This is a genomic window from Vibrio mexicanus (assembly GCF_001012815.1).
GTDB lineage: Bacteria > Pseudomonadota > Gammaproteobacteria > Enterobacterales > Vibrionaceae > Vibrio > Vibrio mexicanus.
The window spans coordinates 115343-169881 of the sequence record NZ_JYJP01000090.1 but is presented as its reverse complement, the minus strand read 5'-3'; the positions used below and the strand labels follow the sequence as shown (position 1 = coordinate 169881).

Annotated in this window: 46 protein-coding genes, 1 tRNA gene and 5 pseudogenes; 12 read left to right on the top strand and 40 right to left on the bottom strand. The window is 43.4% G+C overall.

What is annotated here, in order from left to right:
• Nucleotides 1-252 precede the first annotated feature (252 nt).
• Nucleotides 253-1095: a GIY-YIG nuclease family protein gene (locus UA76_RS13120; RefSeq protein WP_047046848.1), complete on the bottom strand. Its 843-nt coding sequence runs from the start codon at nucleotides 1093-1095 to the stop codon at nucleotides 253-255.
• A 131-nt stretch (nucleotides 1096-1226) separates the two neighbouring features.
• Between UA76_RS13120 and UA76_RS13115 the strand changes: the two genes are divergently transcribed.
• Together UA76_RS13115 and UA76_RS13110 are read left to right on the top strand one after the other, a co-directional pair.
• On the top strand, nucleotides 1227-1811 hold the full coding sequence (locus UA76_RS13115) for a class I SAM-dependent methyltransferase (RefSeq protein ID WP_047046844.1): 585 nt from the start codon (nucleotides 1227-1229) through the stop codon (nucleotides 1809-1811).
• A gap of 24 nt (nucleotides 1812-1835) precedes the next feature.
• Entirely contained in the window at nucleotides 1836-4421 is a 2586-nt protein-coding gene (locus UA76_RS13110; RefSeq protein WP_052772046.1) for a DEAD/DEAH box helicase, read from the top strand.
• A gap of 201 nt (nucleotides 4422-4622) precedes the next feature.
• Here UA76_RS13110 and UA76_RS13105 read toward each other — a convergent pair whose 3' ends face one another.
• Complete coding sequence (locus UA76_RS13105) at nucleotides 4623-4850, bottom strand: helix-turn-helix domain-containing protein (protein WP_202906936.1); 228 nt, start codon at nucleotides 4848-4850, stop codon at nucleotides 4623-4625.
• A 191-nt stretch (nucleotides 4851-5041) separates the two neighbouring features.
• Between UA76_RS13105 and UA76_RS13100 the strand changes: the two genes are divergently transcribed.
• Entirely contained in the window at nucleotides 5042-5341 is a 300-nt protein-coding gene (locus UA76_RS13100) for a hypothetical protein (protein ID WP_047046840.1), read from the top strand.
• A 51-nt stretch (nucleotides 5342-5392) separates the two neighbouring features.
• On the opposite strand, the gene UA76_RS22525 is transcribed toward UA76_RS13100, so the two are convergent.
• Both UA76_RS22525 and UA76_RS13095 read right to left on the bottom strand, forming a co-directional pair.
• Nucleotides 5393-5857 carry a hypothetical protein gene (locus UA76_RS22525; protein WP_052772045.1) on the bottom strand — a complete coding sequence of 155 codons (465 nt, stop codon included), beginning with the start codon at nucleotides 5855-5857 and terminating at the stop codon, nucleotides 5393-5395.
• 95 nt (nucleotides 5858-5952) lie between these two features.
• Nucleotides 5953-6546: a hypothetical protein gene (locus UA76_RS13095; RefSeq protein WP_052772044.1), complete on the bottom strand. Its 594-nt coding sequence runs from the start codon at nucleotides 6544-6546 to the stop codon at nucleotides 5953-5955.
• Between the two features lie 590 nt (nucleotides 6547-7136).
• Between UA76_RS13095 and UA76_RS13090 the strand changes: the two are divergent.
• Nucleotides 7137-8085 (top strand): annotated as a pseudogene (locus UA76_RS13090) (IS30 family transposase).
• Here UA76_RS13090 and UA76_RS13085 read toward each other — a convergent pair.
• Nucleotides 8060-8470 carry a hypothetical protein gene (locus tag UA76_RS13085; protein ID WP_047046836.1) on the bottom strand — a complete coding sequence of 137 codons (411 nt, stop codon included), beginning with the start codon at nucleotides 8468-8470 and terminating at the stop codon, nucleotides 8060-8062. The pseudogene UA76_RS13090 and the gene UA76_RS13085 overlap by 26 nt on opposite strands.
• A 220-nt stretch (nucleotides 8471-8690) precedes the next feature.
• Here UA76_RS13085 and dgt point away from each other — a divergent pair, with 220 nt between their 5' ends.
• A complete protein-coding gene (gene dgt, locus UA76_RS13080) occupies nucleotides 8691-10208 on the top strand; it encodes a dGTPase (protein ID WP_047046835.1) in 1518 nt (505 codons plus the stop codon).
• A 75-nt stretch (nucleotides 10209-10283) separates the two neighbouring features.
• On the opposite strand, the gene UA76_RS13075 is transcribed toward dgt, so the two are convergent.
• From UA76_RS13075 to UA76_RS12995, 20 genes are all read right to left on the bottom strand, one after another.
• Nucleotides 10284-11759 (bottom strand): protein kinase domain-containing protein, encoded by a 1476-nt coding sequence (locus UA76_RS13075; RefSeq protein WP_084705512.1) that lies wholly within the window; start codon nucleotides 11757-11759, stop codon nucleotides 10284-10286.
• Between the two features lie 2 nt (nucleotides 11760-11761).
• Nucleotides 11762-12211, bottom strand: a complete 450-nt coding sequence (locus UA76_RS13070; RefSeq protein ID WP_047046867.1) for a hypothetical protein — start codon at nucleotides 12209-12211, stop codon at nucleotides 11762-11764.
• 126 nt (nucleotides 12212-12337) lie between these two features.
• Nucleotides 12338-12688, bottom strand: coding sequence for an ATP-binding protein (locus UA76_RS24760; RefSeq protein ID WP_238322290.1), 351 nt, complete (start codon nucleotides 12686-12688; stop codon nucleotides 12338-12340).
• On the bottom strand, nucleotides 12685-14019 hold the full coding sequence (locus tag UA76_RS13065) for a helicase HerA domain-containing protein (RefSeq protein ID WP_238322289.1): 1335 nt from the start codon (nucleotides 14017-14019) through the stop codon (nucleotides 12685-12687). Before UA76_RS13065 ends, UA76_RS24760 begins: the two co-directional genes overlap by 4 nt.
• Nucleotides 14019-15164, bottom strand: a complete 1146-nt coding sequence (locus tag UA76_RS13060; RefSeq protein ID WP_047046830.1) for a hypothetical protein — start codon at nucleotides 15162-15164, stop codon at nucleotides 14019-14021. The genes UA76_RS13065 and UA76_RS13060 overlap by 1 nt, the downstream gene beginning before the upstream one ends.
• Nucleotides 15161-16000, bottom strand: coding sequence for a hypothetical protein (locus tag UA76_RS13055; protein ID WP_047046829.1), 840 nt, complete (start codon nucleotides 15998-16000; stop codon nucleotides 15161-15163). Before UA76_RS13055 ends, UA76_RS13060 begins: the two co-directional genes overlap by 4 nt.
• A 2-nt stretch (nucleotides 16001-16002) precedes the next feature.
• Complete coding sequence (locus UA76_RS13050; RefSeq protein ID WP_157617632.1) at nucleotides 16003-20085, bottom strand: hypothetical protein; 4083 nt, start codon at nucleotides 20083-20085, stop codon at nucleotides 16003-16005.
• Complete coding sequence (locus tag UA76_RS13045; protein ID WP_047046827.1) at nucleotides 19989-20315, bottom strand: hypothetical protein; 327 nt, start codon at nucleotides 20313-20315, stop codon at nucleotides 19989-19991. The genes UA76_RS13050 and UA76_RS13045 overlap by 97 nt, the downstream gene beginning before the upstream one ends.
• Nucleotides 20316-20389: 74 nt before the next feature.
• Complete coding sequence (locus UA76_RS13040) at nucleotides 20390-21568, bottom strand: hypothetical protein (RefSeq protein ID WP_047046824.1); 1179 nt, start codon at nucleotides 21566-21568, stop codon at nucleotides 20390-20392.
• Nucleotides 21568-23088, bottom strand: coding sequence for a restriction endonuclease subunit S domain-containing protein (locus UA76_RS13035; RefSeq protein ID WP_047046821.1), 1521 nt, complete (start codon nucleotides 23086-23088; stop codon nucleotides 21568-21570). Before UA76_RS13035 ends, UA76_RS13040 begins: the two co-directional genes overlap by 1 nt.
• Before the next feature lie 103 nt (nucleotides 23089-23191).
• The gene (locus UA76_RS13030; RefSeq protein ID WP_202906935.1) at nucleotides 23192-25132 is read right to left on the bottom strand and encodes an HsdM family class I SAM-dependent methyltransferase; all 1941 of its coding nucleotides are present in this window, start codon (nucleotides 25130-25132) and stop codon (nucleotides 23192-23194) included.
• Nucleotides 25129-25527 (bottom strand): hypothetical protein, encoded by a 399-nt coding sequence (locus UA76_RS13025; protein WP_047046817.1) that lies wholly within the window; start codon nucleotides 25525-25527, stop codon nucleotides 25129-25131. The genes UA76_RS13030 and UA76_RS13025 overlap by 4 nt, the downstream gene beginning before the upstream one ends.
• Nucleotides 25528-25530: 3 nt before the next feature.
• Nucleotides 25531-26874 carry a DNA-processing protein DprA gene (locus UA76_RS13020; RefSeq protein ID WP_047046815.1) on the bottom strand — a complete coding sequence of 448 codons (1344 nt, stop codon included), beginning with the start codon at nucleotides 26872-26874 and terminating at the stop codon, nucleotides 25531-25533.
• A complete protein-coding gene (locus tag UA76_RS13015) occupies nucleotides 26874-28772 on the bottom strand; it encodes a DEAD/DEAH box helicase (protein ID WP_238322292.1) in 1899 nt (632 codons plus the stop codon). Before UA76_RS13015 ends, UA76_RS13020 begins: the two co-directional genes overlap by 1 nt.
• The gene (locus tag UA76_RS24755; RefSeq protein ID WP_238322288.1) at nucleotides 28772-29002 is read right to left on the bottom strand and encodes a hypothetical protein; all 231 of its coding nucleotides are present in this window, start codon (nucleotides 29000-29002) and stop codon (nucleotides 28772-28774) included. Before UA76_RS24755 ends, UA76_RS13015 begins: the two co-directional genes overlap by 1 nt.
• Before the next feature lie 136 nt (nucleotides 29003-29138).
• Nucleotides 29139-30017 carry a DUF7281 domain-containing protein gene (locus tag UA76_RS13010; protein WP_052772043.1) on the bottom strand — a complete coding sequence of 293 codons (879 nt, stop codon included), beginning with the start codon at nucleotides 30015-30017 and terminating at the stop codon, nucleotides 29139-29141.
• Nucleotides 30014-32806, bottom strand: coding sequence for a coiled-coil domain-containing protein (locus UA76_RS13005; protein ID WP_047046813.1), 2793 nt, complete (start codon nucleotides 32804-32806; stop codon nucleotides 30014-30016). Before UA76_RS13005 ends, UA76_RS13010 begins: the two co-directional genes overlap by 4 nt.
• Nucleotides 32806-33369: a condensin complex protein MksE gene (locus UA76_RS13000; protein ID WP_047046809.1), complete on the bottom strand. Its 564-nt coding sequence runs from the start codon at nucleotides 33367-33369 to the stop codon at nucleotides 32806-32808. The genes UA76_RS13005 and UA76_RS13000 overlap by 1 nt, the downstream gene beginning before the upstream one ends.
• Nucleotides 33359-33769, bottom strand: a complete 411-nt coding sequence (locus tag UA76_RS24750) for a hypothetical protein (protein WP_238322287.1) — start codon at nucleotides 33767-33769, stop codon at nucleotides 33359-33361. Before UA76_RS24750 ends, UA76_RS13000 begins: the two co-directional genes overlap by 11 nt.
• Before the next feature lie 17 nt (nucleotides 33770-33786).
• Nucleotides 33787-34635, bottom strand: a complete 849-nt coding sequence (locus UA76_RS12995) for a hypothetical protein (protein WP_238322286.1) — start codon at nucleotides 34633-34635, stop codon at nucleotides 33787-33789.
• A gap of 146 nt (nucleotides 34636-34781) precedes the next feature.
• Here UA76_RS12995 and UA76_RS12990 point away from each other — a divergent pair, with 146 nt between their 5' ends.
• Complete coding sequence (locus UA76_RS12990) at nucleotides 34782-35642, top strand: helix-turn-helix transcriptional regulator (protein WP_047046806.1); 861 nt, start codon at nucleotides 34782-34784, stop codon at nucleotides 35640-35642.
• A 461-nt stretch (nucleotides 35643-36103) separates the two neighbouring features.
• Here the strand turns inward: UA76_RS12990 and UA76_RS25670 are convergent, their stop codons facing one another.
• Both UA76_RS25670 and UA76_RS12985 read right to left on the bottom strand, forming a co-directional pair.
• Complete coding sequence (locus UA76_RS25670; protein ID WP_075202578.1) at nucleotides 36104-36283, bottom strand: helix-turn-helix transcriptional regulator; 180 nt, start codon at nucleotides 36281-36283, stop codon at nucleotides 36104-36106.
• Between the two features lie 266 nt (nucleotides 36284-36549).
• Nucleotides 36550-36626: transfer RNA gene (locus tag UA76_RS12985), tRNA-Arg, on the bottom strand.
• Between the two features lie 202 nt (nucleotides 36627-36828).
• On the opposite strand from UA76_RS12985, the gene folD reads away from it, so the two are divergent.
• Nucleotides 36829-37689, top strand: a complete 861-nt coding sequence (gene folD / locus UA76_RS12980; protein WP_047046804.1) for a bifunctional methylenetetrahydrofolate dehydrogenase/methenyltetrahydrofolate cyclohydrolase FolD — start codon at nucleotides 36829-36831, stop codon at nucleotides 37687-37689.
• Nucleotides 37690-37801: 112 nt separating this feature from the next.
• On the opposite strand, the gene UA76_RS12975 is transcribed toward folD, so the two are convergent.
• The gene (locus UA76_RS12975) at nucleotides 37802-38767 is read right to left on the bottom strand and encodes a lytic murein transglycosylase (protein WP_047046802.1); all 966 of its coding nucleotides are present in this window, start codon (nucleotides 38765-38767) and stop codon (nucleotides 37802-37804) included.
• Between the two features lie 40 nt (nucleotides 38768-38807).
• Entirely contained in the window at nucleotides 38808-39083 is a 276-nt protein-coding gene (locus UA76_RS12970; RefSeq protein ID WP_047046799.1) for a YcgL domain-containing protein, read from the bottom strand.
• A gap of 201 nt (nucleotides 39084-39284) precedes the next feature.
• Between UA76_RS12970 and minC the strand changes: the two genes are divergently transcribed.
• From minC to minE, 3 genes are read left to right on the top strand one after another with little or no spacing between them, the layout of a single operon-like run.
• Nucleotides 39285-39947 (top strand): septum site-determining protein MinC, encoded by a 663-nt coding sequence (gene minC / locus UA76_RS12965; protein ID WP_047046797.1) that lies wholly within the window; start codon nucleotides 39285-39287, stop codon nucleotides 39945-39947.
• 18 nt (nucleotides 39948-39965) lie between these two features.
• Nucleotides 39966-40778, top strand: a complete 813-nt coding sequence (minD, locus tag UA76_RS12960; RefSeq protein ID WP_047046794.1) for a septum site-determining protein MinD — start codon at nucleotides 39966-39968, stop codon at nucleotides 40776-40778.
• A 3-nt stretch (nucleotides 40779-40781) separates the two neighbouring features.
• Nucleotides 40782-41042 (top strand): cell division topological specificity factor MinE, encoded by a 261-nt coding sequence (minE, locus tag UA76_RS12955; protein WP_047046790.1) that lies wholly within the window; start codon nucleotides 40782-40784, stop codon nucleotides 41040-41042.
• Between the two features lie 81 nt (nucleotides 41043-41123).
• Here the strand turns inward: minE and UA76_RS12950 are convergent, their stop codons facing one another.
• From UA76_RS12950 to UA76_RS12910, 9 genes and pseudogenes are all read right to left on the bottom strand, one after another.
• Nucleotides 41124-41750, bottom strand: coding sequence for a heme-binding beta-barrel domain-containing protein (locus UA76_RS12950; protein ID WP_047046788.1), 627 nt, complete (start codon nucleotides 41748-41750; stop codon nucleotides 41124-41126).
• Between the two features lie 236 nt (nucleotides 41751-41986).
• Nucleotides 41987-43102 (bottom strand): ribonuclease D, encoded by a 1116-nt coding sequence (rnd, locus tag UA76_RS12945; protein WP_047046786.1) that lies wholly within the window; start codon nucleotides 43100-43102, stop codon nucleotides 41987-41989.
• A gap of 124 nt (nucleotides 43103-43226) precedes the next feature.
• Nucleotides 43227-44920, bottom strand: a pseudogene (gene fadD, locus UA76_RS12940) (long-chain-fatty-acid--CoA ligase FadD).
• A gap of 127 nt (nucleotides 44921-45047) precedes the next feature.
• A complete protein-coding gene (locus UA76_RS12935) occupies nucleotides 45048-45917 on the bottom strand; it encodes an alpha/beta fold hydrolase (protein WP_047046785.1) in 870 nt (289 codons plus the stop codon).
• 17 nt (nucleotides 45918-45934) lie between these two features.
• Nucleotides 45935-46494, bottom strand: a pseudogene (locus UA76_RS12930) (Slp family lipoprotein).
• Between the two features lie 37 nt (nucleotides 46495-46531).
• Entirely contained in the window at nucleotides 46532-46834 is a 303-nt protein-coding gene (locus UA76_RS12925) for a hypothetical protein (protein WP_047046784.1), read from the bottom strand.
• A 79-nt stretch (nucleotides 46835-46913) separates the two neighbouring features.
• On the bottom strand, nucleotides 46914-47615 hold the full coding sequence (tsaB, locus tag UA76_RS12920; RefSeq protein WP_047046783.1) for a tRNA (adenosine(37)-N6)-threonylcarbamoyltransferase complex dimerization subunit type 1 TsaB: 702 nt from the start codon (nucleotides 47613-47615) through the stop codon (nucleotides 46914-46916).
• A 19-nt stretch (nucleotides 47616-47634) separates the two neighbouring features.
• Nucleotides 47635-49547: pseudogene (locus tag UA76_RS12915) on the bottom strand (ATP-dependent DNA helicase).
• A 154-nt stretch (nucleotides 49548-49701) separates the two neighbouring features.
• Nucleotides 49702-49902: a hypothetical protein gene (locus UA76_RS12910; RefSeq protein ID WP_047046781.1), complete on the bottom strand. Its 201-nt coding sequence runs from the start codon at nucleotides 49900-49902 to the stop codon at nucleotides 49702-49704.
• Between the two features lie 214 nt (nucleotides 49903-50116).
• Here UA76_RS12910 and purU point away from each other — a divergent pair, with 214 nt between their 5' ends.
• The gene (purU, locus tag UA76_RS12905; protein ID WP_047046780.1) at nucleotides 50117-50950 is read left to right on the top strand and encodes a formyltetrahydrofolate deformylase; all 834 of its coding nucleotides are present in this window, start codon (nucleotides 50117-50119) and stop codon (nucleotides 50948-50950) included.
• Nucleotides 50951-50990: 40 nt separating this feature from the next.
• Here the strand turns inward: purU and UA76_RS12900 are convergent, their stop codons facing one another.
• Nucleotides 50991-51341, bottom strand: coding sequence for a rhodanese-like domain-containing protein (locus UA76_RS12900; protein WP_047046777.1), 351 nt, complete (start codon nucleotides 51339-51341; stop codon nucleotides 50991-50993).
• 243 nt (nucleotides 51342-51584) lie between these two features.
• Here UA76_RS12900 and UA76_RS12895 point away from each other — a divergent pair, with 243 nt between their 5' ends.
• Nucleotides 51585-52439, top strand: a complete 855-nt coding sequence (locus UA76_RS12895; RefSeq protein ID WP_047046775.1) for a delta-class carbonic anhydrase — start codon at nucleotides 51585-51587, stop codon at nucleotides 52437-52439.
• Between the two features lie 71 nt (nucleotides 52440-52510).
• On the opposite strand, the pseudogene UA76_RS12890 reads toward UA76_RS12895, so the two are convergent.
• A pseudogene (locus tag UA76_RS12890) lies at nucleotides 52511-54521 on the bottom strand (FAD-dependent oxidoreductase).
• Nucleotides 54522-54539 lie beyond the last annotated feature (18 nt).

Genomic DNA, 54539 nt, shown 5'->3' with positions numbered 1-54539 from the left:
TCGCTGATAAGATTAATCATTACTTTGATGTTAGCCAGTATCAAATAACAACTAAGTAGTAGCTGAAATTATAGCTGTCCTATAGGCAACTGAGTAATTAACAAAGTCGCTGAATTTTCATTGTTACTCAGCGAAGTATCCTTCTTATGTAGACACGTTAAACGTATTAGTAAAAACTAAGTCATGAGGCAGAGCAAAAGGGAACAGGCTCAATTGACGCTGGCACAGAATGGGGCATTACTTTCTCAACGATTACTGCCCATATTGAAAGCGTGGTACTCGTTGATTTTCTTCAAAATAGGCCCCTATCAGGTCTACCTCCACTTCATGCCGAAGATGAGGCAATGACAAATCAATATTTTGAGCAAAGGAGAACAGTGGCTGCTTGTTATTCCAGCTTTTTCTCATGTGAGCTTTGAGCCGCTTTTGGGTCTCTTTTGTTTCTCCAATATAAATCACCTCTCGATTTTCGGAATCCATGATTCGGTATACCGATGGTGTATTGCCTAGCACATTCAAATTTTCCGAGCTCAATTGTAGTGGCGCAGACCACTCTAGCCCCATCCAGAAGTCATCTGAACTTCGGCCTGTCGAATTAAGCAATTGACTAGTTGTCACGCCAGCAGGATTTAGTTGGCCATCTTCAAGCAATCTACCTTTACGACCCTGTTTTCTATTGCTTGGTTTTATCCAGTGTTTATGAAAACGACCGTAGTTACACAGAGTTGAAAATCCGTAATCCTGCCGGTGCCTCCATAAAAAGTAGTCTTCTAAGCCTTGCCTTTCTGCTGGTGGCAAATCTGATATCAGATAAGAAAACTCATACTCAAAGCCACTATCTTGCAACCATACCCATAGGTTCGGCGCAGCCGTATGAGGATCGTTATATGGCATCTGGTTCGCGTATACGCCCGCACGTAAAGCCCTCAGCCGCTCTCTAACACAACGCCCCGTTTGTCCAATGTAAATGAGACCATCTCTGCCACGAGCTCTAATTCGATATAGACCTGAAAGCTTTGTTGGAATTTGCCTGTAAACATCTTGTTGGCCACACAATGGCAGCCAGTTAGACCAAATTAGATTCTCAAACATCATTCACACTATTCAAATAAACACGACCTAGGCTAACAATATCAATAATCTAAGATAGCTCCAATAAGCCTCTACATAGACGTAAAAGGCGTTATCAGGCAGAATTACTAATATCTTCAGCATAGAGCTCGATCATGAATACAACCGACCAATATTATACAGAAAATGCTCAAAGCTTCTTCGACACAACAGTCAACGTTGATGTTCAAAAGCTATACGACCACTTTCTACCTCACGTAAAACCTAATGGAGCGATTTTAGACGCTGGCTGTGGTTCTGGGCGGGATAGCAAGCATTTTCAAGATTTAGGTTATGACGTCACAGCGTTCGATGCCAACGAGTTATTGACTCAACTCGCCTCTGAACACTTAGGCTTCAAGGTCATTCATGCTACCTTTGATTCTTACCAAGCTACGCCTGAAAGCTTTGACGGGATATGGGCATGTGCATCTTTGCTCCATGTGCCAACCGAGGAGCTCCCGTCTGTGTTGAATAAATATGGTGAGCTGTTAACGCCGAAAGGTGTATTTTATTGCTCATTCAAATATGGTGACACCGATCAAATTCGTAATGGCCGCTTCTTTAGCGACATGAACGAAACAAAGCTTCAAAAAATGCTTGCTCCTTTAACGCTTAACATCTGTCTAACGTGGATCAGCTCCGACGCCCGCCCTGGTAGGGAATCCGAAAAATGGTTAAATGTACTCCTCAATAAATAACTCTTATCAGCGACGTAATAACTAATGCAAGATATTGATTATGTAGTAAAAGAGCTGTTCTCCACTCTTGGCTATCATGCAGTTTCTAATCATAAGATGGGATACTGCTTTGAACATGAATCCCTTCCACCAGTCATTGTTGATACCGACTTTAAGCCAGAGACTCCGCACCACTATGTTGACTATACGAGTCACCAAAACGCTTTAATGAGCAAACATAGCGGCGTATACAGGTTTATTGGAGAGTCAGAAGAGGAACTGCTACAACAAATCAATTTTTTTCTTTTGGATCAAAGCAATGACAGTGACTTATCCATAAAAGCTTTTGGAGCAGATCGTTCACACGCCCACCTAGACCCTACACCGCCAGAGTTTAACTTTGAAAGCACTTTCGAAGAAGTCTTCGGTTCTAAAATGCTCTATGCCCTTCATCAAGAAGAATCGTACATCGACCGCAAAGGGCATCGTCGGTACATCGACTTCATGTTGTATCGGAATGACAAAAATATTGCCATTGAGCTAAACGGAGAAAGGTATCATCACCCACTGCTCATTTCGCGAGAAAGATATCACTCCCAACTTTTCAAGCAAAATTCATTGATAAAAGATGGAAATCTTGTATTTCGATGGTCAGATCGTGGTATGCGAGATGACTTCAAGTTCAAAGAACAACTCAAAAACTACTTTGGTGATAGCGTAGAATTTAAAGCTACACCGTATTTTAAGGCCCACAGGAGTGTAGATTTCCAACTCTACCAACATCAAACACAAGCAGTAGAGGGAATCGAAAAACAACGACTTTTAGGAAAGAATGCGTTCCTCGTTGTACTGCCGACAGGCACAGGAAAGACCGAGGTTTTTATTGAAGACTTTAGACGTCAAATTCAACAAGGAAAAAGCCTCTCGGCTCTTGCATTGGTGCCTACTAGAGATTTGAGAGATCAACTCATCGAACGTATTACTCGCCAATTGCCAAATATCACAATATCCACAACCTTAAATGACTCGGTAAACCTTACAGTTGTGACTAACGCAGCAATAGTTAGAAATCACAAAGGACTTGATAGCAACAAGTTCGACTATATTCTCGTAGATGAAGCGCACAAGGCAGCCGCTAATGGAATGAAGAACGTGTTAGAGCACTTTAATCCAAGCACTTTGCTCGGATTAACTGCTACCGATGAAAGACTCGACCAACGGAAACTAGAGGATATCTTTGGTACTTATCAGGTTAACATGACTTTAGAAGAAGCCATTGAGCAAGGGCATGTTCCACAAATTCGAGTTTACAGATTGGAGACCAATATCGACTTCTCCAAAGTAAGGTTCAATGGAAAGGAGTTTGTTAAGTCTGACTTACAAAAAACCGTACAAGTCCCCTCTCGCGACAAGTTAATTGCTGACACTTTGAGTAAGTACTTTTCTCCTGACCACCCTTCAACGTTAGATAAGCAAGGCATCGTATTCTGCGTAGATGTCGCCCACACTCAGCGTATGGCGAAAGCACTAAACAAGGTCGGCATCTCTGCAAAATCAGTACATGGCAAAGATCGTTCAGCTATTGAAGAGTACTTTAGTCAAGATATTCAATTCCTTTGTGCCTGTGAGTTACTCTCTGAAGGATGGGATGCTCCAAATACTTCAATCGTGGTAATGGCTAGACCAACAATGTCTAAAGCAAAGTACATGCAACAGTTAGGAAGAGGTACAAGGCTCGCACCAAATAAAGAAGCGCTTTATGTGATTGACATTGTTGACAATTATATCGGTGCAAGCCTCCAACCATGGAGTGCACACAACCTATTTAATAATCCAAACTATTTGCCTTTTGGAGACATGTTTAACGCCGATCAACCTACCCCACAACAAGAGTTATTAATTCTTGATGGGCTATTCGAAACTGAACGTCGCATTGAGCCAATCAATATCTTTAATTTTGAAGCTGAATTTGGTGATTTACTCAATGAGGAACAACTGGCCCGAGAACTCTTTGTTTCGACAGGTACCATTAAGAGCTGGTTGAAAAAGGGAGAAATAACCCCCTCAAAATCAATATCCCTTGGAAGAAAAAACCTTCACTATTTTTCGCCTGAAAACATGGAGCACATTAGGTTAGCAAAAAACATTAAGCCAAGAACTGAAGAGTCACGAAAAGATGATTTCTTTGAATTCCTCGAAAAGCGCGACTACACCTTTTCATACAAGATAGTCTTCCTATTATCGTTCATAGCGCTCGCCAATGAGCAAGGCGAAGCGGATTCCCAAGAACTGGCACTATTGTATCAAGATTTCTACCAAGGCCTTTTAGATACATATGGACGATGTGAAAAAGCCAGCAACCCTCTCAATCAACCGGAAAACCTATCGGATCTTAGCTATGTAAAAAGAAGCATCTCAGCCAACCCATTCGAAAAGTTTGAACGAAAACGTTTCTTCCACGATTCAAAAGAGTTAACACTTGTTGCAATGGATAGTTTACTTTGGGAGCGCCTTTCAGATGACGAGTGGAAAACTATCCACCAGCAAATGATCGAGGATGCCAAAAAGTATTTTGATAAGATTGAAATTAGTATCACTGAAAACGACTTAAGAGCTTTCCAAAATTCATAGTGACTTAAGTTTTAGGACCTAAATTGGTACAAGTATTCGAACGTGTACCGGTCAACAAATACCAGACTCTTGTTTAGGCTGATTTCAGCGACTCCTACTACTACTCATGTTGAAAGCAAGCATTTCAGAGTTGAGCGAAATACGGATTAACATTCTCATGGTGATTCTCCAAGCATCTGTCCCGATAGCTGCGGCAATACGCTACGACTCGGAGCGACTTATGATTTGAAAAAGATCTTGGATGTCGATATCGAGGTACATGCATAGCTTACCGACTACCTCTAGCTCGACACGTTCGGCCTTGTCGTAATACAAGCGTGATAGTGTCCCTCGATTAATACCAGTAGCTGCAGCTACATCAGACATTTTAATTCTCTTTTCACCGAGAATTCTCGACAAATTACATTGAACCAGGCGTTCACCACTCATTTAAGACCTCCTAGAGAGCGTTAGGATTTGCAAAAGCCCCATCACGGTCTAAGCTTAATAGTAGGACCTAAGGACCTTCTGTAGAGCGATGAGTGTTACAAGAGTTTAACGACTTTAGATAAAATAAGCGTGATTCCTGTCTCACTCAACAGCAAAGTATGGAGCAATCCACCCAAATGTGAGGGCAAACAATGAACGTTACACCAATCGAAATTCATGCTGCGGCCATATGTTTAGACATTGCAGCCTTTGAAGACTTCTATCAACAAACAGAAGATGAAATTCTTGATTACTTTCCCTCAATCAAGAGGATGATCTGGGAGCATGAGTTTCATCTCAACTGTCAACTAACAGAGAAATATGTCGACCATTTAGCGAACCGAGCGGTAGAAGTGCTCGTCAAATGTAAGCGTGGCGCTCACCTCAATGAGGCCAGCTGGGTCATACGAAGTTTTGCGATGGAGGCAACAAACGTTAAATACCTACACTAACGACGATCAGCTGGTGGCTTGTGGGTGCTATAACGCAACTAGGAACCGTCATTAATCATAGTCATAACCACGCGACGTTTTCCGAGTAAGCCTGCCGGAATCGTTGCGCTGACTATTATGACTTGGCTCTTCATATTTTCTCAGTTTCTCCGTAAGAGATTGGATCTGTTTCTTACTTTGATCTAACTTGTCTTCCAATCTTTCATTTATCAGCATCAAGCTTCTCTCTTTCGAGTTACGACTTTTCCATATATCGTTATATACACCACTCTTTTCTTCGAACTGTAATTCAAGATCCTGTATTTTCCTGGTCAAATCCATTTCTTGAACTTTCATTTCTCCAATAATTGATGTTCTTTGAATTCTTTCTTTTTCTAATGCATCCAAATCATTATTCAGGCTTAAAATATCTTCTCTCAATTTATTTAAATTTAGATTAGCATCACTAGAAACCGTCTTAATATTGTTGAGATTATTATTACCTTGTTCTAATAAATGATTATATTCCTCAATCAAAGTATTTATTTTCTGACTAAGTATTATATTTCCTTTGTTCAGTTTAACATTTGCCTCTTCTAGAAATTGAGCTTTCTCCCTATGAATATGACCGGTTATTTCCTTGGAAACCCCCGAGTAAAGCCTAAACGAGAAAAAGCCTCGAATGTTAGATCTTGGAGTATCTTAAGAGCCGACTTACCCAGTAACCGAAATGGATGAATTAACTTATCAAAGTCAAAGTTGAAAAAGGTGATGTGTATATGAAAGTTTTCAATGAACTGATTATTAATAAAATGGCCCTCATCGGCATGAAAATCAATAGCCATAGGATGTAAACCAAATTTATCTTCAATCTTATTGGATAATGCAGTCGCGCTGTTGAGCAGTTCCTGTTCCCAGGTATCAGGGTAACGTATCTTTACTTGTTGAACTTGGTCATACGAGAGGCTAACAACATTGTCGACAAATGCATTGGCCCGCTTAGAGAACTTGACATTACAACGACGTTTCCCTGCATCAATCTTGGCTTTTTCCATCAGTGCTTCTAACTGAGAAAAGTCATCATTTATTGAAAAGTGCCGATTATGCGCACTAAACTGCGGATACACATTTTCATCATAAGAAAACTTCCTGCGATGGTGATTCCTTAGCCCACTATACTGATTTTTCTTAAATGCTTTAATGTGGCTTGAAACAAAATCTTTCATAGTTAATACCTAGTATTTCACCAAATACTACCAACAATAAAAACACTTTGTAAATAAAATATCACCTATTTTTTTAGTCTTAGTTTCATCATGTTTCACTATGTTCAATAGTGTATTATCAGGAAAAATAAATTCTAAAAGGTATTATATAAATCGAATCACACAGTAGAAACTCAATCACGAATAGAACAAAACACCCTTGCCACTGCCTAGCGCACTATGCAGCGACTTTCACCATAATAGAAAACAGACTGGACGGCCCAATAATTATCGACTTCTAAATACTCCCTTTTCCTCGCATTAAAAATCATGATAATTAAGAATTTTCATTAAAATTAAACTTACAGAAATAAAAACACACAAAAGTTGGACTCATCTGATTTTTTGTGATATTTAAATATTTATTATAACAGTTATAACAGTTATAATGCGGATAAGATATCCTTTTCCCAATTCCAGGTGTTTGAAGTTCAACTTTTCATACCTCCGATTTCAGATAATAAGTGCGACATACATGGAAAGGTGTAGAAGAGGAAGCCAACTGCTGAAAGTGGTACGCTCTTCTCGCCAAAGAAACAAGCAGTACTACCATGAATTATCAACAGTTGACCGAGGGCAGAAGATACCAGATTTCAGCTCTTTTGGAGCGGGGAATCTCGGTTTCTGAAATAGCTAAAACTGTTCTGTGCCATCGCTCTACGGTATATCGAGAGCTTAAACAAGGCAGCAAAGGCAGTCATTATTGCCCAAGCGAAGCTCAGGTATTCTCAATCAAAAAAACGCACATCAGCGCGTAAATACCGAATACCTCAGGAGCGTGTTGACTTTATCCGCCTCCTTTTAGAATCGGATTGGAGCCCAGAGCAGATTTCCAGTGTATTAACTAGAGTGGGAACTGCTGTCAGCCATGAGTGGATTTACCGATTTGTTGCGCAGGATAAACGCTTGGGAGGCAAGTTATATCGTCACTTGAGGCAAGGTCACAAGCGGTATCGTCGCGGCAGAAAAGAGAAAGCACCAGCGATCAAGAATGCTGTTTCTCTCGATGATAGGCCAAGCGTCGTTGACAATAAGCAGCGATTGGGTGATTGGGAAATCGACACCGTATTAGGTAAACATGGCACTGGTACTATGGTGACAATTTTACAGCGTAGAACACGATTTTACGTGGTCAAGAAAGTGCCATCGAAGTCAGCAGATGATGTTACCAAAGCAACCATAGAGCTACTCATGCCTTATAAGGAGCATGTCCATACCATCACGGCAGATAACGGGAGAGAGTTTGCAGGTCATGAAACCATCGCAAAGGCGTTGGAGGCTGATGTGTACTTTGCCCATCCTTATAGCTCTTGGGAGCGAGGAGCCAACGAGAATGCTAACGGGCTTTTAAGGCAATATGTGAAGAAAGGAACCGACTTAACAACGGTAACAGATAGTGATGTTGAATTCGCTGTATCACGGATAAATAATCGACCGAAAAAGTGTTTAGGCTTCAAGCAACCAGCGATTGTCTTTAAAGAGATGGCATTGGCTGCTTGATATTGGAGAGTGTCGCACTTAGTTGAATTCGGGCCCCGCCTTTAAACTCAAAACCGCTCCAAGAAAAAACACGTTCAATACTGGTGCGCTTAGAAGCAGGCCCCGTACTGCTAGGACATAAAAACATCAGCCAAAGCATTTCTGCCACCAGTACTTTTGCTTCAGGTGTAGCTTTACCTAGCTGGGTTTCGAGTTTTGTTAGAAAATCGCCCTCGCCTTCTTCTAGGTTTTCGACAAAGAAACAAATGAGTTCATGGCATGTTGATGAATTCCATACTTCATACTCAGTAAAAAGTGATTGGCCCTGAATAAGACAAATCTCTTTAAATTCAGTCGCATTTTCAATTAAGAAAGAAGAGTCGTTATCACCACAGTACCTAGCCATTACCCATTCCCAATAAGCAAAATCTAATAAATCATTATGCCCTAACCATTAGAAAAAGTAAGACTTTCTCCCGCTAATTCAGACATATAGCTCTTTTCTAAATTGAGTTAATAGATGTGTAAGAGAACTCCTTCCCAATCACATTCTCCGTTCAACTCGTTATGAGCTCGATTGAATACTAGGTATAATAATCAACAAAATAACAAATGAGAAAGAAGCAATGACCATTAACTTCAACCAAAAAGTACGTGGGACAAGGGTCTATCACAATGGCAAAGCAACTAAACCCCGTCCTCTTGAAGACCCAAGCAAAATAGCCGTTCAAGCCAGTTTCGAAAGTGATCGAGGTCGTATTCTCAATTCAGCTGCGATCCGTAGGCTCCAACAAAAAACTCAGGTTTTCCCATTGGAACGCAATGCTGCAGTACGCAGTCGATTAACGCACTCTTTGGAAGTTCAACAAGTTGGTCGTTACATAACACAGCTAATTTTTCAAACTCTGCCTAATGAAGCCCTCGAGGAATACAAACTAGCTGGGTTGGAGCGCCAAATAGAATCAATCGTTGAAATGTCATGTTTGATGCACGACGTAGGTAATCCACCATTTGGACACTTTGGTGAACAAGCGATAAACGATTGGTTTTCTCGAAACTTACTCTCCTTAGTAATGAATACGAAAGGTGAGCCCAAAATTGACTTACCAGACCCTGTACAACAAGATCTTACAAATTTTGAGGGTAATGCACAGGCTATCCGCCTAGTTCATACTCTTCTAGGCCTTAACCTTACCTACTCTCAAGTATCTGGAGTTTTCAAATACACTCGCCGTGGTGATCAAGAGGCTCCATCAAAACAGCAGAATGATTTCGACTACTTGATGAAAAAAGTAGGATACTACTTAAGTGAACATCGCTACGTTGAATCTATGAAACTAGTCTTATCGATGGACTCCCATTGCCGCTCACCATTCTCTTATATCATGGAAGCCGCAGACGATATTTCTTATGGTATCGCTGATATCGAAGACGCAGTCGAAAAAGGCATTCTAACTATTGAACAGTTAAAAAGTGCTCTAGATAACGAATTCCAATTACTCGTTAAAAAATATGATTTATCTAATAGTAATGTGATGAAAGAAATCGTCGACATTGCTTATCAAAGTGCTTCAAAAGCCGAGAACTGTGCTAATAGCCATTTTTTTGTGACCCTACGTGTAGAAATCAACAAACGCTTACCACAACACGCTAGTAAACAATTCATTGAAAACATTGAAGAAGTATTTCATGGAACATTTAATCGGGCATTAATTGAAGATAATAGTGTCAATCACGCTCTTGTTAAAACACTAAAGAACGTAGCAAAAAAATATGCCTTCTGTGACCCTGAAGTAGAAAAAAGTGAGTTACAAGGATATCGAATTCTCACCGGGCTATTAGACGCCTATAAACCGCTACTCTTACTGGACAATAAAACATTTAATAACATCGATGATGCCCCACTTTATGAGCGAAGGCTCCACAAGAAGCTTCCAAATAAGCACTTAAAAGCATATCAAATAGCAATGCAGACTCTACAAGATGAAAAGCGAGATTCATCAGAGGTCCCCTACTTACCCTATGATTATGATGATGACATCTGGGAGTTTTACTTCCGAGTCCGCCTCATTCAGGACTACATTAGTGGTATGACCGATCAATATGCTTTTGATGAATATCGTGCTCTAAACGTCCTAGATTAGTAGCTCCAAGCTCACCAAACAAAGGGGGAGGAATGCCCCCTCCATCTGCTTGCAGAACAAAACGATGCAAAATCCTCATAAATAACCGATACGGTTATAATGCTCGATTTTTTGCTGCGTCCAGTCATCCGACCCGTTTATTTTTCGATAAGACTTTAGGTAAGCCAATGCCTTTTCTGGCTGCCTGTTTTGCTCATAAGCAAGTGCCAACCTTCTCAGAACTCGAGCTCGACGCGGAAACTGTTTATTAATAGTGACCAGCAGTTCGATAGCCTCATCATATCGAGATTGTAATCCACAGACTGAAGCTTTCTTAAACAGAAGTTCAGGCTTATTTAGCTCTCCTCTTCGATCTAAATCTTCAATCACTCTGTTGGCATTTAGAACATCTTTTGCCTTTAAATATGTATTGAGTGCCAGCTCCCTAAATTCAAAACCTAAGTCATTATCTAAAGCAAGACCGTCTCTGTTTTTCTTGAGTGACTCAACCGCCTCAAAGTATCTTTCACCTCGATACAGAGCCCTGAGTTGTGCCAAAAGCGCGTGATAGTCTTTCGAGGATTCAAACTCTGCTTCTGCCACTTGTGCCGCCTCAACATACTTCTCATCTTCGATCAGTGATAACGTTCGGGTTGACCAATCGCTGCCACAAACACCCAATAATGAGGTCGCAACTATAGGCTCAAAGCTTGTTTGAGCAATACGAGCTATTTTTAAGTCACTTAGCATCTCATCAATATCAGACCAGCGATCTTCTGGATTAATGCTCAGGGCCTTTGTTATAAACTGTTCTAGCTTTGGTGAGATAGACTTGTTTAATTCGGTTGGTCTTGCGTAGGGAAGACTTCGATAAACAGCACTAGGCGTATCATGAGGAGGTCTACCAGTAACTAGCTGATACATGAGCACCCCCAAACTATACATGTCTCCTCGTATCAACTGTAAGAAGCTACCACGACGTTCCGAGCAATCTGCAAATTCTGGCGCAGAGTACAGCACCGTCCCTCCATTTTGACGGCTTCTAGCGTAGATTTCCTCCGGAAGTGCAGAGCTTCCGAAGTCAGTAATCTTAACTTGATCACCACTAACCAGGATGTTGTGAGGCTTTAGGTCTCCATGAGAAACTGGCTTTTCTAGCGATGCCAAATGTTTAACGCCTAACAATATTTGCTCGTATATTTCAAAAACCTGCTTATACGTTTTAGCAAAGCCTGTATGAGTATCTTCAAGTAACTGAGCCAAACTTCTACTTGGGAAATACTCCATCTCAATCCCATACCACTCTCGCTCGGGAGGAATACGCCCCATCCGAAAAATCTGGATCACGTTGGGGTGAGATGGCGCATCAACTAAGTCATGCCCTTCCCTTAAGCTGCTATCAGAAGCTGAGCAATCTTTGGGGATTTTTACTGCGACAATTTCATTGTCTTCTATACGCTGAGCGCTCCAAACCCAACCATGGGTCCCATCTCCTAGCTGCTCTAGCAATAAATAGCGATCCCCAAGCTTCATATCACTACTTGGCATGAAATAGTGTTTTTTCTTAGCCACTGTTAGCCTCGCTCAATTACATCTATTAGTTTATGGCTCCCCTGATGATCACAATCAAAAACAAAGTTCATCATGACCAACTGCTTGGGGTTAGAGCCTTGAACACGGTCCCCATTCGCCAACGTAAAACCACTTGAAAACAGCTGCCGGAGTTCTTCATGGTCCGGCATAGCCTTTAACCCCTGCGTCCAATAAGCTAATACTAATAGTTCCGGTTGTGTTGACCACCTCTGATGTGCCAGCAATAGGTTTTTGACCTTACCCGCGAGTTTCTCCTGATCCGCATTAGTACCAGAATAGCGTTCAAACTCTGCAACCAAAACAGGTTTTGTGGTTAACTTATCAAACCACACAGCATCAGAACGAACATCATGTTTCGCTCGTTCTGCATACCTGAGAGGTGCAGGTATCTCAACTGCACCAGAAAAGCCAAGATAATGCCCCAGCTGCATCCAATAGCTACAACCTAAACTATGAATGAGAGTATCTTCATCCCTTACCCCCATTCACTAAGCATAGGAAATGATGAATCAACAAACTCGCTATTACTTGTCGCTGATACAACCCTATCTAACAGTTCATCCACTAAAACTTCCCCAAACATTTAGGACTTCTGGCGACTCACCACCATGAACAAGTGCTTTAGGACCGACTTTAACGAGAAGTGGTGCCGGTATCGAACGACCACAAATCAACGCTTCACCGGTCGATAAACTAGGAAGCTCCTCAAGATCAGCTTTACTCACCATATCAGAGGCTTTAGTAATGAATCTCTGATCATCTGGGTTTTTTAGACGCATGGTTATTAACGTATTACATTGAGAGGTCACGTCTGCATCCAGTTTAGATGGTCGTTGGCTGACAATTCCAAATCCAACGCCGAACTTACGTCCTTCACCAGCAATCTTTTTAATGATTCTATGACTCACGCTTTACCGCCTGCGGGAGCAAAGTTATGCCCTTCTTCATAAACAAGAAACGCAGGTCGAGTTTTATCAGTCTTACTTGAAGCTGCACGCAATATTTCGCTAGATAAAAGCCCACAGATAACCTGTTTAGCCGTATCACTTAACCCTTGTAAATCAATGACAACCAAGCGGCCTTTCTTATCCGATGGACGTCCTATCATTTCATAGATATCTGTAGGGCCTGCAAGCTCTGACGAATAAAAGCTCTGAGCTTCATTTAGAACCCTCGATAGCTTCATTGAAGCAACAGCAGCAGAACGACCATTTAATGCTTGAGCTTCAGCACTGCTCAAATCGTCCCAATTCTTTAACTCTTCTATTCCATCGCCCAAGAAATGGCGCAAGTTATTGATGTCCCTAGGCTCAACGGTATCGACAGTTCGCCAGTATCGAATCGCAACATCCAATACCCTTTGCTGAGGCTCAGTCAGACCAGGTAGAATTTCAGATATATCATCCATTTCAAACTTATCAAACTGAAGCGCTAGAGCTTTGTTTTTATTTGCGTATTTCTGTCTAAACGTATCAATTTGAGGAGTATAAATTTGTATCCCTGCATCTGCACCCTGAAGCTTCTCAATCATCAATTTAATTTCAGGCAAGGATTTAGCATCACGTTCATCTTCAGTATCAAAGTGGTTACCAAACTGTAAGTTACCACCTTGAAGAGCCCGTCCGTATTCACCGTGAGGGTCAAAAACGACAACAGTACCATTGTTTAAAGCGACTAGGCGTTCAATTACGCGCCCAACAGTATAGGACTTACCCGAGCCGGTCATAGCAAGGATAGCCATATGCTCCGTTACTAATTTATTTACATCTAGATAGACTGGTACTGTGTTGTCACCATTTTCATAGCCGACAAGATTACCAATATGAAGACTATTTTGTTCATTGAACTCATAAAAGTCGCTTAAGAACTGATAATCAACTGTTTCTACCTTAGCTCCAGGGTCAAGAGGTCTGCGAGGTATTTTGATTTGATTGGTTGTCGGATCTTTGTAACCAACTAAGTCGACCGTAGCATAAACATGCTCGCCTGTTACTTCTGCTCCCGGCAAAAGCTCAAGTTCCGATACAGAGTTACCAAACCCAGAATTAAAGAGCATATTACTTCGTTGAATCGATACAATGCGACCAAGCACCGATGTAACTGGTTCATCTTTGCGCTCTTGGTGCCTGATACGAACAAACTCGCCACGTCTACCCGAAAAGGAGCTATTAAGCACCATCTGTAAATTGTGTGGCTCACCTGTATTGCCTACGAGGGTACCCAAAACCTGATGCTTCATTAAAATTCTCCATCCAAATCTGACAACCAAATATCCTCTACTTCTCTTGATTTAAGAGCAGATTGAATATTCGACTTATAATATTTAACAAACTGATCCAGCTGCTTTAGCTCTTGCTCGGCAAGTTGTATTGGCAACGGGAATGCTTTCTGCCCACCAACAGCCATCAAGCACATTAACTGTCCACAAAGCTTATCCAATGCTGGAGACTCCCAATCTGGCTCATCTCCAGCTAACTGAACTAATCGAATTCCAGTGCTATTCCCACCTTTAAAGTGAAAGCCTACTAGCCCATTTTCAGCAGCAGACTTGGGCTCTAACCGTGGTTGGTTTTGTGATATACGGAAAGCAGCAGTACGTGTAAAACTACTTAAAATGCCATTAATAAAACGCTGCTCACCAATACTAGCTAACCCTTTAAGATGGTTAAGAATATCGCCAGCCGCTTGCGGATCAATTCCCTCACTGGATAAGAGCTGCTCCATACCACTGCTGGTCCGAAGATCTTGTTTAGCTACATACAAAATTGCCCCAAGTTTCTCCGAAGCGATACCTGCCAATACTGGCCCTGATGGGTTCCATGGGTAAAGCTGGCCTTTATGCGTTTGCCAAAACTGGTCAATAACAGATAACGTTTGATCATAAGAATTTCTATATTCAGCATGTTCAGGCGCATCTTTTAGAGGCGCCATGTCTCGACCTAGAAATAGTGGACAATCCATCAAAATCAGATCGATAGGCTCCCCGCTTGATAGGCGTTGCTCAGCCATTTGGTATGATTGTCGAATCTGAATCAATGCTAGACGTTTAGACTGGTTAACAAAGTCTATGTCGTCTAGCTCACACAAGCTATCTTGGCCAGTAGTAGAAACCGCGTTGTTTTGAATGGTCAGATTCAAACTAACGGCAGCACTGGCATATAAAAAGCCACCTAGCGTTTTTTGCACAGCCGATTTCGTCGCTATACCTACCACATTAATATTCAATGGATTCGGCCTCTCGATAGGCTTAACCAATCCAGCTTCGACAAAAAGTGGAGCTAACTGCTCTAAGTCACGTATTTGCTGTAATAAACGTCCAACTGTACCTGGCATATGCAGTTGAGTTTGCACTGCTAACGTTTGCGCTAAGCTACGATTACTCATCCTGGTATCCTTTTTAATTCTTCTGCATATATTTGATATGGACTCGCTTCAATGACCTTGTTCCCTTCGTCCGTAAGCTCACCATCAACAACTAGTCCATGTTCAATTAGCTCACAGATTGCATATCCAAGCTCTTCATCTGAAAATCGAAACAAACCCAACTTTTGGACCCTACTAAGCAAGTCGTCAGTACTTTTTAACTCTCTCCCATACGCGCAACAAAGCAAAGCCAGGTGCTTTTCGTCAGGCTCGAAGTTATTCGGCTTGGAACAAAGCTTCTCTTCTTGAGGTGATCCAGCTAACTCATGTAGCCCTTCAAGCCAAGCTTGAACTAATAGTGGGCTATCCAAACATGTCAAGGACCAAAGAGGAAGAGATGATGCTACGAACAAACCACCTGATGAGTGTGATTTGTAGTAAAGCGTATTTAATGTATCGTCGCCCCAAATATGAGCATGTTCTCGCGAGAACTGATATGACTGAGCCTTAAAAACAAACCGAGTCTCATCTGCTAATACCTCAGCTAATCCGACGGTATCTGTTGTTTTGTCACTATGTAATAACGTTTCAACATGCCAGTCCATTTGTTGCGAAAGCAAACCTGCATTAAACGGTGGAAGCAACAAGATTACTCGCCCAGGGGATTTTAACCAGGACATCAAGCTCGCTTGTTGCTCTGGAGTATGTATCTGCCACTCTTGCCCAAACATCATTAAAGTTCCATGTTCAGGCAACTGAGAGTCGGTTTCCAACTTATCAACAGGAAGATAGTCTGAAATAACATCACCACGCCTGTGGCAAGACAGACCACCCAGTAGATATACTTGTGCTTTCAAGGTTAAAACTCCCCGCCTAAGCGATAAGTTCTAACTAACAGCTGCTTATCTACAAGCTCTTCTGCCTCCTGTTGCGTTAGTTGAGGCTCACTTCCCTCAGACATGTCTTGAACAATCTGAATCCAACGCTCTGCTGTTATGAGTGAAGAGCATAGCAATATCGATATCTCTGCTTTATGCGATTCTTCTCTTTTCTGCAGCTTTACATATGCATCAGCCAACGTCCCTATTCTCTCTACATCTTTAAGGGAGAGAGGCACTATCTGAGGTTTGTTGTTAACTTTGTTGAGTACGTTAAGCGCATTATCCACAACTGTATCTTGCGACTGAATCAATGACTTACGATAACCTTCACTGTAGTTTTTCAATGAATCAATATCGCCACGCCACTGGGTTAGCTGTTTGCTGGCATTGTGCAGTAATGGCATCACTTGATCACTCAAAAGCCTAAACTGTCCTAACTGCATTTCATTGTTGATCCTATCTTTTAGCTGATTTGCATCGTCTTGAATATCATCAAATAGGCTATCAACATGCTTTACTTTCTTCTGCAGATTTTGAAGTTTTGTTGCGGCGTCAGGATATTTCTGTGTATACCCCTCTGGCACATTAACCAAGTCACTTTCGACTTTGGTCAAATCACCTTTTATGTCTTTAGCTCGCTGAAGCTGTTTTTCAAACTCTTGCTTGAATTTCTTGTATGACCCAACTATTGCGCCATCAACTTGTTCGGTATCCAAGAACGACTCGGTAGACGAACAATATCCAACCTCTTTAGCTAAGTGCTCTAAACGAGACAAAGCTTGGTCAACTTCTAAGTTTCTTAAATAGAACCCGAGAGTCCCTGCTTCCGTTTGCTGTTTATCTGGAGTCTCCCCAGATTCTGTACCTGGTTTAACGGCGCCTGCAAGAATACGGGAAACTTTGTCCAGGGCTAAAGTGAACAGGTTTATAGGAAATTGGGTTAGATGGTGACTCTCTTTCTTGATTTGAGAAATCAACTCTACCGAACGTTTAGAAACCGCTGACTCGGTTTTGTAGACTTGATCTGAAAATGCTTTAGCTCTCGCTATTCGTTGCCACAACGAAAACTCATCTTGTTCAAAATCCAAGTTTGTAAACTGCTCTTGCTTTACTACCTCTTGATAACCATCAGCATCAAAGACCCAATCAACCAATTGCTGGTGGCTGTATCGGGCTTGTGCTGTTCTAGATAGCCCATCCTCATAACTCGCCTCAAAAGGTGATAGGTTTTTGAGCTCAGTTTCCTCTATCTCTTTGAATGTCGCTTGTTCATTCTGCGCTTGCGTTAACTGAGCTTTTGCTTTGTTTGTTTTAGCACCTACTTTCGCTTTACCTAAAGGCGCAAACAAATCATTAATTCGTCCTTCACCGAATAGACCAGCAATAACACGCACCTGGCTAGGATAATCATTTTCAAGCCAGTTGTTTGCTTCCATAAGTTTACCTTCGAACGCACTTCTCTCTTGTAATCGATAAATTGATACCCTAGTTTTTCCGGGCTCTGCGCTTTCTATCACTAAACGCGCAGTACGCAAAACGAGCATCCATTCTTTAAACGTGTCTTGAGGTCGTACCATCCAACTGTAGCCAAAGAACCAATCTCTTTTAGCTTGTTCAAAAGTGAGTGACATCCGTTTAAAAAAGCGTTCTTGCATTAAACGGCGGGCGAATACCGGGAACTGAGCCCTCGCCGATATAGAGTTTGTTGAAGTAAACAACTGGCTCCACTCATCTTCTCTGTAACCGTCATTGATTTCTCTAGTCGGCACACGAAGCTGATGAACAAGCTCATAAAAAGCCTCATCAGCGACAGTTTGTGGAGTCTTATCATAACGGCTTACCGATCTTGTATTGGTACGAACGATCAGATCAGCCCAACCTTCAACTAAAAGAGGGAGTTCTTTATCATTCAGCTTTTGGCTAACTCGCAGTGGCATTGCGATTAAACCGCGAGCGTGAAGTCCTTGACGCCAGTTATTGATACTCTCCATCAAACCGCGACTTAGAGCACCTAAACGCTGATTAAACTTGGTCGTGAACCCTCGCATTTCCAATGTAAAACCACGACAATCTGGAGTCGCGATTCCAACCTGCTCGAGTACATGTTCTTCATTGTGGCTTAAGCGATATAGACACAAGTAGTCTTTGGCCTTCTGCAAAACTGGATCGGATGCCTTGTCAAATTTATTACCCAGATCGATTGAAGATGTGAAAGCAATGACTGGATATCTACCTTCTGCGTTAAACTGCGTAGAGGCTTGAGAGCATAGTTTTTTCAGTTCGGCTTCATTGTTCACGTACGCGAAAACGACACGTCCTTTAGGATGAAGCTGTAATGCTCTACATGAAGCAAGACCACTTACCTCCTGCTTATCGCGGGTTGCTCTCGTAGCGATAGTCACCAGATCACTCGACAACTCACTATCAACGGCATCATATTGCCAATGACTATCGACCAATCGCATAAGCCCTGTCAGGCGTGCTCGCTGCTTATCGCTGACTTTATCACTGCGCGAACTCATCGCTAATTCATGTGAGTTAGACGCATCAGGATCTTTAAAGATAAGTGATTGTCGACTTTGTTTTCGGTATCGCAGATTTAAGCGATTTAACATCGCGACACTCGGACCGACATGAGTAGGCGTCGACGTTAGCTCTTGCACATCGCCAAAAGAGTGGAACCATAAAGCGCGGGCCAAATCATCTGCCGCGCCATGTGGGTATAGTAACTGCAATAGTTCTATGAACTCAGACTTACTTGCCGGGACTAGCAACTGACCTTGCGCTTCGTGTATCGCGAACGTTGCCAAGTTTGCAAGAAGCTGGCATAAGTTAACTTTTTGCTCTATCCCATCAAACTCCCAAAGATCACCTTTGATACGTCTAAAGTTAGCATTCTGTAATGCTGGTCTGCAGCTGTCTGCCGTCCAGTTAACAATATGATAATGGCTGGCAACGGGATCGTCGTATTCATTTAAAGTCGAAGTTAGGCGCTTTGTTTCTTCGCTAACTTCAGCTATGGCTTTTGGCAATTGCCCATAAAGTAGCTCAGCTGCGGCATCTTTAATTTGCAACTCAGTCGTTTTAATCGTATCAATAGCCCCAGAGTCAAGAACATGATCTCTGATTCTTGAAGAGCTTTTGATTACTGCATTAAAAAGCTGACCTATCGTTTTGGCACTTTCACCACTCATGCTTAGGCTTTTAAGCTTTTCATCAACGGCAGCCATGATGACGTTAAACCAACCAAAGTTACCACCACTCATCGCGTAAGCTGCTTCAACAAGACCAGGTAGATAAGGCTGCGCTAGTCGACCGTTACTCTTTAGCGTTTCTACATAATCACTCACATCAGAGAACGCGTTAGCTTCGAGATCAAGCAGTGAAAATCGGCGATCTAACGAAGAAACTTCCCTTAACTCTTCACCAATAGCAGGAGAGCATAGGGCAACATATCTCAGCCAAGGAAGTTTTCGACGAGGATCCTCTTCTTTAATTGCCTGGCCCATCAGTTTAATTGCACGACCATCCAAACGTTTTAAGTCTTCGCCTTCTAAACCATAAGTAGCGGCTTCTGCAGCGGTTTCTAGTTCATCTAAAACAACCAAAACATACTTAATACCAAACTGTTGTAGATATTCGTAAGCAGAGTTAACCAAACGAGTGGCCAAAAACTCATCATCATACAAATCTTGATCTGTATGATTTTTTTCAACCTCTAATCGGTTTGCCAGTTCTTGATAATCAAAGCCATCAACCTCTAAACGGTCAAAACATTGCTTTGCGACCTGAGCTTGAATAGAACCATCGAACGTGTTCTTTGCCAAAGGCAGCAAGGCAGTATACAAGCCATAGGCGAACCAATTATCTGAGTTTTGAAATTCAGTCGCTATTTGGCTATAGCGAATGTAAAGACCTAAATACTGCTCACGGTCAGCTTCATCACGAAACAGGTTTGCGAGAGTTAAATCCCCATTTTGGTTACGGCAGAACCAACCAGGGCTTGCATCATTGATTTGAGCAATAAGCTCGTAGCCCAAACGAGATTTACCACGCCCCACTCGGCGACCATAGAGAATACTTGAGTGAAGTGGTTATCTTCTTTATCAACCAAATGGATGAAGCTTTCGAAATCATTAAAAAACTGACTTTGACCGACCAAAGGGTCTTTGGGTGGATACGATGATAAGCCATCCGACTGCCAATGATGTTGAGCCGTTGGCTGCACTGAATATTGCATTGGGCTTTCGGCGATAGAGCCCGTTTCTTTGGTTTGATTTGTTATTGTCACGGTTTACAACCTCTATGCTTTTAATTTTCTATTTGCCAAAACTCACACCTTAACTGACGTTGATATCAAGATGTTTACCCTCTATGACTTCCCGCGTTGCTGCTCAACTCGACAGCCCAATGTTCGGCCTGTTCGCGAATCGCTGCGGTAATGTGTTGACCCGGTCGTGCAAAGCCAATCGTGCCTAATCGTGTATTGGGGATTGATTCGAATTGAGGGTGAATCTGGTAGTGGGGTATATCTTTACTGCTGCCTTGAACAAACTGCCATACTTTCGCTTCAACCATAAAACCAATGACAGGAGACAATGCGTTATTTAGCTTTACTATTTGCTCTGTTCTATCGAGCTCAGTAAATAGCGTTATATTCAGGCTATCCAACACACGAAGAAAAAGTTCTGCCAATGTCCCACAGCTGACTTCAATATCATCACGAGTTGTAACAATCACTTCTACATCATTAGGCCGCATAAAATGCTTCGCTTGCGAAGGCTCTATCTCTAATCGAAATCCACCAGCAATCTGTTCTGAACGCCAAATATCTTGTGTATAGACTAGGTGAGCCAACAGATAAGCCCAAGGGGTTGCTTGCAACCACTCCAAACAATGTCTTGCATCATTTCCTGAGTCAATATGTGCTACATTCCCCGTTAAAAGATAGCTACTCGTTGATTTAAAGGCAGTATCTACTGTCGGCATTTGAATGAGCCTATTGGCTTGCCAAGCAGTAAGATGATTCTCATTACCTACTTTGCTCAGCTCATCAACACATTGCTCGTTTTGAGGAATCTTAACCGCCATAGCTAAAGCTCTAAGCAACTTAGGATAACTGGCACTCTGCTCTGCCGATTGCCCAAGGACTAAGCTTTCTAGCTCACTAAAGTTCGTCGGGCTCAAAGAAGTGGAGTTTAATTGAGTCAAAACACTCTCAGCAGCTCCTCCCAACAGACTCACTTGCTCAGCTAAGATCCCTTCATCTTTGCGAGAGCCCGCATCTTTTAAATGAGCGGCAACAATCCGACTCCAAGCCACTCGATAAGGTTCATGCGTTGCGAAAATAGAGGCAGCTACATCCTGACTACTAGGCATAAATTGTCGCAGTCGAACAAGCTTTTGACTGGCAATTATAGATTTATGATCATGAGATAAGTGCCAAAGCCCTAAGGGCTGTAGCACTTCCAAAGTTGGTAAGTTAAAACAAGAGCCTTGCTCAATAAGAGTGATAAGAAGTTGAGTATCCTTACTCGTTAGCATTAGCCTTGTTCCTTCTCTTGCTGAGCTTCCTCTAATATCTCATAGAGCTCTTCGAGATTTGAGAATAATGGCTTGGCATCTTCTATTGCATATCCTTTTTCAGTGAGCTTACTAAGGATCGCCTTATCTTTAGTGTTATCGTCGCTTTCTAGGGCTTGTTGAGCCTCTATTATTTCATCTTGAGTTATCACACCTTCTATCAGTGCTTCAACAAGAAACCTAGAAGTCAATATCAATTTTTCCGCATTGCTAAACGAATTGTAATAAACATTATAATGATAGTTAAAACCATCAATATCCCAATCTGAAAAATCAGGGATGAAGATATTATTTAAGTTCTCTTGGTTTATTCCTGGCATTGTCGTTCCTGTAGAAAACTGCCAAAACTGCAATTGCCCAGCTTTATGGTTAAGAAACCAAGAGAGAATAGGCATTAGATCATGCCTTTTAGGTTTACAACAAAACACTTCGCTTGAACATAGAAACTCCTGATTACTCATCACTACAGCTGCGATACCAAAACTACCCTTTCTAGTTAAAAGCAGATCTCCTTTTTCTGGAGTTTGTTTTTTACTGGCATCAGTTAAGGCTGACTTTCTAACCCTCCCACAATTGAACAAGTCAATACTATTTGGCCTTACATCTGCGACTTTGACATACGGTAAGCCATCAGTAACATCCGTACGCTCATCAAAACCATTAGATATACTGTTAAGATAGTCCAATATTTTTTTCGTCTTTCCTAAAGTCTTTATATTCTCTTGATTTAATATATACTTCTGCTTATAAGTTGTCGCGGTTAAAATATTTGTAAGCAATTCAGGACTAGTGTTTGAATATATAATCTTCTCTTGCTCTTGCTCTACTTCAAACTCCCCAAAAAAAGAGTCAAGCTTTAACTTAACTTCCCTCGCATGTTGACTAAGCAATTCAGCATGACGAACTTTATTGCCAATATATGCCTGAACTGTCAAATGAGGCTCATAAACTAATAAATCTTTAACCGCATCAGTAGACGTTGTTGGTTGCGCAACCTCTTTAAGTTGCCGTTTCAACTGACTCAAACCATAGCTTGAGGAAGAAAAAGAAAATAAGTAATAAGGGTCAGCTGAAATGTTTTTCGTCTCAGCAATTATAATATTAGGCGATATACTTGTTTTTCCTGATATCAAGGCAACACATGGCACACCAACACGACCGAAATATAAGTTCTCTCCCTGATATACTTTTAAACCATTTTCCATCAATATATTTTCAGGAACTTTCACTAAAGATGAGTCATCGAACCTATTTGATGAAATATTAATTGGACGAATAAACATCAAACCATCTTCTTGATAAAGATCATCAGCGATTGCGTTACCACCAAAGGGACCACAAGCTATTTTGGACACAAGATTTCTTAGTCGCTTGGCTCCCAATGACTCTAGTAAGTCACGTATCGCTAAATGCTTAGAATCGTAGTAGCCAGCATCTAATCGGTGCTCTAGATTTTGAGGACATACTAATCCAGCAAACATTACTCACCTCTCACATAAGCACAAGAGATAGTGGCTAAATCGTTAGGAACGCCTATTGAATAATCTTCTACGTTTTTCTTAACTACATACCCAAGCGTATCTGCTACTGCCATAAAAACATCGCCCTGTTCTTGATTCGCAAAGGTGTTTTCATCTTCATGGTGGGCACCTCGTTTTTGTAAATACAAAATACTCGTTTTAGCCCCTGTTCCAGAAAGTGCAAATGTGTCTGATGGTAAAGAGACCACGGCTTTAATGATGCTTTGCCACCACTAAATTTACCCGTTTCTTCATCTTTCTTGCCCATAATGTACTCTCGTACATAACGGTCACCTGAGTTACACAAAATACCATCAGGTAACACCATCAACAGTCTTCCGCCAGGCTTCAGAAGCTCTAGGCAACGGTCAATAAACAAAACAGCGAGATCTAAGCTGTTACTTGCTAACTTCCAACGGTCTTTCGAGTCCGGCTTACCACCCAATGCACGTCCATAAACGGTTGGTTTATATATCCAACCTTTACCCTTTGGTGGTTCGTGTAGATCGGTCGTGTATTGCTCTAAGATTTCTTTAATCGAAGATTTTGATTTACCAAATGGCGGGTTAGTACAGATTAGATCGAAACTTCCAGCTTGCAGTTGAGGTGTGGTAAGTGAGTTATCTGTTTTGAATATATGCGCTTTAGGAGCTCCCAAGAGAGCCATGTTTACCCGTGCAAGCTTCACCATCAGCGGAGCTGAATCAGCTCCAATAAAGCTATGCTCTAACATAGCTTGGAAATGCTTGTGACGGCGAACATCATCTGCGGTTTCAGCTCCTAAAATACCTATCAGAGCGCGCTCAACCTCTCCTAACGCGATAGAACCAAAACCATATGAACCACAAGTAGGGTCGCAGAAACGGAATACAGGTTTATCATCAGCACCATTTGTATTCAAAATATGTGGAGTGTCTTTCAAAATATCGTGCATCGCCATTTGCAACATGCATTTCTTTACGGGTGCTGGTGTTAGGTAAACGCCCATACCACCCTTCGACTCGAAGTTAGCACGCAGGAACACATCAAACACACGTCCTAGAACATCAGCGGCAACATTACCAAGGTTTGGATGCTCTTTGCCTGCGATAATGGCTCGCTCAGATGGGCGTTTTTTATACTCTGAGTTAAGGTAAATACCCGGAAGGTTCTGAATGAGCTGCATCAAAGCATGATAGTTACCAGGCTTCGCTAATCGAAGGTGCGTTTCATCATCGAAAATGGGGTGTTTTTCGCCTGCATCATCAGTGACGATATAATCCGCATGTTTCTTCAACTCGTCAAATGCGGTTTTAATCTGCTTAACGGCTACGTCTTTGTTTTGTTCAACGTAGTGCCAGTTAAACACATCTTTAAACACTACGCTTTGCTCACCAAAGGTAAAGGTTTGGTCGGGATGGTGAATACGGAAGGTCTCTAAGAACAGAAACTTTGACACTTCTTCGATGATTTCGTTTTTGTTGGAAACGTTATCTTTCTCTTGCGTGTACACACGTTCATGAAAGGCATTAAGCCCTTTCATCAGACGATCATACATCTCACGAGACCAATAGTACGTTGGGTCGCGTTTGATCTGCGTATATTTGTTGATGTCTTCTACATCTGGAATCTGGTCCACTTCTTGAGGCGGAAAGTCCATCTCAAAGAGTTTTTCATTTTTGCCATCCGATACGTGAACGAACTTAGGGAACTCCTCATCACCTAGCGCACCAGCCGAATCAATAACCACTTTTTCAACTTCATCAGCATTAGCCAGCTGCCATTGACCTTCTGCTAATACCCAAAGTAAAACTCTATGGGTATCAATACCATCGCTGTTTTTGCCAAACACCAAGGTTGCAGTTTGATCATCGGCACTTGTCGTTAGAGAGGCTTGCTGTTTAAACCCTTTTGCATCATAAGCTTTAGACAATTTCTCGGTATTCGTTGCAAGTAAAGCCTTCGAAGCTTCTGCTTGCTCAATTGCAGCTTGTTCCGCTTTTGTTAGTTTTTTCTCAGTTGTCATGGTTCGTTCTTTTCATTACTTGATAGAGATGCTCTGCCACCTATCGAATTCATATTTGGATGTGCTTTCGCTATTGCAATCAGCTGGGGGCCACTGGTGTTAAAGCCTTTGAGCTGCTGTACTAATTTGTCGGTTGCGATTGGCCTTTTCGCTTCCTTCAAGATCGCTTCTAAAGCAGATTCAAGTGTCTGCTCTTGGTCGTCCGTTGAAATAAGCCAGTCAGATCCCTCTGGCGTTACATTCACATCTGGCAATAATGCGAAATAAAGGGCTAATTGCTGGGGACTCCAGCCTAGTTCGGATAACTCTTTTTGATAATCAATTGCTAGCTGACTGGCAAGTTTAGGGGATGAAAGAGTTTGTTTAATGTCAGCTAAAACTTGATGTGTCGCCATCTTTCACCGCTTTTCCTTATCATTCCACTGATATCGTACTGGTCGTGTTAGTTTAGTGACCACATTTTGCTCTAGAGCGAGAGCTAACCAGCTTTTTACCTGTCCTTTATGAAGCTCTGATACTTCAACAAGTTCTGCTTCTGATATTGGCTCACTGGCTACAGTTTGTAGATACTGAACAAACAATCGATAAAAGCTGTCTTTGGAAACAACCTCAGTCTCTGCCTTTATCAGTGAAGCAGATTCTTTAGCCTCTACTACCGCTTCGTTAATTATCGTTTCTTGCTCAGAACCGTCCTCTACAGCCTGCTCATCGTTGTATTCACTCTGAGATATTTCATTTGGCTGTGCGAACAAATCTGCTTGTGGTTGACTAAACAAGTCCGTTTGGTTGTTAACGTTAGAGTTAGCACTGTTAACTAACAATGATTGAACATTCAGCTCTGCAATGTTCTCGCTACACCAACTTGCTCCTGCTGCAACAATTCCAGCATTGCCAGCTGAAGAATCTTGGGTTTGTTTCACCCAAGTAGGAACCCAACCTTTCTTTAAGTTCTGAATAGCCCCTTCCCAAGTACCACCTTTAGCACCTGAATGAACGACTAAAGAGGTATCCGCTAAACAATAAATGTATTTGTTTCTGTCCATTGCATTGAAGCGGTTGAATCCAGCTTCTGGGTTGAAAGGAGAGACTAGTACAACGTTGCCATTCATTAAGCCACTGCGGTACTTTGCTGAAGTGGAAGCTTTCAACAAACTATCAGCGAGTATACCCACTACAGCACCACCAGCATTCATCGCCCCTAGCATTGAAGACTCATCGACTCCTCTTGCTCCACCAGAAACTGTCCCCAAACCAGCACTCGCCGCTTTAGACCCAACCTGTTCGGCATACGCTAGATCTGCAGGCGAAGCATTGCGCGAACCTACTACAGCAATACCACCAGCCTTGAGTAACGCTTTATCTCCGCATCCATAGAGTACAGGAGGAGCCTGGTTACCAAGTTGGTGCAGTAGACGTTTGGGGTAGCTATCTTTGTCAGCACGAGTAATGACCCACAAGCCTGAGCGACTCCATTTTTCGAGCGCTAGTGCCATACTATGCCCTCGCTTTAAAAGGGCTTCAATTCGCTCTTGAGTGACTTTATTTTTGGGATCGCGCCACTGAGATAACAACGCTTTCTTGTTGTTATCCAGTAAGTCGGCAGGACTGAGTTTGCTATCTCTCAACCACATAGCGAAACGCGCCCACTCCGCATTGGTGAGCGGCTTTGCGGCATCTTTATCCTGCTTACCAAAGTAACTGGTAAGCAGGATAATCGCTTGTGCTGTTGTTGTTAAATTCATTAATCATTTACCGATGTGGAAGCTAAAGCGACTGGATATACTTTTCCGCTGCCAGCTTGCTTCAATAATGCAGCACCGACCGTAAAGGTCCATTTAGAACGAACAACATCATCAACCAATAGAACACTGCCTTCAGGGCCTAATTCATTAACCTTGAACGCACCATCTAAGTTCGAACATTGATGATATCTGTTCTGCTGCCATTTCTGCGGTTCATTTTCTAATACTTTTTCCAAAGAGTCCACGAAAGGAAGCCCCAACTTATCAGCTAAACGTTTTGCAAAATCAGGAACTAACGTCTTGTGGTTTAATGAAGGAATACAACATACCCATGTTGGAAAATCATCTGGCTTCCATCGCTCAGTTATCATCTCGACAGTTGCATCTACTAACTCATCTCTAAAATGGTTATTGTGCTTGTCATCAGCCACCATTTGGCCCCAACCGGCATCTCCCCAACGTGAGAGGATTCGACCAGGTTCTGCTGCTAAGTCTCCCAGCGTTCTTGGAAAGTCGTATTTAATAAAGGTTTTAGCCGCTTCATCGTTAGACGCTGCGATTTGTTTTCTTGGTTCCATAACCATTTCACTACGACACAAGAAATCCGCAGCTTTTTGACCAAGCTCTATATCTACTTGAGAAGGTAATAGCTCTTCACCTATACAGTTTCTGCATTTGCCACATGACTCAGTAGAGTGATCGTCCAATGCGTTTCGAACTTTGAGCATCAAGCAGTCTTTGGTTTTTAGATAATCACCGATTTCAGCCCACTCTGCTTCTCTTATATCGGTTATGGCTTGAACTTTATCCATATCCATTTGATAAGGAACAGGGTTTCTATGCCATTTCTTCCCATTATTACCAACCGGAGCCGGATATTCTGCAGCTAAAAACTTAAGCACATGCTCAATTCTCCCCTGTGGTAGATTAGCTTCTTTTTCCAGTCTTTCTGGAGTTAGATACTCTACTGGTTCTAAAGCTTTCAAGATACGTTTTACGTTCGCTTCGGTCGGGAAGGCAGTTTTGCGGAAAAACTCATGAATCCTCGAATCTTCCTCTCCGGACATCAGAACACCAATCGCAGAATCTATACCGCGTCCTGCTCGTCCTACTTGCTGGTAGAACGCTACAATAGAACCAGGAGCTTGGAAATGAATAACGAAGCCTAAATTTGGTTTGTCATACCCCATACCCAGAGCGGTAGTGGCAACTAAGACCGTCAACTGGTCGTTCAACAATTGCTGCTCTAGATACTCTCTATAAGCGTCAGTATCCAGTTTGCCCCGGTCATTGACAAAATCAGGGTGTGTGACACCGCTATAGTAAGGCTGAGCTTCGATACCACATTGGTTTAGCCACCGTGATACGATTTCAGCATCTCGTTGAGTGAGTACATATACGATACCTGTATTGGCTAAGGTCGGGATAGTTTGAGCTAACCACGCTAAACGTGATGGTTGATCTGGCAGTACTATGTTCTGTAGAGCCAAACTTTCTCGGATGAGGGGACCACGTTGAATTTCAATATCACCTAACTGGGTTTGTATGTCATCAACAACTCTATCATTTGCCGTGGCCGTTGTGCCCAAGACAGGAGTGTTCTTTGGCAATAGTTTAAGGATGTTAACAATACGTCGATAGTCTGGACGAAAATCATGCCCCCAATCGGAGATACAATGAGCCTCATCAACCACCATTAAAGAAATCCTGTCTGATGTAGGGCGAAGAACTGTCTCTACGAACTGATCGTTGGCTAGACGTTCTGGCGAAATCAATAAGCAATCGACTTTATCAGCCAGGATATCTTGAGTAACTTTCTCCCAGTCAGCTTTATTAGTAGAGTTCATCGTTACAGCTTTGATACCTAATCGCTGGGCTGACTCAATTTGATTTCGCATCAACGCAAGAAGAGGTGACACAATGATAGTTGGCCCTTGCCTCTATCTCTAAAGATCTTAGTACTGATGAAGTAAACAGAGCTTTTACCCCAACCGGTTCGTTGAACCACCAGCAATTTCTGATTGTGATTTACCAGTACGTCAATTGCCTCCCATTGACCATCTCGAAATTGAGCACCTTCATCACCGATTGCAGTTTTGAGTAACTGCTCTGCTGCCTGTTTATCCATCTAGCCCACCTTTATTATTGGTTTTATATAAACACTAAGGAGATTACTTAATTAAAGCTTTTAAAACAATGAGGTAAGCCCCAACAAGAGCAACCCTGAAAGTTGTAGTCGTAAATGTAGAATCAAATTGCAGATATCAGTGACTCAACCAAACAGCCTCTTGCTCCAAAGCTAAACCACGTTTCTTCATTTCCCTCACCAGTTCCCCAAGGAATGGCGATTTATCTAGAAGCTTTTGGCTGTTTCGCACAAAAGACTCAAATTCACGGGCAGTATCATTCCAAAGCTGGTTTTGCCCATAACGGTTCAAAAGTTCCTTCCAGTTAGGCATCATCCAAAATTCTGTTCTGTTCTCAAGCCGCTCTTTTAGGCGGCGGTAGTTGTTCAGCCCTACGCCGTCATAATCAGCAAAAAAATAGACCATCGTTGCCCTTTCAGGCACTGTTAGCCAATCAATGAGTTTGTTGTGTAGCTGCCCTCGGTACCAAATAACGGTAGTGGGTTCGTTATTGGGTAGCCAGTCTAAACGGTCAAACAATGCCTGGTTTTCTACAAGCCAAATAGAATGATGAGTGTTAAGGTCCCTATTTCTTTCTCCACCCACTTCAAGGGAAAAAACACCAAACTCTTCTGTCGCTGCATTTAAATGCTCTGTCTGTACTCCAGAAACCTCCCATAGAGGATTGGCAACCACTTTAGCCAGCACGTAGGTCACATCGTGACCTACTCTTCCTTGTTTGCTGCTACGTGTGGAGGCTATGTTTACGGCTCTTTCTGGGGCTGATAGAGACACGTTTTGATTTGGTGCCAACTGCTGCAGTGTGACTTTAACAACATCTATATCTAGAATGCGGTAGACAACGCCACGGCCTTTAGGAGTAACCTGTATACTCTGAGTTTTGCGGCTGAACTCATCAAGCTGCTTCTTCTGAGATGGCGTCAATGTGCTTCCGGCAATGGAATCAGGGTACACCTCGATTAGTCGCGTTAGTGCTTTAACCAATACCTGGCTCATAGTGATGGCTCCACTTGTGGTTGCGACAGTTCTTGACTCTCAATTGGTTCGAAAATCTGCCAACTATTTTTGCTGATGTGGTTCTTACCATTAGCCTGGTGGATAGGCACACAATAACGAGCGGTGGTTAACGGTGCTGGTGAGGCAAAAATCAATGCAAAACCGAACTGATTAGCAATCTCTATCAAGTTAGCTTGGTTCTTGGTATCCAGGGCCAACGCCTCATCCAAATAACATAGCGCTTTCATTTGGTGACGTTTATCTTGCATTAGATGCAACATCGCCAGACCAGTCACAAGCTTAGCCATCAAAACGGTTCCGTTAGAAGCCGCACTATCAATATCTTCAAATGACTCTGGTTGCTGCCCTTGCTTGGCAACGACAAACTCAAGCCTGAACAAGTCTGCAACTCTTAGACCTTGGCGAGCGTTTCCTTCTTCTATCAGCAAGCTTTTCGCTCGGTCTAACTCCGCATCATCGAGAATACTGCCTTGGTCAAACAGCTCGAAACTCTGACCACTTTCAGTTTGCTCTGCTTGCTGTATCAGTACATTCATCGCATCTACAAGCTGGCTCTCCTCAACTGGTTCAATTTTGAAGGTTTTAAGATCCGATAACTGTCTATGACTGATTAATCGGTTGAATTCCCTCATCTTACTTTGCAAAGTAAAAAGGCCACTGCGCAGTTCTCTTAGACTCGCTGCCACTGTAACAACCTTAGAACGCGCCCACTTTTCTAACGCTTGCTTTTCGTCGTCTAAACGATGACTGAATTGAATGATGCGTTTTAACTCTTCATCCTGAGTTTGTGCCATCTGGAACTTGGTGAGACCTCTTTGGTTCAACTCGTTTTTCATTTGACGCAGTTCTTTGGACAACTTATCGAGGTCTTTGCAATCCTCGATGTATTGCTCAAGGCGAACGGGTAGATATTCCAGAGACCATTCGTCCACAATAATCCAAGGCGTATGTGGTTGCTCCGAAAGAACGTTAAACAGCGCTTGATCATCAATTCTTTGATTTTTCAGCTTTTCAACGCTTTCACTATCCGTTTTAAGCTGAGCTAGCTCACCTGCAATTTCATTGATTTGAGCCGTTATCGTTTTATGCCTTTGTTCTGCTTTATCTAGCTCAGCAGTAATGGTTTTTAGCTCTTGCTCAAGCGTTTCTTTTTGCTCAGATCGCTGAGCCTGACTTTTTGTTAACTGTTGAAGCTTTTGGTAATCCTCAAGATCCTGTTCACACTGTTTTACTGCTAGATTTAATTCGCTCTTTTTCCTCTCAGCAACTTCGCTTTCTCTACTTACTTCAAGTATTTGTTTTAGTTCTGTTATTTGCTTATTAACATCGTCTATTTCCTCCACCAGCTCCTGCTCTGTTTTTTGAACATGCTGAGGAATAAGCTCCTCAAGGGAAAGTTTTAAACCTGAAAACGAGAGTTGCTCAGAAGAATCACCATTCAGCATATTTCGAAGCTGATTGATGTCAAACGAATACTGCGAAGGCGGCAGTTGCATTACTCGTTGGCTAAGTACTTTGTTCAGCTTTTCTAATTCATCTACATTAAGCACTTCAGAAAGATGAAGGTATAAATTGTCACCCAACGTTTGATGTTGAGAGTGCAACCTTTGCCGCTGATCTTCTTTCTCTTTCAACTGTTTGCCAATCGCAGCAGAAGAGGACCGCTGTGATTGAATACACAAGGCAGCCTGAGCATCATATTTTTGCTCCGCAGCTTTCAATTGGCTCTCTAAAAACGATTGATCCGGGATCAAGGTAAATCGCTCTTCCAACTCTTGTCGCTGCTTCTCTATACGGTTTAACTCTTCCAGTTTATTGGTTAAGTCTTTGCGATCTCCTGCATGGGCGATATCTTGGCTTCTCAGCTCACCTTGTGTTTGCTCAAGCTTAGTTTTTTGCGTTAATAGATTCTCAGTCTGCGTTTGAACATGACCATGCCAATCCTGCAGCAATTCATTAACCTTCGGCTGGCATGCGGCGATCTTTCCTCGTAACGACAAGGTACGCTCAAACTTTTGTTCGAGCTCTTGAATCGTTTCAAGATTGTTAACGGCTGCTAGGTACTGCTCGCGTTCTAGATTGATGTCTTGAAATGCTTTCTCCCACTCCAGCTTAAAATCGATGCTAGAATTCGGTAGCTCTCGACTAAATATCTTCAACAAGTAGTCTTTCACATCACTGGAGTTTAGCTTGTCGAGCCTGAGCGTTTTGGTGAGGACTTGCTGGAACGAACGTGCGTCACTTACATGTTCAAGTTTAAACACCGTAAAATCGATGTCGCTATTTTTCTTACTTTTTGCACCGCCATAAATCGAGTGACGAAACTCTTTATCATTGAATTTAGAGACTCGATGCTTCTTTGTCGCTAAGTGGTTAACTAACTTTGGTTGAGCAACGATATTGCCATCATCCATACGGAAATCATCTAGGTTTAATTCACCTTTGTAAGCGAAGTATTCGTAGTCATAACCTACCCCTTTACCAACACAACCAAACACCACGGTGCCAGTTTGCGGCAGGATAACTTCTAGCAGAATGTAAGCGCTGTTATTCGGAAAGTAAAAACGGCGAGCTTTCTCTAATGTATGAGAGCCAAAATCCATCCTTCTTTGATCGATGATCAGCAGAAATTGGAGTGCGTTGATTAGGCTTGTTTTGCCATGGTTATTTGGTGCAATTAATGACACAGAGTCATCAAGAGGAAGTTCAGCTCGCTGGTAGCCAGCACTGCCAATTAACGCTAAACGTTGGAAACCGTAACTTAACATTATTCATCTTCCTCATAAGCGGCCACATCACTTTCGGATGCTTGTTCAGTGATAGCTTCGAAATGGTCTAGGTAGCGATATACCGAAGGCAGCAAACGCCAATGATTGTTCTCTTGAGCGGCAAAGCCTTTGCGCACTGCGTTGTCGAGTATCTTTGCTAGTGCATCTTGGTCGATCTCTTCTGCATCCAAAAGCTCTTGATGCTTTTCATAGACCTCATCTAGGAAGGAATTATCAATCGTCCATTGGTAAAACTGACCAAGTGAGCGGCCGCTATCAGCTTGATGGTCAAATATCACCATCAGCAATAGTACTAACTGGCGTGATTGTTTATTGATGTTCTGGTTACCATCTTCATCATGGAACCAAGCAAAACCCCGTCCATCAATACGCAAGTCAAAACCTAAGTTAGCAAATAGGTACTGGTACTGCTCTGCTAGCTGTTCTAGCTCATGCCATAGAGCCGCATCCGTCGAGCGGTTGAGATGCCGACCAGAGTTAAAAAGGTTAAATAGCTCAGTCAGATGAGCCAGCTCATTTAAATCGATTTTGCTAGTTTGCATTATCAACATCCTTTGCATTTGTTGAGCCAATCAACATCACTATTTCGTGAGGGTGGTAGGTTACGGCTACCGTGTTCAGCGCTGTCGTACTTGAGTTCGCCCTTAACGTGCTTTGCCACTGAGGGTCACGGACAAGCTCGTGATAGAGTCGCAACAGCTCGGCATCTGGTAGATGCTGATAGTTTCCTCTGAGCCACGTCATTAGATTCGTAATCGGTAGCGAGTCGGTAAGTTGTTCCCTCAGAAGCTCTTCATCAACCCAGTTGATCATTAAACTGGTTGGCGCTTCCTCTTCTTCCGGGAATGGCATAGAGCTAGGTTCAAAGTTCAAGAACTCTGCCATCAACTCACGTACCTCGTTACCCAACTGCATTTTAGTCACGCGACTACTTTTCCACATAGGCAAACCCTCGGCATTCAGCCTCGCGCTAAACCCTTTTTACGAACTTGGCTTAGCTGTTTACTGATAACCGCTGAAAGTTGATTGTGTTGTCTGGCTTCCTCTCTTAATGGCAACAAAGTATCGGCACATTGCTGAGCAATGACCCGTCCTTGATATCGAAGATCTTTGACTTGATAAGCTATCTGACGCATTGCCAGCCTTTGTTGATACAAAGATCCGCGCATGGAAAGTATGTCAACGGCAGTATCAAGTGCTTCTTCAGCCTTTTCTAGTAAGGGGTAGAAACTACCTCCAAGACCGCTATCCATCATTTCATTCATGGGTTCTACGTATTGGTCATACACTTCCAACACTTCACGGTAACGGCGTTCAATTGGGACATTGGTGTCCGCAGACTTCGCCAGCTCTGCTATCTCAAATATTGCTTTTTTGTCCTGAGTTAACTGTTGGGTAACTTTTCTAACCAGTTCCGATAGCCTGTTCGCGCCAGTACGAAGTAAATCGTTGTCCCCCATATCGAGCCCTTCTAACACTTGGCTAGTGGCGTCTTTAAGCGCATCAACTCGCGCTTTAAGTACCGCTGATAGACCTAACTCATGCTCTTGAGTTAAGCCTCTTACAAAGTCCACAACTAGTGTGTTTAGCTGATAGTCGCTGCTGCGATTGATAGGCTGCAATATGTCTGCATTAACAAGACTGGTAAGCACAGTATTACTTTCTGCATTTTTGCTTTTGTACTGATTGATCACCTGTTCAAGTACTCTCAGCTCAAATGCTGGAAACTCTCTCGAAAGCCGAGTTAACTGCTCAACCACCTCCCAATGTTGGTGTAGCTGAAAGGTGAGACTTTTAGGTGCCGCCATCTATCATTGCCTTATTTGTAAAATTAAATCCCAACAAACCTAGTTCTGCGTTGACTCTTAGATACCCTCAAAATAATATGACGTCACTGACGACAGGTAAATACTGATTACATACACACGTCGCATAAATAGACAGGAGTTAGATAATGAGCAAATGGCCAATACGTTGGGATCTATTATTCCGCTACAGAATGATAGAAGTCATCGCGCTGTGGGAAGGACGGTTGACAACCAATCATCTGATTAAGAGCTTTGGTATTGGCAGACAGCAAGCATCGAAAGACATCAACACCTATCTAGCCGAAATTGCCCCTGGAAATCTGGTTTATGATAAACAGCTGAAAGGCTACAAGCCCAGTGATAGCTTTAGCCCACAAGTAACAAAGGGGCATGCTGACGAATATTTGCACATTCTTTCAAGAAGTGAAGATATGACCATCACATTTAAAGAACTCGATATGGGCTTTGAGAGTGTCTCGATGATTCGCCCTATTACTCGCAATATATCACCACAAGTCTTGCGTCCTGTAGTTCAAGCTATCAGAGAGAAGAAACGTGTCGAAATAAGCTACACATCACTAAAGGACGGCGTTGAAGTTGAGCGGATCATTTCACCACATACATTAGTTTGCACCTCTCTCAGGTGGCATGTTCGGGCCTATTGTGAACATGCTAAAGATTATCGCGATTTTGTGCTCAGCCGCATAAGAGGTATTCCAGGCCTTGAGGCTAAAAATGTAATGGGAAAGTCCAACGATGACCGATGGAATACTCCTCTCACGATTGAGGTGATACCTGATCCAAGACTGACAGAAGCTCAGGCCGCTGTCGTTGCCCATGACTACGGTATGGAAAATGGCACACTCACAATTCCAACTAATGCCGCGTTGGTTCGCTATGTTCTCGATACCTACAACATCGATATTAATGTGCTGGATTCGAACCCTAAAGGTCAGCAGATTATTGTGGGGAATTTTGAGGAGCTGAAGCAGTACTTATACTTCTAGCTTAAAAGGCAAACACATCGGTGATTTGTACCAATACAGATTAGGTTCAGATTAGATGTTGCAGTTATCCACTTTTAGAATCTTTGTTTTCGAAGTTATATCTAGGCTTAGATTCAATTTTTCCTATCATTAACTTCCTGTTAAGTGGTTACAACTGCCAGCACTATGGAGTCTCACTAACTGCATATATTTTAAGCAAACCATCTTCGACTCAGGCTCTTCTATTACTCGCAACCAACGAAAATTGAATAGACTCCAGGATAGTTTATGAGCTCTGTAATTATTTGTATAAACGAAAGAAGAGTATGGCTCAGGGCCTTGTGGTAATAGCAACAAAACTTAAACGTAAATGAGGAAGAGCACATTCTATGCCTGTCCACTTAAGTAGGAAAGTAGAGTTTTCAGTATATTAGCTCAATAATATTAATAGGTTAGCTTCCCTGCTAACAACAAGAAGTTATCTAATACGTTCCTTTATGGGCTTCCACCCACTTTAGAATGTCTTCTTTACTCCAACGTGGACTGCGAGCAGAAATCATCGCTGGCCGTGGGAATGTATCTGACCGACGTAAACGCCATAAGGTAGTTCGACTGATACAAAAAGTATCAACAATGTCATTAATAGTTAGAAATTCGCTCATTCATAAATCACCTCGTTTTCAACGATCATATCGTACAAAAATTAAACGATCAATAACTGAGCTAAATTAGTTCGTTGTTTAATATGGATTTTTGCCATCGTAGAATGATTGTTCACTGGTGTTACGAATGAAGAGAATTGAAGAATGTTTCAGAGTGTCCAAGAGTATTCCATAAAGCTTCGGAGTTACTTGACCCGCTACTAGACCCCAAACGTCAGAAACGAAAAAGGGCGTAGCAAGTACTAACCTGCTACGCCCCGTAATAATGGCACGCCCTGAAGGATTCGAACCTTCGACCACATCCTTAGAAGGGACGTGCTCTATCCAGCTGAGCTAAGGGCGCGCTACAGGGAAAGGATTATACGAGTTGAATTGCTTAAATCAACGGGTTTATCTAACTTTATGAATCAAATGCCTAAAAAATCTGCATGATGCTTTAAATTGCTCAATTACACGCCGAAGCAAACGTTTGCTTATAGATGTTAATTAAATTTTTTGAGACAATAGCGCACAAAATAAAGGTCACCAATCTATAAAGGAAAGACATGACAGCTCAAAATATCGACGGCACTCTTATTTCACAGACCGTCCGCTCTGAAGTGGCAGCCCGTGTTAAGGCTCGTACAGACGCAGGTTTGCGTGCTCCTGGGTTAGCCGTTGTTTTAGTTGGTGAGGACCCAGCCTCTCAAGTCTATGTGGGAAGTAAGCGTCGCGCTTGTGAAGAAGTGGGGTTCATTTCTAAATCTTACGATCTTCCAGCTACTGCTACCGAAGAAGAACTGCTGGCGCTTGTTGATCAACTTAATGAAGATCCAGAGATTGACGGTATCCTTGTTCAATTGCCACTTCCAGCAGGCATCGACAGCACTCATGTGCTTGAACGAATTACGCCTGAAAAAGATGTCGACGGCTTCCACCCTTATAATGTTGGCCGTTTAGCTCAGCGCATTCCAAAACTTCGCTCTTGTACGCCTAAAGGTATCATCACACTGCTAGACCGTTACAACATTGACTTACGCGGTAAACACGCCGTTGTTGTTGGCGCTTCTAACATTGTTGGCCGCCCAATGACGCTTGAGCTACTTCTTGCAGGCTGTACAACGACAACATGTCACCGTTTCACGAAAGATCTTGAAGGTCATGTTCGCCAAGCGGATGTCGTGGTTGTGGCAGTTGGTAAGCCAAACTTTATCCCTGGTGCTTGGATTAAAGAAGGTGCAGTTGTGGTCGATGTCGGTATTAACCGCTTAGAGTCAGGTAAGCTTGTCGGCGACGTTGAATATGACGTTGCGAAGAACAACGCAAGCTTCATTACACCAGTTCCTGGCGGTGTTGGCCCAATGACGGTTGCTAGCCTGATCGAAAACACTATGATTGCGTGTGAGCAGTTCCACACCAAGAAATAGTGAGACTAATGGATACTAAAAAGCCAGCAAGTGATTGCTGGCTTCTTTCGTTTTCGCTTGTTTTAGTGACGATGCGGTTGCAGACTGAGCTGTTCTAATAAACTAGTTTGTTTTAATACACAATGCGATCTGCTAAATGGCTCACCGCAAGTGCAAAGTAGTACGAACGATTCCACTTCATCAACACATTGTAGTTGTTGTAAACCAGATAGACTCGTCCGTTCGCATTGTCTGGTGCCGTTAACCAAGCATCGACATCGACTTGGGGTAATGAACTTCCGTCAAAACGGGTAATACCCAATTGATTCCACTCGGCTAATGTTTTCTCTTTGCCCTCAATACGCCCCTCTAGCGTCATATCGAAGCCAACTGGCAATTTAACTTGGCGTCCCCACGTATAGCTATCATTCCAACCAGACTGACTCAGATAGTTTGCCGTCGAAGCAAAAACATCTTCTTTGTTGTGCCAAATATCTTTTTTGCCATCACCACTGCCATCAGCTGCGAACGCAAGGAAAGAGCTTGGCATAAACTGGCTCTGCCCCATCGCACCAGCCCATGAGCCTTTCATGTTCTCTGGCTTAATGTGGCCTTCTTGTAAAATGGTCAACGCAGCCATTGTTTCTTTACGGAAGAATTCTTCTCGGCGACCGTCGTAGGCCATGGTCGACAATGCATCAATCACACTGTAATTGCCCATAAAGCGGCCAAAGTTGCTTTCAACGCCCCACAGTGCGACGATAAATCGTGGCTGTACGCCATATTCGTCGCCAATACGTTTGAGTTCGGTGTAGTGCTTGTTATAAAGCTCTTTCGCCTGCTTTACTTTCCAATCAGGAACCGCTCTTGGAATATACTCATCCAAGGTGAGACGTTTTTCTGGCTGATTGCGATCCGCTTTAACCGCTCTAGGTTTGTATTCAACATTGCTGAACGCTTGAGAGATGATCTCATCTGAGATCCCCTCTTCTCTTGCTTGCTGTTTTAAGCCTTCAACATATTGCTCGAAGCTCACTTCGTTTGCGAAACAGTTGCTCGCAATACCTAAACACAAAATGCCTGACAGTAGTTTTTTCAAATTGCCCTCCTTGAGCATGCGAACATGGGGCATGACCCAACTATTTCTGTTGGGCTTTTTGTTCTTTGTACTTTTCTAATAAATTCTCAGGTGGTGGCGGAACTTGCAAGAAGAATCCGTCCTCTTTTAGCGATGCTTTCACTTTTTCGACATTAACTTGTGCAAGTTGACGCCCTTCTAGCTTTATCACCATCACGAAAACAGGTTTACCGAAAGTTTGCATTAATGCGTCAGGAACTTGTGAAAAATCATCTTTTTTAGGCACATAAAGATAAGTCCCTTCCTTCTTTAAGCTTTTATAAATTGAGCAAAGCATGATAAACCTTTTGTCAGTATTTCTCGGCGATTGGCCAGTTGTAATTAAAATCGTATGAAATTGGTTAAAAGTGCGAGTAAAACACTCAATTAACCTGAAGATAGCTTGCTGAGCTATCGCAGTGAATATAACATGATTACCCTAGTTTCAGGCAACGCCCTTTCTACTGTGGCGCGGCGTTAAAGAGGTCAATAGTAATCTATGTCACATACCCCTGACCTAAAAGGCAGTAGCTTCACGTTGTCGGTATTACACCTATCCGGTGATGATGTTGCACCCACTGTCGACTTTCTTAAACAGAAAGTGGAACAAGCACCGACTTTCTTTGCCTCTGCTCCTATCGTTGTCAACATCGACAAGGTTCAAGGCGATATTGATTTTAGCGCATTAAAAAATGGCATCGAGCAAGCGGGCATGATTCCTGTTGGTGTCACTGGCAGCAAAGACAAACGTACACAAAACCTTGCATCAGAAGCAGGCTTTGCCGTGATGTCTTCAAGCAAATCTCCTGCTAGCGCACCAGCAAAAATCGCACCAACCAAAGTGATCCGCACTCCCATTCGTTCTGGGCAGCAAATTTATGCCAAAGATGGCGATTTGGTTATTCTCAATCACGTCAGTGCCGGTGCAGAAGTGATTGCCGATGGTTCAATCCACATCCATGGCACACTTCGCGGCCGTGCGATTGCAGGCGCAAGCGGTCAAAAAGATGCAAAGATTATTTGTAACGATTTACAAGCAGAGCTGATATCCATTGCAGGAAACTATTGGCTCAGCGACAAGATTGACAGTGAGTATTGGAAGAAAAAAGTCATGCTTAGCATGGTCGATGACTCTTTACAGTTAGATGTACTCACCATTTAAAAATATAAGGAAAACCTAATGGCACGCATTATCGTTGTAACGTCAGGCAAAGGTGGTGTTGGTAAAACCACTTCAAGCGCCGCTATTGCGTCAGGATTGGCGCTCAAAGGAAAGAAAACCGCCGTCATCGACTTTGACATTGGCTTACGTAATCTTGATTTAATCATGGGTTGTGAGCGTCGTGTAGTTTACGACTTTGTTAACGTAATCAATGGCGAAGCAACGCTTAACCAAGCGATGATCAAAGATAAGCGCACCGAGAACTTGTTCATTCTTCCTGCGTCTCAAACTCGCGATAAAGATGCGCTGACAAAAGAAGGCGTGAAGCGCGTATTTGATGAACTTGACGAGATGGGTTTTGATTTCGTTATTTGTGATTCTCCAGCAGGTATCGAGCAAGGGGCTCTGATGGCGCTATACTTCGCGGATGAGGCGATTGTAACGACTAACCCTGAAGTATCCTCTGTTCGCGACTCAGACCGTATTCTAGGCATCCTAGATTCTAAGTCTCGCCGTGCGGAAGAAGGGTTGGAACCAGTGAAGCAGCACCTGCTATTGACACGTTACAATCCCGCTCGAGTAACACAAGGCGAAATGCTGAGTGTTGAAGATGTCGAGGAGATCCTACACATCTCTTTGCTAGGCGTTATCCCCGAGAGCCAAGCCGTACTGAATGCATCGAACAAAGGTGTACCAGTCATTTTTGATAGTGAAACTGATGCTGGTATGGCTTACGACGATACAGTAGAACGCCTACTGGGTAGCCAAATCGACTTCCGCTTCTTAACCGAGCAGAAGAAAGGTATTTTCAAACGTCTATTTGGGGGTTAATGCATGTCTTTACTTGAGTTCTTCCGTCCTCAAAAGAAAACAACGGCAAGCCTTGCTAAAGAGCGTTTGCAAATCATTGTCGCTGAGCGTCGTAGCCACGACGATCCCGCTCCGGACTATTTGCCTCAACTGAAAGATGACATTCTTAAAGTCATTGCCAAGTACGTTGACGTTGATCCGAACATGGTCGATCTGTCATTTGAACACAAAGATGATGACATCTCTGTACTTGAGTTGAACGTTAAGCTTCCTGAAGATCATTAAACACTTCATTTGCTAGCTCAAGATAAACGAAAAAGCTCTAACCTAGGTTAGAGCTTTTTAGTATCTGTAACAGACTAAGGCTTACTGTACTTTTTGCAATGTACTAGAGTCTGTATGAGCAAACTGATTACCGTAGATATCTAGGCCAGTGCTTTGCGTGTAAGTCAGAGTATCTTCGGAGATTTGAATGTTCATTGTGAATGATGTCGTTGACGCATTCTCAGTCATGTAGTTTGACTCAGCAATACCGCGCTCAGACGCTACTAGAGTCATTTCATCACCAGCTTTACCTTCTGCAGTCACACAAGTAGTACGAGGCACACAGAAAGAGTTGTAAACGATTTGGTTTTCAGCATCGTAGATAAAGTAACCACGCTGGTCGTGGAACTTACTGTCGTCGACTTTACGGAAGACTTCTTGCTTGTAGTAAAGTGCAACAAGCGTTTGATCGCTTGCGTTTACCGCATCTGCTGCCACTTCAAAAGTGATGGTTTCGTAGAATGGCGTTACCGCTGGGCCACCTTTACCTACTGCAGAACCTTCTTGGCCTGGCGCGATGTCTACACCACCGGCTTCCACTGAACTCCAAGTACCAACTAACTTAGCGAGTGGGCCGAAATCCATGCCGTCAATGATGTTTGAATCTGCAAATGCAGTGGAGCTAACTAACGCTGACAGTGACACTGCTAAAAGTGTTTTCTTTTTCATTATCGTTCCTTTTGAATAGTTATTTTGAATGCAATCACTTGCACTCTTTTTTTGAGCAGAACGACTATAATTTCAGCGATAGGTTAATTGACTGATCTAGATCAACAATTTACCCATAACTTTTTACAAAAAACACTTAATTTTCAACATGATAATAACAAGTTAAGCATATGTAACCAAACACCTAACTTGTACATTATCAAATCAATTGGTTGCTAAGATTTATATATTTCGCGCTATAAAATAATATTAAGCTGCGCTTCAAAAAGTGCCTTTCTCCAACCCGTTAACATGTCTGGCAGAGACTCAACATTTCTTTGTTCAACCTTTACCCAACGCAGGTATTGATTAATCTGTTTCTTAGAGGCTAGAAATTCTGTCGCTAGGCCCGTTTTCTGAGCCACCTCTTTGACAACATCTTTGATCTTTTTGAAGTCTTGTTTGTATCCAGGAAGATCGACGATGCGATCCACACTTTCCGGCCACTCCGAAGACGGTGTTTGTTTCGCAAGTTTCACCATAGAAACGAGCTTTTGCCCATGGCGACGCACGGAGCGGATATCCATGTCACTTTCTTCTAGGGCTCGGTAGGACGTGATGCCGCGTTTCGCGACTTCGAACAAATCCCCTTCTTTGAAAACAAAGTTCAGTGCCAAATCACGCTTCAACGCCTCTTTGTAACGCCATGCCGCCAACGGTCTTAAGATTGCCAGTTGTTTTGGGCTCAACTGCCACGCAGCTTTAATATCGCGATAAACCGTGTCCGCGTTAATGACCTTAATTCGTTTTGCCGCTAAACGAGCGGACTCATCAAGGGCAGCATCAGACCAAGGCGTTTTGTCTAGCTTCTCTACTAGGGTGTTATAGAGAGGAAGAAGATAGAACACGTCTGCCGCGGCATAATCTAGCTGTTTCTCGGACAGCGGGCGCGCTAACCAATCGGTGCGAGACTCGCTTTTATCAAGTTCAACATTCACGTATTCGTTGACCAGAGAAGCGAATCCGGTTGATAACCCATGACCTAAAAATGCCGCCATGATTTGAGTGTCAATCATTGGAAAAGGTAGAGTGCCGAAGCTGTTGTGAAAAACTTCCAGATCTTCACCGCAAGCATGGAGGACTTTCAGAACCGAACTGTCTTTTAACAACGCTTCGAACGGGCTCATATCATCGAAGACAGTTGGGTCAATCAAGGATAGAGTCTCACCATCGTAGAGTTGGATAAGGCCAAGCTGAGGGTAGTAGGTACGAGTTCGGACAAACTCAGTATCCAACATTACCACTTCGGTTTGTCGCGCTTGGTTACACACTCGTTCTAGGTCGTTAAATTGCGTAATGATTTGATAGTTCACACGGTTCTCTTTGAGTCAATTATGCTGAAAAACAAAAAATGCTAGCTTGTTAGGCTAGCATTCTATCATTAATAGTAGGTGGTTGCTTTGGCCTTAGCAAAAAGACCCTGTCGCCACCCTTTCATTAGCTTGCTTCGCGTTTCGCAAGCTCTGCTTCGTTCTCTTCACGAAGAACACGGCGTAGAATCTTACCAACGTTTGTCTTTGGCAGATCTTCTTTAAACTCAACGAGCTTAGGTACTTTGTAGCCTGTTAAGTGCTCACGACAGTGTGCAATCACTTCGTCCTTAGTTAAGCTTGGATCACGCTTCACAACGTAGATCTTAACCACTTCTCCAGATACTTCATGTTCTTGACCGATAGCCGCAACTTCCAGCACTTTACCGTGCATTGCCACCACGTCTTCAATTTCATTCGGGTAAACATTGAAGCCAGAGACTAGGATCATATCTTTCTTACGGTCGACGATATGTAAGAAGCCTTCCTCATCAAACTTCACAATGTCGCCTGTTGATAACCAGCCTTCACTGTTGATGACTTCTTTGGTTGCTTCAGTACGCTGCCAGTAACCTTGCATTACTTGCGGGCCTCTTACCTGCAACTCACCAACGCCATCACTTGCAACTGGGTTACCTTCTTCATCAACAATACGAACTTCTGTTGATGGCACTGGTAAACCAATTGAGCCATTGTAGTCCACAAGATCGTGTGGGTATGCCGCAACCAATGGAGAACACTCTGTTAGGCCATAGCCTTCCAATAGATAACAACCTGTCGTTTTCTTCCATTGCTCAGCGACCGCACGTTGAACGGCCATACCGCCGCCGACTGCAAGACGCAGGTTACTGAAATCAAGCTCGTGGAAATCTTCGTTGTTCACTAATGCGTTAAACAGTGTGTTCACACCTGTAATAGCGGTGAATGGGTACTTCTGAAGCTCTTTGATAAAACCCGGAATATCACGCGGGTTGGTGATCAGAAGGTTTCGTCCTCCCAGCTCCATGAACAATAGACAGTTCACCGTCAATGCGAAGATGTGGTAAAGCGGTAGAGCTGTGACCACCAGCTCACGACCATCGGAAAGCACTGGACCATAAGCCCTTTTGCTTGCATCACGTTCGCAATCATATTGCGGTGAGTCAGGATCGCACCTTTCGCCACACCTGTTGTGCCGCCGGTGTACTGTAAGAAGGCAATGTCATCGCCTGACATAAACGGTTTCACGTATTGTAGGCGGCGACCTTTGTGAAGCGCTTTACGCATCGAAATCGCGCCAGGTAGGTCATACTTAGGTACCATGCCTTTTACGTATTTCACCACGAAGTCTACGATTGTCCCTTTCGCTCTTGGTAACATTTGACCAAGGCTGGTTAAGACAACGTGTTTAACAGGTGTGTTCTCTACAACCTGTTCTAGGGTGTTGGCAAAGTTTGAAACAATCACGATTGCTTTTGCGCCAGAGTCGTTCAACTGATGCTCTAGCTCGCGCGGCGTGTAAAGTGGGTTTACGTTCACCGCAATCATACCTGCGCGCAGAACACCAAATAGCGCAACAGGGTATTGCAGCAAGTTTGGCATCATCAAGGCAACGCGGTCGCCTTTCTCAAGCTTTAACTCGTTCTGCAGGTAGGCTGCAAATGCTCGGCTGCGCTCTTCCAGCTTACGGAAAGTCATGACAGAACCCATGTTCATGAATGCTGGTTGGTCAGCGTACTTTTGTACTGACTGCTCGAACATTTCTACTAATGACGGGTACTGGTCTGGATTGATGGTTTCAGGTACGTCACTTGGGTAACGTGATAGCCATGGTTTTTCCACGGGAAAACTCCTCATTCTTACCGCGCTGTAAACGGTTAATATATTGTTATGATTACGACTTATACCATTTAGTGATCGTATTACAGCATAGGCGAAGCACTTGAGCACGTAACGCTCAAACACTTGTTTAAATTTTGTTAACTAAGCCAAATATTAGGTCACTTACTCTAACCGGAGACTCTAAGTGACAATGATGACCACCTTCGATGACAACCCGTTGACGCTCAGTACCTAATTCTCGCTCGTCGCCTCTTATTTCACTTTGGCTGTGTATGTGTTCAAAGCCTTGCTCTCCCAAAATGGTCAGCATGGGGCATTGAATCTCTTTCATCACCTGCGCAGCATGTGATGGCGACATCCGGTACAATGAGTCCGTTTGTAGTTTGCTGTCGTGTTTCCAAGCATAACGACCTTCAGCAGCGACAATCCCTCGCTTTACAACTGGGGCGATGAGTTCACCTGCGATTTCATTCACCTTTGCCCTGCGGGCAACCGCTTCTTCTACAGATGACAATAATCTACGTGGCTTTTTTCGGACACGGTCTCGACTCTGTACGCCTTGACGCAACCGAGAAACCGAACTTTCCTCTTGTTCCGAGAGCGGGCCATAACCCTCAATTTGAACAAGCCCAGAGACTTTTTCAGGAAACGCTGCACTATAGCAACTCGCGATTAATGCACCAAGCGAATGACCCACTAATAGACACCTGTTTGGCGAAAGTATGCGCAAAAACTGGTTAAGATCGTCGATGTAGTCATGAAAAGGATAAAAGTTACTGTTTGGCTTATGCGTTGAGTTGCCATGCCCCGGTAAATCGATGGCACAAAGGTGAAAGGAGGATGCAATGGCATGCAAAGCCAACATGGTTGTTTCAAAGCTTGCCGCGTTATCTAACCAACCATGCAGAAAAACAATGGAGATGGGGCTCATGTTGGCATCCCCTATTTCAAGCGCTGCGATATGGCCACTTGAAACAGGGTACTGATTCTCGAACATTTGAATGGGGGAACGCCTTATCTAACTTGTTGAATGACGCGCCCTTCTCGCGGCCCGTAATGGAAATCTCGACAGTAAAGGCTGCGGCAAGGGTACAAACCAAAGTCATCGTAATCATGCATGATAATACGTTCTTCAATTCGCCACAGATGGAAGCCCTTACTCTTTAGAACAGGAAAACGGTAATCATACTCACCCACTTTTGCGACTTCCGACTCTTGCTTTGGCCCAAGAAGGTAATTAATCGGCCTTGAGCTAGGCTAACAGGATCTACAAACCCATCCACGTACGCGACGAAGCGGCCTTCTGGGTCAAGATTGATATCTGGTTTGCCAACCGAGTCGATCGGCAGATTAACAACCTCAACGCGCGTTCTGTCTTCTAAGTTAGTCACGCTTGCAATCACGCCACCTAAGCGAACTTCTGCATCAGTGCTGTCTTTCATGTTCACCCACAACTGGTAATCCGTGACAACGGATTCATTCGTGGTATCGAGATTTTCCGGTAACGATGAACAAGCGGTAAGAAAAACGGAAAAGAGAGCAATGGTGAATATTTTGGGAGAGAACAAAGACATAACGACTCCAAGATACTGCAGGGTTGTAAGTGCAAAATTAGATGTAGATATCGACGCCAATCAAACGATTTAGTTCCTCTCGTTTGGCTTGATTCATCACATCCATATACTGTTCCATGGCTTTTCTTCCTCTGCCTTCCGGCAAATCGTACTGTAGATTGGGTTGCTTTAAGTCAGATTCATTAAGGTGTCGGATGGATTGAGAGACAGCGTTAGCCACCTTGGTTGGTTGACCAACAGAGGTGCCGGCTTCGGTTTTCTTAACCTGTTGACGATTCGCTTTATTCGAGCGATTCGAGCCCGGTATCGCCGCTGGGGGCAAACCGTTTATGGAAACCATAAAACTCCTTATCCCTACCTAAATATTCAAAGCAAAGCACAGTGAATACTCACCGTGCTTAAGCCTTCTAACTAAAGCTTTACTCGCGCCCCGGAAGCTTCTTCCAAGCCACTTTGTCACGCAGATAAACTGGGCTTGCTGTTTCTGCGTCAACGGTGTTGCCTTTGGCAAACTCAAATTGAGCCAAAAACGCAATATCACGCGCATCTGGGTACAGCACTTCACCGGCTTTTGTCGGCAGACTTAAAGGGGCTAACTCTTCTGCGTAAGCATCCCAACCAGTACCCGCTTGAGTCCACTCACCAGATGTTTCTTTCACTTTTTCAGCTAAGAGTGCTGGCGGAATGACGCACTCTGCATCAACTTCCACCCAATCGCCATCTTGTTGACGCTCAAAACGGCCCCAATACACTTCGCTCATGCGAGCATCAATCGCACACGCAACCTGCTCTGCGCTGTGAACGCGGTAACTACCTTGCGCCATTGCTTTAAGCGTTGAGACACCGATCATTGGAAGCTCAGCACCAAACCCTAAACCTTGTGCAATACCAATGCCAATTCGAACACCCGTAAAGCTACCCGGGCCTCGGCCGAATGCTAAGGCGTCGACATCCGCTAACTTAAGGCCTGCCTCTTTCAGTACTTCATCCACCATAGGTAGGATCTTTTTCGTGTGGTCGCGAGGGGCAACTTCACTGCAGAAGAAAGTTTTATCACCGTCAATCAGCGCGACTGAACAGTTTTCTGTCGCGGTGTCCAAGGCAAGAATTTTTGCGCTCATGAGTATCTCTGTTTCTTTTCTATTTTTGCTGACTTAAAAAGTCTTTAATAATGTTCAAATCCCGAGTTCTCGGTATCGATGGCAAACTAGCCAAAAAGATACCGCCGTAGTCTCGAGTTACTAAGCGATTGTCGCAAATGATCAATGCGCCGCGATCCGTTTTGTCGCGAATCAGACGACCTACACCCTGCTTGAGAGTAATAACCGCATCAGGCAACTGCACCTGAGCAAAAGGCTCGCCGCCTTTTAGCTGACAATCTTCGATCCGAGCTTTCAAAAGCGGATCATCAGGTGCCGTAAATGGCAATTTATCGATAATAACACAGCTTAATGCGTCACCTCTAACATCAATCCCTTCCCAAAACGCCCCCGTCGCAACTAGCAAGGCATTGCCCAACTCCATAAACTCGGCCAGAGTTTTTTGCTTACTGGTTTCGCCCTGCATAAGCACCGGTACAGTTAGAGTTTCTCTAAAGCGTTCACCTAACTCGCGCATCATGCTGTGAGAAGTACACAAAAAGAAACAGCGCCCTTGGTTTTGTTCAATCACAGGGCCAAGCAAACGCACCAGTTTTTCCGCCATGCCAGGGGAGTTCGGCTCTGGAAGGTATCTGGGCACGCATAAACGGGCTTGCGTCTGATAATCAAACGGGCTTGGTAAAGAGAACTGCTGGCTTGGAGTTAAACCTAAGCGAGAAGTAAAGTGACCAAAATCTTCACCCACCGCCAGTGTTGCGGATGTGAAGATCCATGAACCTTGCTTCATCTCTATCTGTTCATGAAACTTATCTGCCACCGAAAGCGGCGTGATGTGTAAACTGAAATGGCGCGGCGTCGTATCAAACCAGTAAGAATATCCAGTAATGGAAACATCACAGACTCGATCAATTCGCCCTTTGATAAGATTGGCTCGCTCAAAGGCCGCATCGAGCAGTTGCGAGCGTCCAAGCGCCAACTTCAACACATCGACTGCAAAATCGAGGGTTTCCAGTAATCGTTCAACATCGCGTTTTATCGATGGCGAGTTCAAAGCCTCGCGCCAATTACCACGAAAGCCGGGCTCACCGAGAGTAATACGCATATCAGAACTGGTTTGAACCAACTTTTCTGCCACCTTCTGAAGCTGTCTCATGTCTTTGGCTTCAGTGCGATATCCAATTTCGATGTCTTTCGCAAGCTCTTGAATTTGGCGGCTCGACACAGATTGTCCGAAATACTGACTCGCGATATCCGGTAGCTGATGAGCCTCATCGAAGATAAACACATCGGCTTCTGGGATCAGTTCTCCAAAACCGGTCTCTTTAATGGCTAAATCGGCTAAGAACAAGTGATGGTTTACCACCACCAAATCCGCATCCAACGCTTTTTTTCTCGCTTTCAGCACAAAGCACTCACTGTATGCGGGGCACTCTTTGCCTAAGCAGTTATCGTTGGTAGAGGTAATGGTCGGAATAACAGGCTATCTTCAGCAATCTCTTCGCAGTCGCCGAGGTCACCAGTTTTTGTTTCTGACGCCCAACTGCGCACCTTAACCAGTTGAGACAATAACGTTGGGTCAGCATGATGGCCATGACTCTCAAGCATCTGCCTGCTTAAACGGTCTAAACACAGGTAGTTAGCCCGCCCTTTTAACAAAGCAACCTGCCCGTAGAAACCGAGTGCAGACGTCATTAGAGGTAGATCTCTATGGTAGAGCTGTTCCTGCAGGTTTTTAGAGCCGGTACTGATGATGGTTTTCTTGCCACTTAACAATGCAGGAACCAAGTAGGCGAAAGTCTTACCCGTACCCGTACCCGCTTCGACTACTAACTGACCTTCATCTTTGATCGCTTTATGAACGGCTTCTGCCATATCAAGCTGTGCTTGGCGTGGCTGAAAACCCGGTATTGCTTTACCCAGTGCACCATCAGAAGAAAAGGTTTTAGAAATCATGCCAGTATTAGAATCAATTAAGGGATAAAGATTATGGCAGGTTTACGAATCGGGCGCGAACCAATTTGATCGATTCGCGCCCGAGAAATTAGGAGTGTAGCACTCAGTATGGAAGTGCGTTGTTAAGTTGGGTTTATGCTACTTTCTGTTTAAACTACTTTCGATTCAAATAGCGAGATAGCCAAGCAGGACCATCGAATCCGTTGTCTTCAGACAGCATCGCTTTTGCTGCATCGGAAGGTGAAGCCTTGCTTTCCCACATTTCTGAAAGAAGCTGTTCATCAAGTTCATGGTCACCGACTAGGGCGCTCACGCGCTCGACATACAATTTACGGGCTAGAAGCTCTTTATCCATAAGTACCACCTTGAAACACTCTAAATTAGAGGAAAGAATCTCCAACAAAACACATTGAAAGCAACACTGAAACGCTACACCTGCAAGCGGTTTTTTGTTGAAACCAACGTGATAATAGATTAATTATAGCTTCGATACTGCGGCATGGTTCACCGTTCAACCGCCCAAAATTAATTTAAAGATCAAAAAAAATAATTCACGGAAGTTATAGGAAATGGAAAAGAAAACACTACTCACGCATTGTTCCGACGCGCCGGGGCTAATCTCTAAGATCACCAATATATGTTACAAGCATCAGTTAAACATTATTCACAATAATGAATTTGTGGATAATACCAGCGGTCATTTTTTCATGCGTACCGAGCTGGAAGGTTATTTTAACGATGAAACATTTCTAGCGGATCTAGACCAAGCTCTGCCTCAAGGCGCAAAGCGCAAATTGGTTAGCTCTTCTCGTAAACGCATTGTTGTTTTGGTAACGAAAGAAGCACACTGTCTTGGTGATATCTTGATGAAGAACTTCGATGGTAGCTTGGATGTGGAGATCGCTGCTGTTGTTGGTAACTACGATGTCCTACAAAGCCTAACGGAACGTTTCGATATCCCTTATCACTGCGTATCGCATGAAGGGTTAAATCGCGAAGAACACGAAGCGAAAGTCCTTGAAGTTGTCGATCAATACGAAGCGGATTATCTCGTTTTAGCGAAATACATGCGCGTACTGACACCTGGGTTCGTTGAGAAGTACAACCACAAGATCATCAATATCCACCACAGCTTCTTGCCAGCATTCATTGGTGCTAAGCCATATCAGCAAGCCTACGAGCGCGGTGTAAAAATCATTGGTGCGACGGCTCACTTCGTTACCAACGATCTTGATGAAGGTCCAATCATCAAACAAGACGTTATTCCTGTCGACCATAACTTTAGTGCAAAAGATATGGCGCAAGCAGGTCGAGACGTTGAGAAAAATGTATTGAGTAAAGCTTTGAACAAAGTGCTCAACGACCACGTATTTGTCTACGGTAACAAGACGGTTATTTTGTAATCCGACTTGACCTAAAAAAGGTGCTTGTAAGGCACCTTTTTTATTGATTTTCCAACATCTCTTGCAGCCCGCCCGCATTCTGAAGATTGGTGAACCCTTGAGCTTTCAGATACTGAAATGCCTGACCCGAGCGATTCCCGCTACGGCAGTACAAGACAATCTCTGTGTTCTTGTCTACCCCATTAAAATGCGTATCTAATTCAGCGAGCGGATAGTTCAAGGCATCCTCTAGATGGCCTTGTTCAAACTCTCCTGGTGTACGCACATCCACAACGAGTGCCCCTTGTTCTATCTTCTGCCAACCCACTTTTGCTCTTTCACTCGCCTGAACGGTTATTGAAAATAAAACAATGACAGCGAAAACAAACGTTCTGACTAGGCTTATTGACATTTTAATTCCTTAATTTACATAGAGTTAACTGGCTCATTTTATTATTGAATAATTCGGCTGTTTTTTAATGGACGCATCTTTTTATTTACAATTTTATGCAATGGAATACATAATATCTGAACATTTTTCTCATTTCATTCAAATAAGTATTTGCCTGTCACGAAGAGCACTTATAGTCATATTTCCAAATGGAAATTTGGATAAACAAAATACTAATTACTACAAGCTCAAATGGACAACGTCATGCATTTACATAAAGCCTCAGTCGTGGCTGTATTTATTGCAGCCTCATTTTCGACATCGGCAGAAACGAGTCAGATCGTCGATGATCAACACATTCAAAAACAACGTGCTGCGCTTGCGCAGAACACCAACGGAAAAGGGTACGGACCTCAGTCACCACGTAACATTGATGACCTATCAGGCAACAACCCGAATACTTTCAGCATAGCGCCTCAATCCACAGAGATGAATCTATGTAATATCCATTTTCACAAAAACGCTGAACATGCTGGCGGGGAGTTCAATAAATTTGCTGGTAACGGTGACGGCAATGGCTTTGGTACCGGTTATCGCTACAGCGGCTCTTTAAGTTTAAGTGAAGCAAAACGTTTTGACTCAAATGTATGTCGCAGCGATCATGGTGGCCTAAACGCCGGCGACACCATTGAAGTACACTTCGTACATACCACGGCCAAAGTCACACCAGGTGCCACGTTAGGTGCATGTTCAAACGACGCAACAGTAAACCCGCAGTTGCGTGTGGAAACCCAAGTGTTTGTTCTAGTCAACGACCGTAACGCTCTGAACTTCAATCAGCTGGCTAAAGTCTCCAAACGAAATGGTTATTTCCAAGCGACAAACATGCCAGATGACACTGGTAAGCCTATAGAGTACCTAGGTTCAACAACTGGCCCGGCATACAACACCAAAGGCTCGCCATATCAGGTGACTTGGAGCGTAAGACCAAAAGTGGCTAAAGTTGACTTACTCACCGTGGGTAACTGGTGTAAAGACAACATTTTCAACGAAGACCACGCACACGGTGTACGTAATTTGGTGGTCAACTCTGACTTGCTTTCAGACGCACAGATGTAAATCGGCCTCAATCAACACAAAAAGGGTAAGCCCACGCTTACCCTTTCATTTTTGTAGAAATATCCTACTTGCTAAAGTTTAATTGCAAGCTCGACGCCTTGTTTGATCGCACGAACGGCATCAAGCTCACCTGCATAATCGGCACCACCAATGACGTGCAGTGCGTCACCTAACTCTTCCCATTTAGCCTCGAAAGGCCTCACCGATTCTTGCCCTGCACAAATGATAATCTTATCTGCATCAAGTAGCTTTGATTGGTTATCAATCGACACATGTAAGCCTGAATCATCAATCTTGTCATAACTCACACCGCCAATCAGGTTTACGCCGCGCTTTTCAAGCGTTCGTTTATGAATCCAACCTGTTGTTTTCCCTGGGCCTTTACCCACTCGACCTTTGCGTCTTTGCAGTAACCAAACTTCCTTATCAGCCACTGAATCTGGGAATGGGAACAAGCCACCCGGTTGCTCCATCTCTTTATCGATACCCCACTCTTGCAACCAATCCTCAAGTGTATTCTCTTTGGCTCGGTAATCATGCTCGCCACATCGACGCCAATGCCACCTGCACCAACGATCGCCACCTTACTGCCTACCGGTGTCTTCTCTTTGATGAGTGTTTGGTAGTCCACGACTTTCTCGGCATTATCGATGCCCTCAATATCCACTTTCCGAGGAGTTACCCCTGTCGCTAACACAACGTGATCGTACTCTTTTAACTGTTCAAAATCGGCTTCTGTGTCGAGCAGCAAATTGACGCCTGTTTCATCAATTCGATTGGCAAAGTAACGAATCGTCTCGCGAAACTCTTCTTTGCCCGGTATTTGCATCGCAAGTCTAAACTGGCCGCCAATCCTATCATTACGCTCAATTAGATCCACACGATGCCCGCGCTCAGCTAAGGTGGTCGCGCAAGCAAGCCCTGCTGGTCCCGCACCAACAACAGCAATGCTTTTTGGAGTTGGAGTCGTATCAACGACCAACTCCGTTTCTCTACACGCCAAAGGATTGACCAAACAGCTCGCCGCCTTCCCTTTGAACACATTGTCCAAACACGCTTGGTTACAGCCAATACAAGTGTTGATTAAATGGCTTTTCTCTTCGGCTGCTTTGTTAACGAAAGCCGGATCGGCCAAGAACGGCCGCGCCATCGACACCATATCCGCTTGTCCTGAAGAGAGGATTCTCTCTGCCTCTTCCGGCGTATTGATTCGGTTGCAGGTCACGATAGGAACTTTCACGTAAGGTTTTACCTTTTCAGTTACCCACGTAAACGCGCCTCTTGGTACCTGAGTCGCTATAGTTGGAACACGCGCCTCGTGCCAACCAATACCCGTGTTGATAATAGTGACGCCGGCCTCTTCCAATGCTTGCGCCAGCTCAACAACATCTTCAAACGTACTTCCTTGCTCAACAAGATCGAGCATCGACAAACGGAATATGATAATGAACTCTTCACCAACTGCTTTACGGATGGACTTGACGATCTCGACTGGGAAACGCATGCGTTTCTTGTAACTGCCACCCCACTCGTCATATCGCATGTTAGTGCGTTTACACAAGAACTGGTTAATCAAATAGCCTTCAGAGCCCATGATTTCAACACCGTCATAACCCGCTAATTGAGCAAGAGACGCACTGTTTGCAAAGGCATCAATGGTCTTTCTGATCTGTCGACTGCTCATTTCGCTAGGCGCGAAGCGTGCTATCGGTGCTTTCATCGGTGACGCACTTTGGGCAAACGGATGCATCGCATAACGCCCGGCATGGAGGATTTGCAAAGCGATCTTGCTCCATGACGGTGAACGGCTTCCGTCACCACTTTATGAGCTTGCGCATGTTTTGGCTTACTGAATTCAGCGCTCATCGGATGCAAACGCCCACGTAAGTTCGGCGAGAACCCTCCGGTGACAATCAATCCAACGCCGCCTTTAACGCGTTCTTCATAAAAAGCAGCGAGTTTGTGCAGGCCTTCTTTATGTTCTTCTAATCCAGTATGCATTGATCCCATAAGGACTCGATTGCGTAACTGTGTAAAACCAAGGTCAAGCGGCTCTAGTAAATGTGGGTACATGGCAAACATCACTTTCTATTATTATTG

Bases quoted from the DNA above. Each gene is read 5' to 3' on its own strand.
- UA76_RS13120 (WP_047046848.1), bottom strand. From the start codon at position 1,095: ATGATGTTTGAGAATCTAATTTGGTCTAACTGGCTGCCATTGTGTGGC.
- UA76_RS13115 (WP_047046844.1), top strand. From the start codon at position 1,227: ATGAATACAACCGACCAATATTATACAGAAAATGCTCAAAGCTTCTTC.
- UA76_RS13110 (WP_052772046.1), top strand. From the start codon at position 1,836: ATGCAAGATATTGATTATGTAGTAAAAGAGCTGTTCTCCACTCTTGGC.
- UA76_RS13105 (WP_202906936.1), bottom strand. From the start codon at position 4,850: ATGAGTGGTGAACGCCTGGTTCAATGTAATTTGTCGAGAATTCTCGGT.
- UA76_RS13100 (WP_047046840.1), top strand. From the start codon at position 5,042: ATGAACGTTACACCAATCGAAATTCATGCTGCGGCCATATGTTTAGAC.
- UA76_RS13095 (WP_052772044.1), bottom strand. From the start codon at position 6,546: ATGAAAGATTTTGTTTCAAGCCACATTAAAGCATTTAAGAAAAATCAG.
- UA76_RS13085 (WP_047046836.1), bottom strand. From the start codon at position 8,470: ATGGCTAGGTACTGTGGTGATAACGACTCTTCTTTCTTAATTGAAAAT.
- dgt (WP_047046835.1), top strand. From the start codon at position 8,691: ATGACCATTAACTTCAACCAAAAAGTACGTGGGACAAGGGTCTATCAC.
- UA76_RS13070 (WP_047046867.1), bottom strand. From the start codon at position 12,211: ATGCAGCTGGGGCATTATCTTGGCTTTTCTGGTGCAGTTGAGATACCT.
- UA76_RS13065 (WP_238322289.1), bottom strand. From the start codon at position 14,019: ATGAAGCATCAGGTTTTGGGTACCCTCGTAGGCAATACAGGTGAGCCA.
- UA76_RS13060 (WP_047046830.1), bottom strand. From the start codon at position 15,164: ATGAGTAATCGTAGCTTAGCGCAAACGTTAGCAGTGCAAACTCAACTG.
- UA76_RS13040 (WP_047046824.1), bottom strand. From the start codon at position 21,568: ATGCTAACGAGTAAGGATACTCAACTTCTTATCACTCTTATTGAGCAA.
- UA76_RS13035 (WP_047046821.1), bottom strand. From the start codon at position 23,088: ATGTTTGCTGGATTAGTATGTCCTCAAAATCTAGAGCACCGATTAGAT.
- UA76_RS13030 (WP_202906935.1), bottom strand. From the start codon at position 25,132: ATGACAACTGAGAAAAAACTAACAAAAGCGGAACAAGCTGCAATTGAG.
- UA76_RS13025 (WP_047046817.1), bottom strand. From the start codon at position 25,527: ATGGCGACACATCAAGTTTTAGCTGACATTAAACAAACTCTTTCATCC.
- UA76_RS13020 (WP_047046815.1), bottom strand. From the start codon at position 26,874: ATGAATTTAACAACAACAGCACAAGCGATTATCCTGCTTACCAGTTAC.
- UA76_RS13015 (WP_238322292.1), bottom strand. From the start codon at position 28,772: ATGCGAAATCAAATTGAGTCAGCCCAGCGATTAGGTATCAAAGCTGTA.
- UA76_RS24755 (WP_238322288.1), bottom strand. From the start codon at position 29,002: ATGGATAAACAGGCAGCAGAGCAGTTACTCAAAACTGCAATCGGTGAT.
- UA76_RS13010 (WP_052772043.1), bottom strand. From the start codon at position 30,017: ATGAGCCAGGTATTGGTTAAAGCACTAACGCGACTAATCGAGGTGTAC.
- UA76_RS13005 (WP_047046813.1), bottom strand. From the start codon at position 32,806: ATGTTAAGTTACGGTTTCCAACGTTTAGCGTTAATTGGCAGTGCTGGC.
- UA76_RS13000 (WP_047046809.1), bottom strand. From the start codon at position 33,369: ATGCAAACTAGCAAAATCGATTTAAATGAGCTGGCTCATCTGACTGAG.
- UA76_RS24750 (WP_238322287.1), bottom strand. From the start codon at position 33,769: ATGTGGAAAAGTAGTCGCGTGACTAAAATGCAGTTGGGTAACGAGGTA.
- UA76_RS12995 (WP_238322286.1), bottom strand. From the start codon at position 34,635: ATGGCGGCACCTAAAAGTCTCACCTTTCAGCTACACCAACATTGGGAG.
- UA76_RS12990 (WP_047046806.1), top strand. From the start codon at position 34,782: ATGAGCAAATGGCCAATACGTTGGGATCTATTATTCCGCTACAGAATG.
- UA76_RS25670 (WP_075202578.1), bottom strand. From the start codon at position 36,283: ATGAGCGAATTTCTAACTATTAATGACATTGTTGATACTTTTTGTATC.
- folD (WP_047046804.1), top strand. From the start codon at position 36,829: ATGACAGCTCAAAATATCGACGGCACTCTTATTTCACAGACCGTCCGC.
- UA76_RS12970 (WP_047046799.1), bottom strand. From the start codon at position 39,083: ATGCTTTGCTCAATTTATAAAAGCTTAAAGAAGGAAGGGACTTATCTT.
- minC (WP_047046797.1), top strand. From the start codon at position 39,285: ATGTCACATACCCCTGACCTAAAAGGCAGTAGCTTCACGTTGTCGGTA.
- minD (WP_047046794.1), top strand. From the start codon at position 39,966: ATGGCACGCATTATCGTTGTAACGTCAGGCAAAGGTGGTGTTGGTAAA.
- minE (WP_047046790.1), top strand. From the start codon at position 40,782: ATGTCTTTACTTGAGTTCTTCCGTCCTCAAAAGAAAACAACGGCAAGC.
- UA76_RS12950 (WP_047046788.1), bottom strand. From the start codon at position 41,750: ATGAAAAAGAAAACACTTTTAGCAGTGTCACTGTCAGCGTTAGTTAGC.
- UA76_RS12935 (WP_047046785.1), bottom strand. From the start codon at position 45,917: ATGTTCGAGAATCAGTACCCTGTTTCAAGTGGCCATATCGCAGCGCTT.
- UA76_RS12925 (WP_047046784.1), bottom strand. From the start codon at position 46,834: ATGGTTTCCATAAACGGTTTGCCCCCAGCGGCGATACCGGGCTCGAAT.
- tsaB (WP_047046783.1), bottom strand. From the start codon at position 47,615: ATGAGCGCAAAAATTCTTGCCTTGGACACCGCGACAGAAAACTGTTCA.
- UA76_RS12910 (WP_047046781.1), bottom strand. From the start codon at position 49,902: ATGGATAAAGAGCTTCTAGCCCGTAAATTGTATGTCGAGCGCGTGAGC.
- purU (WP_047046780.1), top strand. From the start codon at position 50,117: ATGGAAAAGAAAACACTACTCACGCATTGTTCCGACGCGCCGGGGCTA.
- UA76_RS12900 (WP_047046777.1), bottom strand. From the start codon at position 51,341: ATGTCAATAAGCCTAGTCAGAACGTTTGTTTTCGCTGTCATTGTTTTA.
- UA76_RS12895 (WP_047046775.1), top strand. From the start codon at position 51,585: ATGCATTTACATAAAGCCTCAGTCGTGGCTGTATTTATTGCAGCCTCA.